Source organism: Amycolatopsis sp. NPDC003865 (assembly GCF_053605345.1).
This window is the reverse complement of record NZ_JBSGJA010000003.1, coordinates 109,065-164,809: the sequence shown is the minus strand read 5'-3', so window position 1 is coordinate 164,809 and position 55,745 is coordinate 109,065. Positions and strand designations below refer to the sequence as shown.

Annotated in this window: 53 protein-coding genes and 4 tRNA genes (1 of these 57 only partly in view); 21 read left to right on the top strand and 36 right to left on the bottom strand. The window is 70.7% G+C overall.

Annotated features, from left to right (window positions below; genetic code table 11):
• Window positions 1-15 precede the first annotated feature (15 nt).
• Window positions 16-2,328, top strand: coding sequence for a sensor domain-containing protein (locus ACWEVP_RS09325; protein ID WP_452062107.1), 2,313 nt, complete (start codon window positions 16-18; stop codon window positions 2,326-2,328).
• Here ACWEVP_RS09325 and ACWEVP_RS09320 read toward each other — a convergent pair.
• From ACWEVP_RS09320 to ACWEVP_RS09310, 3 genes are all read right to left on the bottom strand, one after another.
• Window positions 2,322-3,107, bottom strand: coding sequence for an arylamine N-acetyltransferase family protein (locus tag ACWEVP_RS09320; protein ID WP_452062106.1), 786 nt, complete (start codon window positions 3,105-3,107; stop codon window positions 2,322-2,324). The two genes, ACWEVP_RS09325 and ACWEVP_RS09320, sit on opposite strands and share 7 nt — an antisense overlap.
• A gap of 33 nt (window positions 3,108-3,140) precedes the next feature.
• Complete coding sequence (locus ACWEVP_RS09315) at window positions 3,141-3,491, bottom strand: YciI family protein (RefSeq protein WP_452062105.1); 351 nt, start codon at window positions 3,489-3,491, stop codon at window positions 3,141-3,143.
• Window positions 3,492-3,598: 107 nt separating this feature from the next.
• Window positions 3,599-4,171 carry a class I SAM-dependent methyltransferase gene (locus tag ACWEVP_RS09310; protein ID WP_452062104.1) on the bottom strand — a complete coding sequence of 191 codons (573 nt, stop codon included), beginning with the start codon at window positions 4,169-4,171 and terminating at the stop codon, window positions 3,599-3,601.
• 1 nt (window position 4,172) lies between these two features.
• Here ACWEVP_RS09310 and ACWEVP_RS09305 point away from each other — a divergent pair, with 1 nt between their 5' ends.
• The gene (locus ACWEVP_RS09305; protein ID WP_452062103.1) at window positions 4,173-4,457 is read left to right on the top strand and encodes a hypothetical protein; all 285 of its coding nucleotides are present in this window, start codon (window positions 4,173-4,175) and stop codon (window positions 4,455-4,457) included.
• Between the two features lie 39 nt (window positions 4,458-4,496).
• Here the strand turns inward: ACWEVP_RS09305 and ACWEVP_RS09300 are convergent.
• From ACWEVP_RS09300 to ACWEVP_RS09280, 5 genes are all read right to left on the bottom strand, one after another.
• Window positions 4,497-4,570: transfer RNA gene (locus ACWEVP_RS09300), tRNA-Phe, on the bottom strand.
• A 31-nt stretch (window positions 4,571-4,601) separates the two neighbouring features.
• Window positions 4,602-4,675: transfer RNA gene (locus tag ACWEVP_RS09295), tRNA-Asp, on the bottom strand.
• A 26-nt stretch (window positions 4,676-4,701) separates the two neighbouring features.
• A tRNA-Glu gene (locus ACWEVP_RS09290) sits at window positions 4,702-4,774 on the bottom strand.
• Window positions 4,775-4,873: 99 nt separating this feature from the next.
• The gene (locus ACWEVP_RS09285) at window positions 4,874-5,662 is read right to left on the bottom strand and encodes an SCO6745 family protein (RefSeq protein ID WP_452062102.1); all 789 of its coding nucleotides are present in this window, start codon (window positions 5,660-5,662) and stop codon (window positions 4,874-4,876) included.
• Between the two features lie 150 nt (window positions 5,663-5,812).
• The gene (locus ACWEVP_RS09280; RefSeq protein WP_364461157.1) at window positions 5,813-6,067 is read right to left on the bottom strand and encodes a hypothetical protein; all 255 of its coding nucleotides are present in this window, start codon (window positions 6,065-6,067) and stop codon (window positions 5,813-5,815) included.
• A gap of 898 nt (window positions 6,068-6,965) precedes the next feature.
• Between ACWEVP_RS09280 and ACWEVP_RS09275 the strand changes: the two genes are divergently transcribed.
• Complete coding sequence (locus ACWEVP_RS09275; RefSeq protein ID WP_452062101.1) at window positions 6,966-7,403, top strand: hypothetical protein; 438 nt, start codon at window positions 6,966-6,968, stop codon at window positions 7,401-7,403.
• 124 nt (window positions 7,404-7,527) lie between these two features.
• On the opposite strand, the gene ACWEVP_RS09270 is transcribed toward ACWEVP_RS09275, so the two are convergent.
• The gene (locus ACWEVP_RS09270) at window positions 7,528-7,731 is read right to left on the bottom strand and encodes a cold-shock protein (RefSeq protein ID WP_003097368.1); all 204 of its coding nucleotides are present in this window, start codon (window positions 7,729-7,731) and stop codon (window positions 7,528-7,530) included.
• A gap of 456 nt (window positions 7,732-8,187) precedes the next feature.
• Here ACWEVP_RS09270 and ACWEVP_RS09265 point away from each other — a divergent pair, with 456 nt between their 5' ends.
• The 4 genes from ACWEVP_RS09265 (at window position 8,188) to ACWEVP_RS09250 (ending at window position 10,893) form a co-directional block, all read left to right on the top strand.
• Window positions 8,188-9,399 (top strand): L,D-transpeptidase, encoded by a 1,212-nt coding sequence (locus ACWEVP_RS09265; protein ID WP_452062100.1) that lies wholly within the window; start codon window positions 8,188-8,190, stop codon window positions 9,397-9,399.
• Window positions 9,400-9,561: 162 nt separating this feature from the next.
• Window positions 9,562-9,858 (top strand): hypothetical protein, encoded by a 297-nt coding sequence (locus ACWEVP_RS09260; RefSeq protein WP_452062099.1) that lies wholly within the window; start codon window positions 9,562-9,564, stop codon window positions 9,856-9,858.
• Between the two features lie 4 nt (window positions 9,859-9,862).
• A complete protein-coding gene (locus tag ACWEVP_RS09255; RefSeq protein ID WP_086675925.1) occupies window positions 9,863-10,417 on the top strand; it encodes a SigE family RNA polymerase sigma factor in 555 nt (184 codons plus the stop codon).
• A 5-nt stretch (window positions 10,418-10,422) separates the two neighbouring features.
• Complete coding sequence (locus ACWEVP_RS09250; RefSeq protein WP_452062098.1) at window positions 10,423-10,893, top strand: hypothetical protein; 471 nt, start codon at window positions 10,423-10,425, stop codon at window positions 10,891-10,893.
• A 339-nt stretch (window positions 10,894-11,232) separates the two neighbouring features.
• Here the strand turns inward: ACWEVP_RS09250 and ACWEVP_RS09245 are convergent, their stop codons facing one another.
• Window positions 11,233-12,567: an MFS transporter gene (locus tag ACWEVP_RS09245; RefSeq protein ID WP_452062097.1), complete on the bottom strand. Its 1,335-nt coding sequence runs from the start codon at window positions 12,565-12,567 to the stop codon at window positions 11,233-11,235.
• 237 nt (window positions 12,568-12,804) lie between these two features.
• Between ACWEVP_RS09245 and ACWEVP_RS09240 the strand changes: the two genes are divergently transcribed.
• Entirely contained in the window at window positions 12,805-13,392 is a 588-nt protein-coding gene (locus ACWEVP_RS09240; protein ID WP_452062096.1) for a PaaI family thioesterase, read from the top strand.
• Here ACWEVP_RS09240 and ACWEVP_RS09235 read toward each other — a convergent pair.
• From ACWEVP_RS09235 to ACWEVP_RS09180, 12 genes are all read right to left on the bottom strand, one after another.
• Window positions 13,389-16,064, bottom strand: coding sequence for a tetratricopeptide repeat protein (locus ACWEVP_RS09235; protein WP_452062095.1), 2,676 nt, complete (start codon window positions 16,062-16,064; stop codon window positions 13,389-13,391). The genes ACWEVP_RS09240 and ACWEVP_RS09235 overlap by 4 nt on opposite strands.
• 53 nt (window positions 16,065-16,117) lie before the next feature.
• Window positions 16,118-17,086 (bottom strand): glutamate ABC transporter substrate-binding protein, encoded by a 969-nt coding sequence (locus ACWEVP_RS09230; RefSeq protein ID WP_452062094.1) that lies wholly within the window; start codon window positions 17,084-17,086, stop codon window positions 16,118-16,120.
• A complete protein-coding gene (locus ACWEVP_RS09225) occupies window positions 17,083-18,498 on the bottom strand; it encodes a hypothetical protein (protein ID WP_452062093.1) in 1,416 nt (471 codons plus the stop codon). Before ACWEVP_RS09225 ends, ACWEVP_RS09230 begins: the two co-directional genes overlap by 4 nt.
• A 97-nt stretch (window positions 18,499-18,595) precedes the next feature.
• Window positions 18,596-19,723 carry a sensor histidine kinase gene (locus ACWEVP_RS09220; RefSeq protein ID WP_452062092.1) on the bottom strand — a complete coding sequence of 376 codons (1,128 nt, stop codon included), beginning with the start codon at window positions 19,721-19,723 and terminating at the stop codon, window positions 18,596-18,598.
• A gap of 22 nt (window positions 19,724-19,745) precedes the next feature.
• Window positions 19,746-21,008 (bottom strand): GAF domain-containing protein, encoded by a 1,263-nt coding sequence (locus tag ACWEVP_RS09215; RefSeq protein WP_452062091.1) that lies wholly within the window; start codon window positions 21,006-21,008, stop codon window positions 19,746-19,748.
• Between the two features lie 78 nt (window positions 21,009-21,086).
• Window positions 21,087-22,091, bottom strand: coding sequence for an alpha-ketoacid dehydrogenase subunit beta (locus ACWEVP_RS09210; RefSeq protein ID WP_452062090.1), 1,005 nt, complete (start codon window positions 22,089-22,091; stop codon window positions 21,087-21,089).
• An 11-nt stretch (window positions 22,092-22,102) separates the two neighbouring features.
• Complete coding sequence (locus ACWEVP_RS09205) at window positions 22,103-23,014, bottom strand: thiamine pyrophosphate-dependent dehydrogenase E1 component subunit alpha (protein WP_452062089.1); 912 nt, start codon at window positions 23,012-23,014, stop codon at window positions 22,103-22,105.
• On the bottom strand, window positions 23,011-24,045 hold the full coding sequence (locus tag ACWEVP_RS09200) for an ATP-NAD kinase family protein (RefSeq protein WP_452062088.1): 1,035 nt from the start codon (window positions 24,043-24,045) through the stop codon (window positions 23,011-23,013). Before ACWEVP_RS09200 ends, ACWEVP_RS09205 begins: the two co-directional genes overlap by 4 nt.
• Window positions 24,046-24,646: 601 nt before the next feature.
• Window positions 24,647-24,871 (bottom strand): heavy-metal-associated domain-containing protein, encoded by a 225-nt coding sequence (locus tag ACWEVP_RS09195; RefSeq protein WP_452062087.1) that lies wholly within the window; start codon window positions 24,869-24,871, stop codon window positions 24,647-24,649.
• 64 nt (window positions 24,872-24,935) lie between these two features.
• Entirely contained in the window at window positions 24,936-25,139 is a 204-nt protein-coding gene (locus tag ACWEVP_RS09190) for a cold-shock protein (protein ID WP_004563013.1), read from the bottom strand.
• A 206-nt stretch (window positions 25,140-25,345) separates the two neighbouring features.
• Complete coding sequence (locus ACWEVP_RS09185; protein WP_452062086.1) at window positions 25,346-25,519, bottom strand: hypothetical protein; 174 nt, start codon at window positions 25,517-25,519, stop codon at window positions 25,346-25,348.
• 214 nt (window positions 25,520-25,733) lie between these two features.
• Window positions 25,734-27,392 carry a thiamine pyrophosphate-binding protein gene (locus ACWEVP_RS09180; protein ID WP_452062472.1) on the bottom strand — a complete coding sequence of 553 codons (1,659 nt, stop codon included), beginning with the start codon at window positions 27,390-27,392 and terminating at the stop codon, window positions 25,734-25,736.
• A 135-nt stretch (window positions 27,393-27,527) separates the two neighbouring features.
• Between ACWEVP_RS09180 and ACWEVP_RS09175 the strand changes: the two genes are divergently transcribed.
• Together ACWEVP_RS09175 and ACWEVP_RS09170 are read left to right on the top strand one after the other, a co-directional pair.
• A complete protein-coding gene (locus tag ACWEVP_RS09175) occupies window positions 27,528-28,808 on the top strand; it encodes a hydroxyacid-oxoacid transhydrogenase (RefSeq protein WP_452062085.1) in 1,281 nt (426 codons plus the stop codon).
• Window positions 28,802-29,215, top strand: coding sequence for an acyl-CoA thioesterase (locus ACWEVP_RS09170; protein WP_452062084.1), 414 nt, complete (start codon window positions 28,802-28,804; stop codon window positions 29,213-29,215). Before ACWEVP_RS09175 ends, ACWEVP_RS09170 begins: the two co-directional genes overlap by 7 nt.
• A gap of 221 nt (window positions 29,216-29,436) precedes the next feature.
• On the opposite strand, the gene ACWEVP_RS09165 is transcribed toward ACWEVP_RS09170, so the two are convergent.
• The 4 genes from ACWEVP_RS09165 to lanKC form a co-directional block, all read right to left on the bottom strand.
• The gene (locus tag ACWEVP_RS09165; RefSeq protein WP_452062083.1) at window positions 29,437-31,488 is read right to left on the bottom strand and encodes an ATP-binding cassette domain-containing protein; all 2,052 of its coding nucleotides are present in this window, start codon (window positions 31,486-31,488) and stop codon (window positions 29,437-29,439) included.
• A complete protein-coding gene (locus ACWEVP_RS09160) occupies window positions 31,485-33,152 on the bottom strand; it encodes an ABC transporter ATP-binding protein (protein ID WP_452062082.1) in 1,668 nt (555 codons plus the stop codon). Before ACWEVP_RS09160 ends, ACWEVP_RS09165 begins: the two co-directional genes overlap by 4 nt.
• Before the next feature lie 128 nt (window positions 33,153-33,280).
• Complete coding sequence (locus ACWEVP_RS09155; RefSeq protein ID WP_086673630.1) at window positions 33,281-33,424, bottom strand: SapB/AmfS family lanthipeptide; 144 nt, start codon at window positions 33,422-33,424, stop codon at window positions 33,281-33,283.
• 36 nt (window positions 33,425-33,460) lie between these two features.
• Window positions 33,461-36,022: a class III lanthionine synthetase LanKC gene (gene lanKC / locus ACWEVP_RS09150; protein ID WP_452062081.1), complete on the bottom strand. Its 2,562-nt coding sequence runs from the start codon at window positions 36,020-36,022 to the stop codon at window positions 33,461-33,463.
• A 451-nt stretch (window positions 36,023-36,473) separates the two neighbouring features.
• Here lanKC and ACWEVP_RS09145 point away from each other — a divergent pair, with 451 nt between their 5' ends.
• Window positions 36,474-36,839, top strand: coding sequence for a hypothetical protein (locus ACWEVP_RS09145; RefSeq protein ID WP_372671513.1), 366 nt, complete (start codon window positions 36,474-36,476; stop codon window positions 36,837-36,839).
• A 22-nt stretch (window positions 36,840-36,861) separates the two neighbouring features.
• Window positions 36,862-37,233, top strand: a complete 372-nt coding sequence (locus ACWEVP_RS09140) for a hypothetical protein (RefSeq protein ID WP_364463428.1) — start codon at window positions 36,862-36,864, stop codon at window positions 37,231-37,233.
• On the opposite strand, the gene ACWEVP_RS09135 is transcribed toward ACWEVP_RS09140, so the two are convergent.
• A complete protein-coding gene (locus ACWEVP_RS09135) occupies window positions 37,223-39,091 on the bottom strand; it encodes an ArnT family glycosyltransferase (RefSeq protein WP_452062080.1) in 1,869 nt (622 codons plus the stop codon). The two genes, ACWEVP_RS09140 and ACWEVP_RS09135, sit on opposite strands and share 11 nt — an antisense overlap.
• A 259-nt stretch (window positions 39,092-39,350) precedes the next feature.
• On the opposite strand from ACWEVP_RS09135, the gene ACWEVP_RS09130 reads away from it, so the two are divergent.
• Window positions 39,351-40,067, top strand: coding sequence for a trypsin-like serine protease (locus ACWEVP_RS09130; protein WP_436383500.1), 717 nt, complete (start codon window positions 39,351-39,353; stop codon window positions 40,065-40,067).
• 44 nt (window positions 40,068-40,111) lie between these two features.
• Here the strand turns inward: ACWEVP_RS09130 and ACWEVP_RS09125 are convergent, their stop codons facing one another.
• From ACWEVP_RS09125 to ACWEVP_RS09110, 4 genes are all read right to left on the bottom strand, one after another.
• Entirely contained in the window at window positions 40,112-41,407 is a 1,296-nt protein-coding gene (locus ACWEVP_RS09125; RefSeq protein WP_452062079.1) for an alginate lyase family protein, read from the bottom strand.
• An 86-nt stretch (window positions 41,408-41,493) separates the two neighbouring features.
• Window positions 41,494-41,994 (bottom strand): SixA phosphatase family protein, encoded by a 501-nt coding sequence (locus ACWEVP_RS09120; RefSeq protein ID WP_452062078.1) that lies wholly within the window; start codon window positions 41,992-41,994, stop codon window positions 41,494-41,496.
• Window positions 41,995-42,032: 38 nt separating this feature from the next.
• A tRNA-Lys gene (locus ACWEVP_RS09115) sits at window positions 42,033-42,108 on the bottom strand.
• A 349-nt stretch (window positions 42,109-42,457) separates the two neighbouring features.
• Window positions 42,458-43,300: a hypothetical protein gene (locus ACWEVP_RS09110; protein WP_452062077.1), complete on the bottom strand. Its 843-nt coding sequence runs from the start codon at window positions 43,298-43,300 to the stop codon at window positions 42,458-42,460.
• Between the two features lie 213 nt (window positions 43,301-43,513).
• Between ACWEVP_RS09110 and ACWEVP_RS09105 the strand changes: the two genes are divergently transcribed.
• Entirely contained in the window at window positions 43,514-44,056 is a 543-nt protein-coding gene (locus tag ACWEVP_RS09105) for a DinB family protein (protein WP_452062076.1), read from the top strand.
• A gap of 4 nt (window positions 44,057-44,060) precedes the next feature.
• On the opposite strand, the gene ACWEVP_RS09100 is transcribed toward ACWEVP_RS09105, so the two are convergent.
• Window positions 44,061-44,690, bottom strand: a complete 630-nt coding sequence (locus tag ACWEVP_RS09100; protein WP_452062075.1) for a TMEM175 family protein — start codon at window positions 44,688-44,690, stop codon at window positions 44,061-44,063.
• 68 nt (window positions 44,691-44,758) lie between these two features.
• Here ACWEVP_RS09100 and ACWEVP_RS09095 point away from each other — a divergent pair, with 68 nt between their 5' ends.
• Together ACWEVP_RS09095 and ACWEVP_RS09090 are read left to right on the top strand one after the other, a co-directional pair.
• Complete coding sequence (locus tag ACWEVP_RS09095) at window positions 44,759-46,444, top strand: lyase family protein (RefSeq protein WP_452062074.1); 1,686 nt, start codon at window positions 44,759-44,761, stop codon at window positions 46,442-46,444.
• 118 nt (window positions 46,445-46,562) lie between these two features.
• On the top strand, window positions 46,563-47,555 hold the full coding sequence (locus ACWEVP_RS09090) for an SCO0930 family lipoprotein (protein ID WP_452062073.1): 993 nt from the start codon (window positions 46,563-46,565) through the stop codon (window positions 47,553-47,555).
• Between the two features lie 10 nt (window positions 47,556-47,565).
• On the opposite strand, the gene ACWEVP_RS09085 is transcribed toward ACWEVP_RS09090, so the two are convergent.
• Entirely contained in the window at window positions 47,566-48,234 is a 669-nt protein-coding gene (locus ACWEVP_RS09085; RefSeq protein ID WP_452062072.1) for a DUF4383 domain-containing protein, read from the bottom strand.
• Between the two features lie 190 nt (window positions 48,235-48,424).
• Between ACWEVP_RS09085 and ACWEVP_RS09080 the strand changes: the two genes are divergently transcribed.
• Window positions 48,425-49,318 (top strand): hypothetical protein, encoded by an 894-nt coding sequence (locus tag ACWEVP_RS09080; RefSeq protein ID WP_452062071.1) that lies wholly within the window; start codon window positions 48,425-48,427, stop codon window positions 49,316-49,318.
• A 3-nt stretch (window positions 49,319-49,321) separates the two neighbouring features.
• Here ACWEVP_RS09080 and ACWEVP_RS09075 read toward each other — a convergent pair whose 3' ends face one another.
• Entirely contained in the window at window positions 49,322-50,530 is a 1,209-nt protein-coding gene (locus tag ACWEVP_RS09075) for an alpha/beta hydrolase (RefSeq protein WP_452062070.1), read from the bottom strand.
• 146 nt (window positions 50,531-50,676) lie between these two features.
• Window positions 50,677-51,639: an alpha/beta hydrolase gene (locus ACWEVP_RS09070; RefSeq protein WP_452062069.1), complete on the bottom strand. Its 963-nt coding sequence runs from the start codon at window positions 51,637-51,639 to the stop codon at window positions 50,677-50,679.
• 150 nt (window positions 51,640-51,789) lie between these two features.
• Between ACWEVP_RS09070 and ACWEVP_RS09065 the strand changes: the two genes are divergently transcribed.
• Window positions 51,790-52,239, top strand: a complete 450-nt coding sequence (locus tag ACWEVP_RS09065) for a MarR family winged helix-turn-helix transcriptional regulator (protein ID WP_452062068.1) — start codon at window positions 51,790-51,792, stop codon at window positions 52,237-52,239.
• A complete protein-coding gene (locus ACWEVP_RS09060; protein WP_452062067.1) occupies window positions 52,236-53,078 on the top strand; it encodes an SAM-dependent methyltransferase in 843 nt (280 codons plus the stop codon). The genes ACWEVP_RS09065 and ACWEVP_RS09060 overlap by 4 nt, the downstream gene beginning before the upstream one ends.
• Here the strand turns inward: ACWEVP_RS09060 and ACWEVP_RS09055 are convergent.
• On the bottom strand, window positions 53,075-54,013 hold the full coding sequence (locus ACWEVP_RS09055; RefSeq protein ID WP_452062066.1) for a patatin-like phospholipase family protein: 939 nt from the start codon (window positions 54,011-54,013) through the stop codon (window positions 53,075-53,077). The two genes, ACWEVP_RS09060 and ACWEVP_RS09055, sit on opposite strands and share 4 nt — an antisense overlap.
• Before the next feature lie 104 nt (window positions 54,014-54,117).
• Between ACWEVP_RS09055 and ACWEVP_RS09050 the strand changes: the two genes are divergently transcribed.
• Window positions 54,118-54,672, top strand: a complete 555-nt coding sequence (locus tag ACWEVP_RS09050; RefSeq protein ID WP_452062065.1) for a PadR family transcriptional regulator — start codon at window positions 54,118-54,120, stop codon at window positions 54,670-54,672.
• Window positions 54,672-55,745, top strand: partial view of an FAD-dependent oxidoreductase gene (locus ACWEVP_RS09045; protein ID WP_452062064.1) — the 5' portion only. The gene runs 930 nt beyond the window's last position; 1,074 of the gene's 2,004 nt are visible here — the first part of the coding sequence; the start codon lies at window positions 54,672-54,674; its stop codon lies off the right edge, out of view. The genes ACWEVP_RS09050 and ACWEVP_RS09045 overlap by 1 nt, the downstream gene beginning before the upstream one ends.

Genomic DNA, 55,745 nt, shown 5'->3' with positions numbered 1-55,745 from the left:
GGGGGACGGACGCTCATGCAGGCAGACTCCCTCGCCGAACTGGTCGAGCTGAGTCCGGACGCGATCTGCGTCCACGAGAACGGCGTCCTCACCTATGCCAACCGCGCCGCGCTCGAGACGTTCGCCGCGTGCTCGGCCGACGAGGTCGTCGGCCGCCGGTTCACCGACTTCGTCGCCGAGGAGTCGCGGGCGGCCGTGGTCGGGAAGCTGGCGAGGCTGACCGAACCGGGGCAGGCGAGCGAGCCGGTCGAAGCGCTGATGTCGCGGCTGGACGGGAGCAAGTTCGCCGTGGAGACGGTGTCGGTGCGCCTCGGCGGACCGGCCGCATACCAGGTCGTCATGCGGGACATCACGGCGAAGAAGGCGGCCGCGGACGCCCTGCGCTACCAGGCCGCGCTGGTGTCGCACGTCAGCGACGCGCTGATCGCGACCACCGGCGAAGGGGTCGTGACCAGCTGGAACCCGGCCGCGGAAGCGGTGTACGGCTGGACCGCGGCCGAAGCCGTCGGACGGCGGGCGAGTGAGCTGGTCGGCGCGCCGCTGGACCTGAGCGGCGGCGGGGTCACCGAGGCGGTGCACCGGCGACGGGACGGCGCGCCCCTGGCGGTCCGCGTTTCGGCAGCGGAGATGAACGACGGGTACGTGCTCGTGTGCGCGGATGAAACCGCGCGGCGGCGGGCCGAGCAGAACTACCGCACGGTCGTCGCGTCGCTCGACGAAGGCGTGCTGGTGATGGGGCCGGGCGGGCTCATCGAGGCCGCGAACCCGGCCGCGTGCCGGATCATCGGCGTCGCCGAAGCCGACCTGATCGGCGTGCCGTGCCACACGCTGGTGCTGTTCACCGAGGCCGGGCACTGGATCCCGCCGGACGAGACGCCGTCGGTGCGGACGCGGCGGACCGGCGTCACGCACAACGGCCTGGTGGTGCGGTTGCGCCGGCCCGACGGCCGCGACGTCTGGGTGTCACTGACCTCGCGGCTGCTCAACCCCGACGACCCGGCGGCGCTGGCGGTGGTGACGTCGTTCACCGACATCACCGAGACCCGCGCGATCAGCGCGCAGCTCGCGCACGACGCCACCCACGACCCGCTGACCCGGCTGGGCAACCGGACGCTGGTGCTCGACCGGCTCGCCGCCGACCGGCGCGGCGCGGTCACCGTGCTGTTCCTCGACCTGGACAAGTTCAAGGTCATCAACGACTCGCTGGGGCACTCGGTCGGCGACCAGGTGCTGCGGATCGTCGGCGAGCGCCTGCGCCGCTGCTCCGGCCGCGACGACCTGGTCGGGCGGCTCGGCGGCGACGAGTTCGTCGTCGTGACCGGCGAAGTCACCGAGCCCGGCGAGGTGCGGGCGCTGGCCGAGCACCTGCGTTCCGCGCTGGCCGAGCCGATCGGCGTGCTCGGCAGGCAGCTGCACCTCGACGCGAGCATCGGCGTCGTGCTCGTGCCGACCGCGGACCGCCGCAGCGCCGAGGACCTGCTGCGCGACGCGGACGTGGCGATGTACCAGGCCAAGACACTCGGCCGCGGCCGGCACCACTTCTTCGACGTCGGCCTGCGCGAGCGGATGCAGCGGCGGCTGCGGATGGAGCAGGACCTGCGCGACGCGGTGCACGACAGCCAGCTCTGGCCCGCCTACCAGCCCGTCGTCGACCTGCGGACCGGGGAGATGGTCGCGGTCGAGGCGCTGCTGCGCTGGACGCACCCCCGCCACGGCGCGATCTCGCCCGCGGAGTTCATCCCGCTGGCCGAGGAGAGCGACCTGATCAACGTGATCGGCAAGGAGATGCTGCGCGCGACGACGCGGGAGCTGGCCGCGCGGCGGGCCGGGCAGGGCTTGGACCTGACGTTGAAGGTCAACTTGTCGACGCGCCAGCTCGACGACCCGCACCTGGTGCCGGCGGTGCGGGACGCGCTGGCGCACACCGGGCTGCCGGCCGGCGCGCTGTGCCTGGAGGTCACCGAAAGCGCGTTGATGCGCGACCAGGAAGCGGCCGCGGAGGTGCTCGCGTCGTTGAGGTCGCTGGGCGTGCTGCTGGCGATCGACGACTTCGGCACCGGCTATTCGTCGCTCGCGCAGCTGCGACGGCTGACGCTGGACACGCTCAAGATCGACCGTTCGTTCATCACCGGGATCGCGGAGTCGCGGGACGCCGAAGCGATCGTCACGAGCATCATCGCCATGGCGCACGCGGTCGACCTGACGGTGATCGCCGAGGGTGTCGAATCCGCGGAGCAGGTGGATCTGCTGCGCGCGCTGGGGTGCGACCAAGCGCAGGGCTACCACCTCGGCCGTCCGGTGGCGGCGGCCGAGCTGTTCGGTCAGTAGACCTCCAGGAGGCGCTCCAGCTCGTCCGGCGTCAGTTCGATGCCGAAGTCCTTGAGGGTGGCGTCGAGCTCGTCGGGGCCGATCGTGGTGGTTTCCCTGGTGCCGCCGGGCTTTTCGACGGTGAGTTCGCGTCCGAGGAGCTTGCGGCTGACGCCGGGTTCGAGCGTCATGATCACCAGCCGGCCGGTGAACGGCGACTTCGGGTGCGTCGAGGTGTAGTGGTGGTAGACCTCGTAGTCGATGGGGTGCATGCCGTCGAGCCGGAAGTCCAGCAGGTCTTCGTCGCCCTTTTTGAGCGTCCACCAGCCGTTCTGTTCGGCGAGCCGGTGCGGCCAGCCGGCCTGGTCGGTTTCCTGGCCGTCGACGAGCGGCATCGGGGCCAGGATCCCGGCGCCGAAGCCGACATCGGCGTGAAAGCGTTTCCCGTCGGCCTCGGCCACGAGCGTCATGTGGGTGTAGGGCCCGGGCCGCCGCGGCTGGACGCGCGCGGCGAGCCGGTGGACGCGGTAGCCGAGCTGCTCGAGGACGGCGGCGAAGAGGCCACTCTGCTCGTAGCAGTAGCCGCCCCGCCGCCGTCCGACGAGTTTCGCGTGCACGACGTCGAGCGAAATCCCCTGGTGCTGCCCGAGAACGACGTCGACGTTCTCGAACGGGATGGTCCGGACGTGGGCGCGCATCAGGTCGGTGAGCGCTTCTTCGGACGGCGGCCGTCGTCGTTGCCCGACCCTGGTCAGGTAGGCGTCCAGGTCGACGGCATCGGTGCCCCACTCGGTGGTCATGCGTCCAGCGTGCACCCTCGACCTTGATCGAGGTCAACCCTCGTGGACGACCTTCCGCACTTCGACGGCGGTGTACTGGGCATCGGGGATGAGGGCGGCGAGTTCGACGGCGCGCGCCTCGGTCTCGACGTCGACGAGGTAGTAGCCGCAGAAGAAGGCTTCGGTCTCGATGAAGGCACCATCCCGGACGTCGGCGGCGCCGTCCTTGACGCGCACGGTCTTGGTCTCGGCCGGTTCGGCGAGTGCTTTGGTCCCGGCCATTTCGCCGGTGCCGGTGATGAGCTTGATGAAGTCGCCGTGTCCTTCGTAGACGCCGTTCTTCTGGTCGTCGGTGAGGGTGGCCCAGAGGGTGGGGTTCATGTGGAGGGCAAGGAGGTATCGCACGTCGGCTCCCCGGTGCAGGTGGCGGCCCGGGCCGGGCTGCCGTTCGCCGGGTGGTCGTCGCGGGTCTCCGGGACCGGACACGGCGGTTTCGGGTTCACTCGTTCGGCCTAGTACCGGCTGAGGAGGAGGTACCGCTGGTCGTCGATTTCCTTGCCCCAGAGGGCGGGGTCGTCGAGCACCCGGACGTCGGCCTCCTGCCGGTGGGCTCGGACGAGGGCTCGGCATTCGTCCGTGGTGAGCCCGGCACCGGTGAACCAGCGGCCTTCGACGAGGACGAGGCGGCCCCCGGGGTTGAGCAGCCGGACCCATTTCCCGACGGCGGCACCCGGGTCGGGCATGGCCCAGAGAACGTGCCGCGCGAGGACGACGTCGAAGGTTCCGGTGACGGGCGGGTCGGCGACGTCACCGAGGCGGAAGTGGACAGCGCCCTTGGCTTTTTTCCTTGCCACGTCGAGCATCCCGGCGGAGGAGTCGAGGCCGAGGACGGCGTGGCCGGCCTCGGCGAGGAGAACGGAGAGGCTCCCGGTGCCGCACCCGAGGTCGACGATCTCGGCGTTCCCCGCCGGCATCAGCGGGAGGAGGAGGTCGGCCCAGGCTTTCCGGACGACGGGGTCGCCGAGACCGTGGTCGGGTTGCTCGTCGAAGGAGGCGGCCTCGGCGTCCCAGGGGTTCGGCGTCACGGTGGAATACTCTCGCGGTGCGGAACAAGGCGGCCGCAGGACCGGCCCTCCGCGCGCCGACGACTACCTCGCGAACGCGTTCGTCCCACCCCGGACCGCCGGCTCCGGCCTCGCGTCCTTCGCGCTGCGTGGCACCACACCGGGAGCGCTCGTGTCACCGGCGGTGGGGTGCTGGCTGATCGTCGACGACGCCGGCCCGTACCGGATCGAGGAGGGGACGGTCGTCGTGGTCACCGAGGGCCCGCAGCCGGTCGGGGACTTCCACGTCGAGGAAGTCCGCCCATGAAAAAACCGCCCCGAGTCTTCGGGGCGGTTTTCGTTGCGGTGGCCAGGGCCGGGGTCGAACCGGCGACCTTCCGCTTTTCAGGCGGACGCTCGTACCAACTGAGCTACCTGGCCGGGAACGCCGGCGAGGAGCCGAACGATCTTGCGACCCTGACGGGACTCGAACCCGCGACCTTCGCCGTGACAGGGCGACGCGCTAACCAACTGCGCCACAGGGCCTTGCATCTATCCACTACAGTACTGCGTACTCCCAACGGGATTCGAACCCGCGTTGCCGCCTTGAAAGGGCGGAGTCCTAGGCCGCTGGACGATGGGAGCCCGGCCGGTTTCGGGTGACCGACCGACCGCGCTCTCAGGTCCCCCCGGGAGCGATTACAAGCATAGGGCACGCCGCCACCGCTTTGCAGCGGGGGTTACTTAAGTCCCGGGCGCCGCCACGACCTGCGCAAACAGCTCCGCCAGCCGGCGATCGAGCTCCGCGCGCTCCGGCTCGGTCAACGCCGACTCGATCAGCTCGCCGATCCGGTCGTCGGTGAGGGCCTCGGCGCGGTGCCAGCGGTCGCGCAGATCGGGCTTGCGCTCGGCCGCCGCGACGAGCTCGTCCGCGGCCTCCGCCGGCCACGCCGTGCGCAGCAGCCGCTCGCGACCGCCCTCCGGGTCCGCGATCACCGCTTCCGGCACGGTCAGCCCGACCGCCCGCAGCGCCGCGAAGTGCAGGCCGCCGCGCAGTTCGCGGAAGAGCATGAGCGCGAACCCGAGCCGCTCGACGTCGCCCGCCGGACGCTCCGCGTGCTGCCAGCCGGCGAACAGCGCCAGCCCGCTGGCGTCCGCGGTGTCGGCGACGCGGAACAGCAGCTCCGCCAGACGGCCGGGCTCCGATACGGCCGAAAGGTTGACGCGTGACCACCGAGCCGATGACTCGGCGTAGGCACGGACGGACGCAGGCGCGTCGAGGGCCGCCGCCGCGGGCGGCAGGACGAACTCGAACAGCCAGTGCGGGAAGATCCCGAACAGCTCCGCGGCGACCTTCGGCGGGACGTCCCCGAGCACGGCCGAGCGACCCCGGACGTAGAGCGAGCGCGCCGGCAACCCGGCCTCCGCCTCGACCGCCGCCAGCTCCGGCGACGTCATGAACTTGCCGCCCAGCACCTGGACGACCGGCCGGATCCGGTTGGCCAGCCCCGCCGCGCCTTCGATCGTCGTCATGTCCGTCCCCTTTCGACCCGGCAAACGTAACACTGTTACGAAACCCGCGTCAAGGAACGCCGACGACCTCGCGAATCACTCACCGGAAACGGCGACAACCAGCAGGAACATCACCGGACAGGCCCGGCGGAACACCGCCGGGCCCCGACCTCAACGCTGGACCGGCGCCTGCCCGTCCTCATCCAGATTCAACCCCAGCATCTCCAGCAACTGCGCACAGTCCTCGACCCCCAGCGCACCATTCGCCACCGCCAGCCGAGCCCGCCGGACCTGATCATCCGACACCCGCTGCGCATCCGCGGCACCACTCCGCTGAGCCGGCAACCCCCCGGCAAACGGAGCACTCCCCCCATCGGCACCTTCGTACCGAAGGAGGAACTGCCGCACTTCAACAGACCCGCTCATAGCCCCTCCACACGGCTCACAACAGCTTGGCCGCGAGGCTAACCAGCACCGGCCGCCACACACAGCCCCCCGGAGAGTGAACCTGAGGCCACGCTCCGCTCAACGCAGCGCAACCGGCACAACGGAAGAAGCCCACCACCCGAACGACGGTCACCTGGGCCGGAAGTGACACCCCACGCGGAAATTTCCCGCTCTCCACTCGCCCAGGCGCAGAACTCGTGCAACAATCGAAGTGCTGACACACCCCCGGTCAGCGCCTGTGGAGATCCCCTCCGACCCCCGCGTTCCTCCCCCTGGCGCGGGGGTCCTCCATTTCTCGGGCCTGCTCGGGCTTCGCCCTTCGCCTGCCCGATTCATTCCGGTGTGCCGACCCGGGGGGCCGAGCCCCCCGGACCCCCCACGGTGCGTCTCTCGCGGCTTTTCGGGGCGGCCGGGATCGCCTCGGGCGCTTCGCGCCCTGGCGACCTTTCCTGCGTCTCCCGGTTGCCTCGCCCTGGCGACCTTTCCTCCGTTTCCTGGTTGGCTCGCCCTGGTCGGCCGCCTCTCTCGTTGCGGCTCGCGTCTTCCGCCCTCGCTCTGGCGCCGCCTCGCTCGGCTTTGGTGCGTCGCTCGGCGCGCATCGGTGGCTCTCGGCCGTGCCGCTCGGCAGCCTCTATTTGCCGCTCGCCGCTCCGCCTTGGTGCCTTGCTTCCGTTGCTCGATTGAGCGTGCGCGGGCTTGCTACCTCGGTGAACCGCGCTTCTTTGCCTTGATCGACCCTTTGCGTTAGGGGGCTGTTGCGCTGCGTTTTCTTGCGCTAGTCCGTTCGGGGAGCCGCTGGGCTGATCGGGGCGACCGCTTGGCGTGTTGTGGCTCACAGTGGTTTGTGTGGTGAGACCTAACCGTTATCGTGGCTGGCGTGCCTCTTCCCTCCCTTGGCCGCTTGAGCAGCCGGACGAACCTCAAAGCCGCGTCCCCCGGACGCCATCGTGGTGCCGCGAAGCCTGCGGATGATGGCGTTGTCGAGGACAAGGAACTCACCTCCTACCTCGCCGCACTCGCGCCCGATGCCGACAACGAGAGCACTGGCTCCGGCAAGCGCTTCGGCGAGGCGCAGGTCATCCAGCTCCGGATGAGCCTCATCGCCAACCAGCAGCTGAAGGACATCGCCGCCGAGCGGGAGATCTCGCCCCAGGCGCTCGCCCAGGAATGGATCCTCGAGCGGCTCAACTGGGAAGGCCAGGCGACCTCGCTGCAGGACCAGCGGCAGCAGCACGCCGGCGACCTCAGCGACCTCACCGACGAGTTCCACTTCCCCGCCGACGCCTTCGACGCGCCGGCCCTCGGACGGCGCTGACGAGACGGCGCTGACGAGACGGCGCTGACTAGACGGCGCCGACCAGAACACGAGAAAGGGCCCCCGGCGATCGAATCGCCGGGGGCCCTTCGCTCAGGCCTTTGAAACGCAGAGGGCCTGGTTGTCAGATCGCGCGGACCTTCTGGGCCTGCGGACCCTTCTGACCCTGGCCGACCTCGAACTCCACCCGCTGGTTCTCCTCGAGGGTGCGGAAGCCGCGGCCCTCGATCTCCGAGTAGTGAACGAACACGTCGCCTTCGCCGCCGTCCTGCGCGATGAAGCCGAAGCCCTTCTCCGCGTTGAACCACTTCACAGTGCCTTGCGCCACCGCTGTACTCCTCGTTACACAGATCCGCTTCGAATGCCACCGAAGCGGCACCCCGACCGTCCCGGGCGGTTCCAACGAGTCGAGTCAAGAGCGGTTCGGCTCCATGGCTCGCGTCAGAAGTTCCGCGAGTGTGAAGCCACTAACACGCAAAACGACGGCCTGAGAGCAGACTACCGGGATCTGGCCAAAGTTGAACCCCGTGATCGAGGCGAAAACCGCCTGTCCGGGCCAAGGTCACCGGAACGTCGTAGGGCTCCCGGCACGTTCTGTCGGACCCACCGGATAGTCTTGCGCAGCACAGCGACACCGTGATCACCGGATACGGCTCGGAGTCGCCCGTGCCCCCTCAGTGAAAGGCCTCCCGGACCTTTGTGACCTTCGTCACGCGACTGTTGCTCAACGTCGCCGGTCCACGGGACGTCTCGATGAGGGGAAGCACCAAAGGGGCAAAGGGGAATGGGTGTGACGGTGAGGACTTCCACGCGGCGCCGGGGCGCGGCAGTGGCACTGGGCTTGGTCGCGGTACTCACGCTGGGGGCGTGCAGCAGCGAACCGACGGTGTCGGCGAGCGGGACGTCGGGCGGGGGCCCGACCCAGTCGCCCGCGCCCACCGCGCAGCCGGCGAAGCTGACGGTGACGCCGGCGGGCGGCGCCCAGGACGTGCCGCCCGGCGAGCCGGTCGAGGTCAAGGTCGACAGCGGCACGATCGTCTCGGTCACGCTGACCAACCCGGACGGCAAGCAGGTCCAGGGTCAGACGTCGGCGGACAAGAAGAGCTGGAACACCACCGAGCAGCTCGGCTACGGCAAGACCTACACGTGGTCCGGCCAGGTCAGCGGCTCCGACGGCAAGAACGTGCCGATCAGCGGCGCGTTCACCACGGTGAAGCCGAAGCGGCAGATGTCGGCCAGCCTGAACGTCGGCGACGGGCAGACGTACGGCATCGCGATGCCGATCGCGCTGAGCTTCCCGAGCCGCGTCACCGACAAGGCGTCGGTCGAGAAGGCGCTGTCGGTCGAGACCACGCCGAAGACCGAGGGCTCGTGGGGCTGGACCGACGGTGACACCTCGGTGCACTGGCGGCCGAAGGAGTACTACAAGCCGGGCACCACGGTGAAGGTCAACGCCAAGATCTACGGCGTCAAGGTCGGTGAGGGCACCTACGGCAAGCAGGACGTCTCGGCCAGCTTCACCATCGGCCGCTCGCAGATCGTCAAGGGCAACACCCAGCAGCACACCATGCAGGTGATCCGTGACGGCCAGCAGATCGCCGACTACCCGGTGAGCTACGGCCTCGACTCCGACCCGGGCCGGGTCACCCACAGCGGTGTGCACGTGGTGATGGGCAAGCAGGCGACGTACGCGATGAGCAACCCGAAGTACCACTACGAGAACGTCGTGGTGCCGTGGGCGGTCCGGATCTCCAACAACGGCGAGTTCATCCACGGCCTGGCGGCGTCGGTCTGGGCGCAGGGCAAGAAGAACGTCTCGCACGGCTGCCTGAACCTCTCGCCGGCGCGGGCGAAGGAGTACTACGACGGCGTGCTCACCGGCGACCCGGTGGAGATCACCGGCAGCACGCAGACGCTGAGCGCGAAGGACGGCGACTACAGCGACTGGACCTACGACTGGGCGAGCTGGCAGAAGCTGTCCGCGCTCGCGGGCTGACACCACCGAGGCAGCACCGGGCGGCCGGGAAGTCCATCGCGGGCTTCCCGGCCGTTCGCGTTCCACGGCCGGAAAATCCGATGCAACCCCGGTGATCACCCACCGCATGACTAGGGGCAGAGGCGCGGCGATCCCGGTCGCGCCGCGAGAAGAGGAGCTGTCTTGCGCATCCGCATCGCCCTGACCCTCGGCGCGCTCGTGCTCGCCGGTGGCGCCCTGACCGGTGGTATCGCCCTGGCCGACCAGGCCGCGCCGGCGCAGCCGTCCGCCACCACCGCGCCCCAGGCGCCGTCCGCGGTCCCGACCACCAGCCGGCGCCCCCTGCCGCCGACCGCCGCGCCCGCGCCGCGGGAGACGACCCGCGCCCCGCGTACGGGTCCGGCCCAGCGCGTTCCGCGTGCCGTGCCCGCCGGCCCGACCGGTGACCTGCACCTGCCGGCCATCGAGGTGGTCCGGTAGCCAGGTGATTTCTCGCTCCCGTCCGTCGACCGGGCCGGGCTCGCCGTGGGACGGCGAGTTCGCCCGGTACTTCGGCGAGCGCGCGCACAGCCTGCGGTCGACCGCCTTCCTGCTCTGCGGGGATTGGCACCAGGCGGAGGACCTCACGCAGGCCGCGCTGCTGAAGCTGTACCTCGCCTGGCCGAGGCTGTCGCGCCACGACGCCTTGGACGCCTACGCCCGCAAGGTCGTGCTGCGCACGTTCCTCGCCGAGCACCGGCGCAGCAGGTGGAAGCGGGAGCGGCTCACCGACACCCCGCCGGAGCTGCCGGCGGAACCGGCCGCCGGCGACCAGGACGAACTGGTCCGGCAGGCCCTGGCCGTACTGGCCCCCAAGCAGCGCGCCGTGCTGGTGCTGCGGTACTTCGAGGACCTGAGCGTCGAGGAGACGGCGAAGGCGCTCGGCTGCAGCACCGGCACGGTGAAGAGCCAGGCTTCCCGCGGCCTGGCGACGCTGCGCAACCGGCTCGGTCCGCACTACGGTGCGCTGACGTTCAGCGCGACCACGGAGGGGAGGTGACGAACATGGACCCCGAAGACGACGTCCGCGCGTTCCTGACCGGCGCGGCCGGTGGCGTGCGGCCGCCGATGCGCCTCGATGCCGCCGACGTGATCGAGCGCGGTGGCCGGGTCCGGCGACGACGCAAGCGCTTCGCCGTGGCGGGCACGTCGGCCGCCACGGCGGTCGTCCTGGCGGTGGCCGGTTTCCTGGCCGGTCACCGCGCCGGGCCGCCGGAACCGGTGGAGCCGGCCGGTCCCGGGCTGTCCACGATCGGCACCAGCGCCCCCTCGCTACCGCCGTCCCCGGAGGTCGCGCCGGCGACGTCGGTCCCGCCGGCGGCCGAGCCGAGCCGCGCGTCGTCGCGCTCGACGCGGGTTCCGCAGCCGCCGTCGGCGGCGGGCCGGACGACGCAGCGGGCTTCACCGCCCGCCACCAGCCGGCCTTCCTCGGGACCGACCGAGACGAACGCGCCGACGGCGAGCACGTCCCGCTGACGTTTTCGCAGCTCAGGGCCTGTGCCGCAGATCACCGCGGCGATGTGGGTTTCTGACGAAATACCCGCCCGGGTTGGGGCGATATGTCGTGTGGTGTTCCGATCGGACACCGCAGGAACTGCTCAGCCGGTCGCTTCGCGCCGGCCCGAGAACCCGAGGAGGAAGCACATGGTGCTCGCCGCACTGATCGTCGAAACCGGAATCGCTGTCGTGGCTGCGGGTGCGCTCGCCGCTTGGTCCCGCAAGCGCTTCACTCCTCGCAGCGAAGCGAACTGACCCACGGCGCACGTGTGCCCCGCCCGGTGATCCGGGCGGGGCACACGTCTGTCCGGCGGCCGTTCAGCGCTGAGCGGCCGCGGAGGCCAGCTTGCCGCCGCTGTCCTCGGTGTCGATCTGTTCCATCGGCACCTGCGACGTCTCCGGGATCTTGATGATCGGGATGATCGCGATCAGGGCCGCCGCCATCAGGTAGTACGCCGGCCAGTCCTCGTTGCCGGTGCTCTTGATCAGCGCCGTCACGATGACGCCGCACGTGCCGCCGAACAGCGACGTCGAGACGTTGTAGCCGATCGCGAAGGAGCCGTAGCGCACGCGCGTCGGGAACATCGCCGGGAACGTCGAGCCGATCACGGCCAGCATGAACACCAGCAGGATCGCCACGATCAGGAACCCGACGAACAGCCACAGGATGCTGCCGGACTGCATCAGCTTCAGGCACGGCCAGCTCAGCACGAGGAACCCGATGGCCGCGGTGAGCAGCAGCGGTTTCCGGCCGATCCTGTCCGACAGCGCGCCGAGCGGGATGATGATCGCCATCTGGATGACTTCGACCGCGATGATGATCAACGTCGAGGTGTTGTCGTTGATCTTCAACGTGTCGGTGAAGTACGTCGGCATCGTGGTCAGCAGCAGGTAGTCCGCGACGTTCAGCAGCAGCACGATGCCGATCAGGTTGAGGATCATCCGCCAGTTGCGGACGAAGATCTCCTTGAGCGGCGCCTTCTTCGGGGCCTCGCCAGCGGCTTCCATCCGGCGGAACTCGGGGGTGTCCTCGAGCTTGTTCCGCAGGTAGAGCCCGATCAGGCCGAGCGGCAGCGCGACGAAGAACGGGATCCGCCAGCCCCAGGCGTCGACCTGGTCGGCCGTCATGGACAGCGTCACCGACAGCACCACGAGGTTGCCGAGCACGTAGCCGCCCAGCGTGCCGAGCTCGAGGAAGCTGCCGAAGAAGCCACGGCGTTTCGTCGGGGAGTACTCGGCGATGAACGTCGCCGCTCCGCCGTACTCGCCACCGGTGGAGAAGCCCTGGATGATCCGCAGCAGCAGGATCGCGATCGGCGCCGCGATGCCCATGCTGTAGCCGCCGGCGTAGGTCGGCAGGACGCCGACGAGGAACGTGCAGCCGGACATCAGCAGGATCGTGATGGCGAGGACACGCTTGCGGCCGATCTTGTCGCCGAGCGGCCCGAAGAACGCCCCGCCGAACGGCCGCACGATGAACCCGACCGCGAGCAGCGCGAGCGACTTCAGGACGGCGTTGCCCTCGCCGGGGAAGAAGAGCGTCCCGATGCTGGTGGCGATCGCGCCCGAGGTGAAGACGCCGTAGTCGTACCACTCGGTGGCGTTGCCCATGGCGGACGCCCACACGGCTCGCTTGACGGTTCTCTCGTCCACTGACGGTTTGCCCGTCGTTGCTGCTGGTTCGCTCATGCCGGCGACGACCTCCTCCGTGCAGTGCCCATTGGGCCGTTCGAGCTCATCAGCCCAGTCTTAACCGGCTCTCCGGGCTCGGCAGCCTGAGCCGCGAATCTTCTACGGTGGGGAACTTTCCGGCTACTGAGAGGTATACGTTGCCTGATTACGCCGCGGGCCGCGCGCGGCGGGCCGCTACCGGCGAGTTAACGTCAGCGCATGAGTCGTGTTTCTCAACCCTGGCCGCCGGTGCCGGTGGAGCCGGCCGTGCCGCACCCGAAGGCGCCGGCACCGGGCACCGAGCTCGGCGTGCACTTCAGCGAGTGCTTCGGCTGCGGCGACGAGGCCGACGCGGGCCTGCACCTGCGGTCGGCGGTCGGCGAAGGCCAGGTGATCCACTCGCGGTTCACCGTGACCGCGGCGCACCAGGGCGCGCCCGGGCTGGCCCACGGCGGGTTGCTGGCCTGCGCGTTCGACGAGGCGCTCGGCTCGACGGTCGGCAACCTGATGCGCCGCCCGGCGGTGACGGGCAAGCTCGAGACGGACTTCCGGCGCCCGGTCCCGGTCGGCTCGACGTTGTTCATCGAGGCGCGGCTGGACGGCATCGCGGGCCGCAAGATCTACGTGAGCGCCGACGGCCACCTGGACGCCGAGGACGGCCCGATCGCGGTGAGCGCGCGGGCGCTGTTCATCGTGGTGGGGTTCGAGCACTTCAGCACGCACGGCGACCCGGAGGCGCTGGAGAAGCTGGCGGCGCAGCACGAGAAGAACCGGCAGCGGCAGCGCGACTGGGAGATCAACCCCTAGGTCAGGGTCCGCGGCCGGATGGCGTTGGCGCGGTCCACGAGCTTGACGCGCTCGTCGACCGTGCTCGCCAGCCGGGCCAGCGCGCGGTAGCAGCGTTCCAATCCGAACCGCAGCTCCCGTTCCTCCAGCCGGCAGCCCAGCACGCGCGCGCCCGGGGTCGGTTTGCCCTGCTTGAGCCAGTCGTGCGCGGCTTCGAGCACGCCGGCGGACAGCCGGGTCTGGCGCTCGAGGTCCAGCCGGAGCCGTTCGAGCCGGGATGACGCGTCGAGCAGGTCGTGCTCGGTCACCGGGGTCTCGCGGCCGTTGGCCTTGGTCGCCGTCGTCTTGATCTTGATGGCCGCGACCTGCGCGTCCACGTAGTGGGTCGAGGACGGCGGGACCGTCTCGAGCACCTCGACGGCGCTGTTGCGCGCGCCCTGCGCGAGGTACACGCGAGCCAGGCCGAACGCCGCGCTGACGTAGTTGCGGTCCGTGCGCCAGACGAGCTCGTAGAAGCGCGCCGCGGCGAAGTAGTCGCCGACGCCTTCGGCGCTGATGCCCAGCGCGAGCTTCGGGGCGATCTCGCCCGGCAGGTCGTCGTAGACGGATTCGAACGCGACCTGCGCGACCCGCGAGCGGCTGCCGGCCAGCTCGATCAGGCCGCGGTACCAGTCGATCCGCCAGTCGTGCGGGAAGCCGTTCTTGATCGCCAGGTACTGCGCCGCCTGCAGCTGCCGCTGCGCTTCGGACAGCTCGCCCAGCTCGATCCGGGCGCGCACGATCCGCAGCCGCACCTCGATCGACTCGCGCGGCGCGCCGGCCAGTGCCTCGATGGCGCCGCGCGGGTCGAGCGCGGTCGTCGTGGCGAGCACGCCCGCGGCCGGGTCGTCGGTGTCGACCTGCGGGATGGGCAGGCCGGCGACGACTTCGTCGGAGCCGGGCAGCGGCACGCTCTGGCCTTGTTCCGGCACCACGAGCTGCACGCCGAAGGTGCGGCTCTCGGGGCCGAACACCGTCGACGCGCCGGGCCGCGGCTTGCCGGTGCCGAGCGCCATGATTTCGCGCAGCACGCCGGTCAGCTGGTCGCCCATCTCCTCGGCGGAGAGGAACCGCCGGTCCGGGTCGGCGTGCGTCGCTCGGCGCAGGAACCGGTAGTAGGAGCCGAAGAGCGCGAACAGCGGGACCGCGTCCGGGCCGGGCAGGGTGGTCTTGAACTTGGTGGTGTAGCCGGTGAATTCGAAGCTGAGCACGGCGAGCGTGCGCCCGACGGTGAACAGGTCCGACGCCACCGAGGCGCCCTGCTTCGCCAGCTCCGGCGCGCTGTAGCCGGTGGTGAAGAACAGCGGGCTCTCGTAGTCGTCCATCCGCCGGACCGCGCCCAGGTCGATCAGCTTGAGCTGCTCGTTGGTCTGGATCACGTTGTCCGGCTTGAGGTCGCAGTAGAGCAGGTTCTGGCTGTGCAGGTAGCCGAGCGCGGGCAGGATCTCCAGCCCGTACGCGATGACCTGGCCGATCGGCAGCGGCTCCGGGCGGCGGCTTTCGCGGTGGTGGGCCAGCGCGAGCTGCCGCAGCGACTGACCGCCGACGTACTCCATGACGATGTAGCCGACCATCGTGCCGCTGTGCGCGTCCGGGTGCTGCACGAAGTTGTGGATCTTGACGATGTTGGGGTGCTCGACCTCGGCGAGGAACCGCTGTTCGTTGGCCGCGGCCGCCATCGCCGTCTGGTCACCGGTGTCGATCAGTCCTTTGAGGACGACCCAGCGGTCGGACACGTTGTGGTCCTGGGCCAGGTAGATCCAGCCGAGGCCGCCGTAGGCGAGCGCGCCGAGGACTTCGTACTGGCCGCCGACGAGCTCGTTCGGCTGCAGCTTCGGGACGAACGAGAACGGCGCGCCGCAGTTTTCGCACTTCCCTTCCGCGGCACCGGGTTTGCCGTCCTTGCCGCGGCCGACCTTCGCGCTGCAGTTGCCGCAGAACCGCTTTTCCTCCGACACCACGGGGTTCTTCAGCACCGCCGACGCCGGGTCGCGCGCGGGGACCGGCGGGACCTCGACCAGCCCGGCGCCGAGGCGGCCGCGGCGGGAGCGGGACGTCCGCGACGACGTCCGCCGCGAGGTGCCGGGGAACGAGCCGGAGCCCGAACCGCTGCCGGTGCCGGTGCCGGTGCCGGTCCCCGTTCCGGTGCCGGTGTGCCTGCCTTCGCTGCTGCGTTCGGGCAGCACGCTTTCGGTGCCCGGGTCGGGCAGCGGCGTGTCCGGACCGGTGTCCGGCCGCGGCGCCGGCGGCATGATGCTCTGGGTCTCCGGGGCGGGCGCGGCGAGCACGCTCGTCGGCTGCGGCGCGTTCGGGTCCGGGCGGACCGCCTGCGTCGGGGGCGCCACCGCCTGCGTGGCCTGGACCGGCGGCAGGACGGGGTTGATGCTGCCCGGGGGCCGGGTCGGGTCTTCGGCGCCCGGGATCGTCCCGCGGACGGCCGCGGGCTGGCCGCCCGGCGGGGTCGGCGGACGGCGGACGGGCGCGTGGATGACGGTCTCCTCGCCGCGAGAAGGCGCGCCGTCGTCGAGGCGGCCCGAGATCGACGGCTCGGGTGTCTCCCACCGCACCGGTGGCGGCGGCTGCCAGCTCGGCGTGGCCCGCTGCGGCTCCTCGTCCGGCGCGGCGTGCCGAGGACGGCGCGGCTCCTCCGACACTGCTTACCTCCCAGATCCCCGGCCTGCGGGGACCAATCCTAGTCGCGACGCGCTCACCGGTACTGCGGCGACGGCGGCGACGCCGACCCGAGCGACGGCTCGACCCACTTGCGGTAGCTGTCCTGCCAAACGCCGGTGCCGCGGATCTCGTCGAGGACCGCGTTGACGTAGCGGACCATGTCCTCGTTGTCCTTCGGGATGCCGATGCCGTAGTTCTCCTGCGTGAACTGCTCGCCGACGACCTTGAGCGTCGGGTCCTGCGCGGCCATCCCGGCGAGGATCGTGTCGTCGGTCGACACCGCGGCGACCTGGCCCTGCTGGAGCATCACCAGGCAGTCGGACCAGTTGTCCACCGAGACCGGCACCGGCTTGGCGGGGTCCGTCGCGATCTTCGCCAGCGACGTCGACTTCTTCGCCGCGCACACCCGCTTGCCGCTCAGGTCGGCCAGCTTCTCCACCTTCGACTCCTTCGCGACCAGGATCCGCTGCCCGGCCACGTAGTACACCGAAGAGAACTGCACCGACTCCCGGCGCTTGCAGGTGATGCTGTAGGTCCGGACGACGATGTCGACCTGGTGCTTCTGCAGGACGTCCTCGCGCTGCGACGACGGGATCGCACGGAACTGGACGTGGCCCTCGGAGGTGCCGAACAGCGCGCGGGCGACCGCGTTGACCATGTCGATGTCGAAGCCCTCGAGGTTGCCCGAGGTCGGGTTGCGGAACCCGAAGAGGTAGGTGGTCTGGTCGACGCCGGCGATCAGCTTGCCGCGTTCCTTGATCTTCGCCATGGTGGAGTCGCTGGCGATGGTGCCGTTCGCCGGCAGGCTGGCCAGCGGGTTGCAGCTGGTGTCGGTGGCGCCGCCCGCGGTCGAGTCGGGCCCGCCGACGTGCGCGGGCTGCGGCCAGCCCGCGTTGCTGACCGGGGCCGGGTCGACCGGTTTCCCGGGACTGCCGCACGACGCCGCGAGCAGCGCGACGACCGCCAGCACGCCCGCCCGGACCGTGTTCCCCCGCCTGCTCACCGGTACTCCCTCAGTCGCTCCCGGATTCCCATGGTGACACCCGCCGCGGCGACCACCGCGAGGACGGCGAGGCCGGGCGCCAGCAGCGTCAACGCGGCGTCGCCGTCGTGGGTGTCGTCGAGGAACTGCTGCCTGCCGACGTCGATCGCCGACTGGAGGCTGTCGTCGAGCCGCCGGAACGCCGGGGCCGAGCCGGTCTTGCGGTCCTCGAGCACGGCGGTGTCGACGGCTTCCTGGTACTGGCCGGAGTCGTCCTGGCTGCGGACCTGCTTGTGCGCGGCCAGCCAGTCCTGCGCGGCCTTGCTCGCGTCGGCGACCTTCTTGGCGCCTTCGCCGTCGGTGATCAGGCCGCGGGCTTCGCCCAGGAGGCCGCCTTGGCCGTCGGGGCCGACGAGCTGGGCGGCGTTGGCGCCGAAGTCCTTCTCGTAGGCCGCGCCGTCGCCGCGGGCGACCAGCGTCAGCGTCTCGTCGGCGCGGGCCTGCAGCGCGGCGATCCGCGCGCGGACGAGCACGTCGACGCGGTGCGAGCCGTCGTCCTGGCCGCTGCCGACGAGGCTGCCCTGCACGATCAGCGCGACCGAGCCCCACAGCAGCGACACGACGACGGCGGCCGTCGCGACGACCAGCCCGATGTTGAGCACCCGGTTGGTCCGCCGGGTCAGGTAGACCTGCGCGACGACGAGCGCGGCCAGCAGCGCGACCATCAGGATCGCGGCGAGCCACGGGAAGCCGGTGGAGGTGTCCTGTTCCTCGATCAGCCGCTCGGTGTCGACGCGGTAGAGGTCCTGGGCGCCGGGCAGGATCTTCGCGCGCATCAGCTCGGAGGCCTCGCGCAGGTAGGACGCGCCGACGGGGTAGCCGAGGCGGTTGTTCGCGCGGGCGGTCTCGACGAGCCCGGTGTAGACGGGCAGCGACTGGTTGAGGACGTCGACCGGGGAGGCCGCGGCGGCGACGTCGGAGGAGTCGGAGGCGGCCTTGGCGAGGGCGGCGCCGGCTTCGGCGATGTCGCGCTCGTAGCGGGAGCGCAGCTCGGGCGGCTCGGTGCCGATGGAGAGGAACGCGCTGGCCGCGGTCGCGTCGGCGTCCGAAAGCGATTTGTAGACCTGCTGCGCGGCGGCGGCCAGGGGTTCGCGGTGGTCGATGACGCCGCTGATCGTGTCGTCGCGGTCCTGCACCGACAGCGTCGCGACCGTGCCGGCGACCAGGGCGAGCAGCACCAGCGCGACGGCGATCACGGTGAGCCTGCCGGGGGTGGTCGCGGCGGACCGGACGATCGCGCGGACCGCCTGGCCGGGCAGGTCCAGCAGCCCGAGGAGGCCGCTGCGGCCCCCGCGATCACGGCCATCCGGCGGCGGCGGTGGGGGTCCCGGCGCGGGCGCCGTGGGACCCGGGGCCGTCGCAGTGCTGGTCATTCCCCGATTCCTCCCCGAAAGCCTTACCGCAAGAAGGTAGCCGAGTGGCCAGGCGCGCGGGCATGGGCACCACCCGCCGTCACCAGCACGTGATCTCTCAGCCCGTGATCTCCGCTACTACGCGCCAGTAACCGTCCTCGGCGCCCGATTCCAGCGTGCCACCGGCGAGGGCGAGCCGCTCGCGCATGCCGGCCAACCCGAAACCTTCACTCGTCCGAGTGAATTCGCTCAGCTCGTTGCGTACATCGAGCCGGACCTCTTCGGCGGCGTACTCCAGCCGCAGCTGGACCTCCTCGCCGGGCGCGTGCTTGCCCGCGTTCGTCAGCGCTTCCCGCGCCACGCCGACCAGCGCGACGACGGCGGCGGACGGCAGCGGCCTGGGTTCGCCCGCCGTCGTGAAACCGACCTCGACGCGGTGGTTGGCGGCGTGCTCGGCGGCCACCGCGGCGAGCGCCTCGGCCAGCGGCGGGACGTCCCGGCGCAATGCGGCGACGGCGTTGCGCGCTTCGGCGAGCCCGTCGGCGGCCAGGCGGCGCGAGCGCCGGACCGACCGCAGCGCACCGTCCACATCGGACCGTTCGGCGAGGAGGGCTTCGGCGAGTTCGAGCTGGACTCCCAGCGCTCCCAGTGAATGCGCGAGGACGTCGTGGATCTCGCGGGCGATGCGGGTGCGTTCGTCGAGCGCGGCGGCGCGCGCGTGTTCGGCCTGCGCGAGCCGGGTTTGTTCGAGCAGCGCCTCGGCCTGGCCGGCCTGGACTTCGTACTGGCGGCGGTTGAGGCCGACCAGGACGAGCAGCAGCATCACGGCGGCGTCGGCGAGCGCGGCGCCGAGGGAGTGCCCGGCGACGAGGTGCGCCGTCACCGCCAGCGCGACCTCCAGGAGGCCGGTCCCGACGATGGCGCCGACGCTGACCGTGGTGAGCGCCGCGAGCCGGCCGAGCGGGATGACGGCCATCAGGATCGCCGAGGAGTCCGCGGCCCGGCCGACAAGCGCCGCCGGCAGCGCGCCGGCCACGGCGAGCAGCACGGCCGCCGTCTTCGGCCGCCGGGACGCGAGCGCGACGAAGCCGAGCCAGCAGGCGCTCGAGACGCCGTACGCGGCCCAGATCCACGGGTTCGGCTCGCGCGCGGTGAGCAGGGTCCCCGCGACGAAGAGCGTGCCGAGGACCTGCACGACGAGCCAGCTCGGCGCGATGGTGTCCGGGAGCAGGGGGCGGTTCGGCACGGCCCCATCCTCCCGGGTGTGATCAGCCGCGGATGGCCGGGGCGAGCGAGTGCGGCAGCACGGCTTCGGGGCTCGGCGGCCGCCGGACCAGCACTTCGACGTCGTCGGCGAAGCGGTAGGGCTTCGCGCCGAGGATGCCGCCGAAGTGGCGGCGCAGCCGGGACATCTCGGCGCGGACGGTGACCGCGCGGCTGGCGTCGCCGAAGAGGTCCGAGGACAGCTCGGACGCCGAGCGGCCGTCGCGGTGGCTGGCCAGGACGTACAGCATTTCGGCGTGGCGGGGGCTGAGCCGGTGCGTCCAGGTGCCGGCCTCGCCGACGACGGTGAGTTCGGGGGCGCGCGGCGACCGGACGTCGAGGACGACCCGGGTCGGCGAGGCCGCGTCGGTCTCGGTGGGGCGGATCAGCCAGCCGCCGGGGACGGGCTCGACCGCGCAGTGGCCGTACGCCGGCAGCCACACCCCGCCGGGCGCGAGGTTGGCGGGCAGGGCGATCCGGTCGACCGGGGCGAGCCCGGCGGCCGCGGCGACCCAGCCGTGTTCGTCGGCGACGACGGCGCGGCCGCCGACCTTCGCGAGCACGGGGACGGCGAAGCCACGCAGGCGTTCCAGTTCGGTGAGGTGGGTGGTGCGCAGCTGGGACTCGGCGAGCCGCGTCACGGCGTCGACCAGCGCCAACGTCGTCGCGTGGACGGTCGAGGCGGGGCCGGAGAGGTCGACGACGCCGAGCAGCCGCCCGTCACGCGGGTCGTGCAGCGGCGCGGCGGCGCAGGTCCAGGAGTGGTGCGAGCGGACGTAGTGCTCGGCGGCGTACATCTGGACCGGGCGGCGCGCGACGAGGGTGGTGCCGATGGCGTTGGTGCCGACGGATTCTTCTTGCCAGTCGACGCCTTCGACGAAGCCGAGGCCGTCGGCGCGGCGGCGGATCGCGGCGCTGCCGTCGCGCCAGAGGACTTTGCCGCCCGCGTCGACGATCACCATGATGTGCGCGGCCTGCTCGGCGACGCTGGTCAGGCCGCCGCGCAGCGTCGGCAGCGCTTCGGCGAGCCCGCTGGCCCGACGGCTCGCTTCCAGCTGTTCGACGGTCAGGACGGGCGCGGCGGCGCGGCTGTCGGGGTCCATGCCGAGGCGGCGCATGCGCTGCCAGGAGGCGTCGACGACCGGCCGCGGCCTGCTGGGCAGTTCCTTGCCCGACAGAGCCGCTTCGTGCACCTGGGCGAGGACACGGGCGTGCCGCCGGGGGTCCGCCCCGGCCGGCAACGCTGCCTCGAGGTCTCGCTGACCCAAACCGTCGCTCCTTGCGCTCCGCCTCAGTCTGCCTTTTCGGTCCGCTGATCGGAAGGTGGCGACAATCTCGCCGGGGACTCAGCGCCGGTACTCCACGACCGCCTTCGCCGCGTTGACGACCTTCTGCGCGTCGGGGATGTAGAGGTCCTCGAGCGCGTCGGAGAACGGGACGGGCGTGTGCGGCGGCGTCACCATCTCGATCGGGGCCCGCAGCGAGCCGAACGCCTCCTTCGCGACGAGCGCGGAGACGTCCGTGGCGAGGTTGCAGCGCGGCGAGGCTTCGTCGACGACGACCAGGCGTCCGGTGTTCTCGACGCTGTCCAGGATCGTCTCGGTGTCGAGCGGGCTGGTGGTGCGGGGGTCGATGATCTCGGCTTCGATGCCGTTGCTCTGGAGCTCGTCGGCGGCCTCTTCGGCGATGGCGACCATGCGGCCGAACGCGACGATCGTGACGTCACCGCCGTCGCGGACGACGTTCGCCTCGCCGAACGGGATCGTGTAGCTGTCCTCGGGCACGTCGCCGCAGGTGTCGTAGAGGGCCTTGTGCTCGCAGAAGATCACCGGGTCGTCGTCGCGGATGGCCTGGATGAGCAGGCCTTTCGCCTCGTACGGGCTCGACGGCACGACGACCTTGAGGCCGGGGATGTGGGTGAAGATCGGGTACAGGCACTGGGAGTGCTGCGCGGCGGCGCGCAGGCCGGCGCCGTACATCGTGCGGATCACCACGGGGGTGCGCGCGTTGCCGCCGAACATGTACCGGAACTTGGCGGCGTGGTTGAAGATCTGGTCGAAGCAGACGCCCATGAAGTCGATGAACACGAGTTCGGCGACCGGCCGTAGCCCGCGCGTGGCGGCGCCGATCGCCGCGCCGACGAAGGCGGACTCGGAGCTGGGCGTGTCGAGGACGCGGCCGGGGAACTTGTGGAAGAGGCCCTTGGTGACGCCGGGGACGCCGCCCCAGGCGTCGTCTTCGCCGGGGCTGCCCGCGTTGTCCTCGCCCATGACGATGACCGACTCGTCGCGTGCCATCTCCTGGGCGAGCGCCTCGTTGACGGCCTCGCGGTAGCTGATCGTGCGTGCCATGGCCTGCTCTTTCAGTACGAGACGTAGACGTCGGTTTCGAGGTCGTCCTTCGTCGGTTTCGGTGCGGCTTTCGCGTCGGAGACGGCGTCTTCGATGAGCTTCGCGACCTCGGCGTCGATGTCGTCGAGGATGTTCGGGGCCAGCTCGCCGCTGTCGGTGACGCGGTCCCGGAACCGCTTGAGGCAGTCGAGGTCGCCTTCGAAGTGCCCGAAGTGGCGGGTGAACTTGACCTCGATGAGCGTCGGGCCTCCGCCGTCGCGGGCGCGTTCGATGGCTTCGCCGGCGGCTTCGTGGACGGCGAAGAAGTCGAATCCGTCGACGATCACGCCGGGCATCCCGATCCCGGCGGCGCGGTCGGCGATGTTGTCGGAGGCGACGGACCAGGTGCTGGCCGTGGCTTCGGCGTAGCCGTTGTTCTCGGCGATGAAGATCGCGGGCAGGTCCCAGACCGAGGCGAGGTTGAGGGCTTCCAGGGTCGTGCCCTGGTTGCCGGCGCCGTCGCCGAAGAAGGCGACGCCGACGCCGCCGGTGTGCTGTTGTTTGGCGGCGAGGGCGGTGCCGCAGATGAGGGGCGGGCCACCGCCGACGATGCCGTTCGCGCCGAGCATGCCCTTCGAGAGGTCGGCGATGTGCATCGAGCCGCCCTTGCCTTGACAGGATCCTGTCTTGCGGCCGTAGATTTCGGCCATCATGGCTTTGACGTCGACGCCCTTGGCGATGCAGTGGCCGTGGCCGCGGTGGGTGCCGGCGATGGCGTCGCGGTCGTCGAGGTGGGCGCAGACCCCCGCGGCCGAGGCCTCCTCACCGGCGTAGAGGTGCACGAACCCGGGGATTTCGCCGGTCGCGAACTCTTCGTGCACGCGTTCTTCGAAGGCCCGGATGGTGCGCATCACGCGGTACGCCTCCCGCAGGGTGTCCGTCATCTTCGGCGCTCCTTCCCCAGCTCGGTTTCCGTGCGCAACAGCCCTTTCCTGGCGGCCTCCGCCATCGCCGCCCGGACGTCCACGACCCACGGCCCGTCCGGTTTCAGCTCGACGAAGGCGCTCTCGCCGGTCTTGAGTTCGAGTTCGCGCTCGCCGTCGAGGGCGATGACACCTCCGGCCGCGGCGAGCTCGACGCGCACGCCGGGTTCGAGAACGCCCCACCCGCGGACGCCGACGGGCCGCACGAGCCCGGGCGCGATGGGGGCGTGCACGACGTAGGGCGTCTCCCCGACGGGCCCGAGCTGCAGCGCGACGCCGTCCGGGCTCGACCGCGGGCTCGGGCAGAGTTGCCCTGGAACGCTCGAGAGGCCGATGCCGTCGGGTTCGGCGAAGGTGCAGTAGAGCTCGGTGAGCGAGGAGGGATCCCACAGCGCCCGCGCCCCGATGTGCCGGCTGAGCGAGACGCAGACGTCGACGAGGGCGATCTCCCGCCGGGCTTTGGTGACGACTTCGAGCACGCTGACGCGGTGGGTGACGAGATCGGGATCGACCTGTCCGGAGGCGATGAGCCCGGCCGCCAACCCGGCGACGGTCGCCTCCCGCATCTGCGGGAACGCGTTGTTGGTCCCGGTGGAGAGGGCGAGGATCGGAACGTCCTCGCAGGCAGCGGCGGCAACACGGGCCGTGCCATCCCCACCGAGGACGACGATGACCCCGGCCCCGGCATCGACCATCCGCCGCACGGCGTTGGTCGTGTCGGCGGCGGTGCCGGTGAGGGGGTAGTCGTCGCAGAATTCGACGTCGGGCCAGGTCCCGCCGCGCCCGAGAGCTTTGAGAACGGCGGCGGAGACGCCCCCGAGATCGGTGGAGACGAGCACCCGGTCGAGCCGGGTGACGGCGAAGGCGGCCAGCAGCCGCTGGACCATGTTCGCCTTTTCCGCGGTGGGGAACACGGAAGCCTGCGCGACCAGCCGGCGGATGTCCCGCCCCGAAGCCGGATTCGCGACGATCCCCGCCACCGTTTCGCCCAACCTGACCTCCTGAGACCACACTGGAGGACAGGAGATACTGGGGGCAGGTGGTAGCGGAAGGGTTGCAGGGCGTTGCAGTGTGCAGGTTGAGGGCACTGCACCGACCGCGCGGCTTGGGTCATCGCCGCATCGATCTGCTGTTCGCCGCAGCTTCGGGTGCGGTCGTGCAACTCGCGGCCGCCGCAGCTCCGGGTCCGGTCGTGCAACTCGCGGCCGCCGCAGCTCCGGTGCCAGCCGCATTGCCTCTATGGCCGCCGCGTCATCTTCGCCGCGCCCACGCGTACCGCTGTCGCCGCAGCCAGCCGTTATGCCTTCCGCAACCAGCCGTTGTGCCCGCCAGTGCCAGCTGTTATGCCCGCCGCAGCCGGCCGCTCTGCCCGCCAGTGCCGGCCGCTGTGCCTGCTGCAGCAGCCCGCCCCTGCTCGCCGGAGCCACTTTTTCGGCGCCAGCCGCGCCACAACCCCGCGCGGACCTGGCCCACTAGCCGAAGCGGGGTCGCTGAGCGGAACGTCACACCGGCGTGTCGATCTCCAATGGACTGTCCAACCTGGAGAGCGGACCGCCGGAGAAGAACCAACTGATTCCGAGCCCCAACGGCGGGCTACGAGACGAGGCTCGCCGTGCCTTCGTAGGTGAAACCGGCCTCGTCGACCGCGCCACGCACGTCGTCCTCCGCCAGCGCCGTCTCGGCGCGGACGATCACCCGGCCGGTCGCGACGTCGACGTCCACTTCGGTCACTCCCGGCAGGCCGGTGAGTTCTTCGGTGACCGACTGGGCGCAGTGTCCGCAGCTCATCCCGGAGACGGTGTAACCGTGCTCGATCATGGTGCGCAGCATACGAAAAGGGCCGCCACCCCGAACGAGTGACGGCCCTTTCCCAAGATCAAAGTCAGATCACGGTGACCGACGTGGCCTGCGGGCCCTTCTGGCCCTGGCCGATCTCGAACTCGACGCGAGCGTTCTCCTCGAGGGTGCGGAAGCCGTTACCCTGGATCTCGCTGTAGTGAACGAAGACGTCGCCGCCACCGTTGTCGGGGGTGATGAAGCCGAACCCCTTCTCGGAGTTGAACCACTTCACAGTGCCCTGAGTCATCAAAAATCTCCAAATGCAACACCAAAACAGGAAGCCACTTCGGCGACCCGGGTCAACACCCGGACGGTTTGCTTCCTCGGCGAGGAGACACTACGCCCGCTGAGTTCTGCGAGCGTGACTCATCACGAACACAAAAATCGAGACCTTGAGCAGTAAAGCACACCTTGAGCAGGGCGGACAAGCTGTCTTCACCCGGGCGGGGTGAGCTATTCGCCACTCGCCGGACGCAGCCCTTCCGCGCCGAACGGCGACCGCCAGGCGGTGTCGTGCTCCGCCGCGACGACGGCGTCGTCGTGGGCCTCGGCACTGGCGCTGAACAGCACCGGCACGACGCCGGAGGACTTCCGCGCTGCTTCGGATGCGTGCTGGTGATCGGTCACGTCGAAACTCCCCTCGTTCCCTACCCGCTTCCCTGCGGGTGATGACCGCGATGGTGCCATGCGGCACCGACAGAAACCGGTTGTCTCCCGCCGGGACCCGGCCGGGAACGTTCAGCGGCGAACCACCACCGGAACACCGTCAGGTTACCCGAGCCATCGCTGTGCTACCACACAACTTTCCCGGCGTTTCCCGAAGCGAAACCGAGCAAAACCCTTACTGGGCGGGAGGTTGCGGACGGGCCTGCCCGAGCAGGGCCGAGAGCCGCACGTCCGGGGTCACGACGTCCGGGTCCGTGCGCACGTCGATGACGCACGGCCGCTGCCGCACCAGCGCGCTGGCGATGATCGGCTCGAGTTCTTCCCGGTCGTCCACCGTGTACCCGGCCGCGCCGAGTCCACGCGCCCACGACGCGAAGTCGGTCAGCGGGATGGACACCCCGGACAGCCGCCCGTGCATGCGGGCCTGGTGCATGGCGAGGGCGCCGTGCACGCCGTTCTGGAAGACGACGACCATCACCGGCGCCCGGTACCGGACGGCCGTTTCGATCTCCTGTCCCGTCATCAACGTACCGGCATCGCCGACCATGGCGACGACGGTCCGCCGCGGCTCGGCCAGCTTCGCCGCCACCGCGGCCGGCACGGCGTAGCCCATCGCGGCGTTGCTCGGCCCGAGCTGGCTGCGCGGCGCGGTGAAGCACCAGTACCGGTGCATGAACTGCGCGAAGTTGCCGGCGTCACTGGTGACGATGGTGTCCTCGGGCGCGAGCTTCCGCAGCGCGCGGACGACGTCGACGGGGTGCACCCGCGTGTTGCCGCTGGTGTCCGGAGGCGTCATGAAGGTGTGGACGGCGGCGTTGGCCGCCGACGCGCGTCGCGTCCGCGGCGACGCGACCTCCCGCAGCTCTCGCAGGAACGGTTCGACCTCGGAGTCAACCCGGAAGGTGAGGCCGCGCCGCTTCGGGCTGACATCGATGCCGGTGCCGACCATGACCAACGTCTGCTGCGGCGTCGGGTAGCGGTAAGCCTGGGTCGTGACCTCGTCGAGCTGCGTGCCGAGGGCGAGCACCAGGTCGGCGCGTTCCAAGGCGTCCAGCTGCCGCGCGGGGATGCCGAGCCCGAGGTGGCCGGCATATCGCGCGTGGTTCTCGGGGAAGGCGTCTTGCCGCCGGAAGGCGTTGTAGACGGGCAGCGCGAGCTCGTCGGCGACCGCGATCAGCTCGTCACGCGCGGACCGCGCCCGCCCGCCGACGATGACCACGGGGTACTTCGCCTCGTCCACCAGCTGCGCGACGGCGTCCGCCGAACGGCCCAGCGTGCCCGAAGCCGGCGGCCGGACCCGCGCCATCGGCTTCGCCGCGTCGTAGGGCATGCCCCAGACGTCGCAGGGCACGCCGAGCACGACCGGCCCCGGCCGCCCCTCCTGCGACGTCGTCAGCGCGTGCGCGAGCAGGCTCGGCAGGCTGTCCGGGTCGGTCACACGCAAAGTCGACTTGGCGATCGACTCGAACATGGCTGTTAAGTCCGAGGTAGGCAGCTCCCCCGACGACGACGGCACCGGCGCACTCGCCGGCGTCTCCAGCAGTACCACCATCGGCGTCTCGTCCTGGTACGCCGTTTGGACTCCGATCGCCAGGCTCGCCGCGCTCGGCCCCCGGCTGGCGAGCAGCACGGCAGGCCGTTCGGTGAGCTTGCCTTCGGCCTCGGCCATGAAGGCCGCGCCCGCGTCGTGGCGCGCCGAGACCACGGTGATCTCCCGCTCGCGCTGCAGGGCGTCGAGCAGCTCGAGGAAGGACTCACCGACCACCGCGTACACACGGCGGACACGCGCCTCGGTCAGGATCCGCACGGCCGTCTGGGCGACGGTCGCTCCCAGTTGGTATCTAATGAGGAGAGCTTAGGCGGGCACCGTTCAGTGCAGTCAAGTGATCTTCGCCGAAACCCGGTAAGGATGGACTGAATGTCCGCTTTGACCGACTGCTAGCCGATCAAGGGAGCGAGGACCGCAGTCTTGACCGCGACCGAACATGAAACCGTTTTTACTTATGGCGCACCGGCGTTGAAGTACGGAACCGGCGCCAGCGACGAGATCGGCTACGACCTGACCCAGTACGGCGCGCACCGCGTGCTCGTCGTGACGGATCCGCGGGTAGCCGCGACCGGCTGGCCGCGCCGCATCGCCGACGGAATCGCGGGCTACGGCATCGAGACCGAGATCTTCGACGGCGTACACGTCGAACCCACCGATGTCAGCATGCAGAAGGCGGTTGACTTCGCGCGCGGAACCGGCCCGTACGACGCCTTCGTGGCTGTCGGTGGCGGGTCGGCGATCGACACGGCGAAGGCCGCGAACCTGCTGACCAGCAACGACGGCGAGCTGATGGACTACGTCAACGCGCCGGTCGGCGGTGGCCGCGCGCCCGATCGCCCGCTGAAGCCGCTGGTCGCGGTCCCCACCACCACCGGCACCGGTTCGGAGAGCACGACGGTCTGCGTCCTGGACGTGCTTTCCCTGCGCGTCAAGAGCGGAATCAGCCATCTGCGGCTGCGCCCGGCTCTCGCCGTCGTCGACCCCCGGCTCACCGTCAGCCAGCCGGCTGGCGTGACCGCCGCCAGCGGCATGGACATCCTCTGCCACGCCGCGGAGAGCTACACAGCGAAGCCGTACACCGAGTTCGAGCGCAAGCGCCCGGAGCAGCGCGTGCCGTACTGCGGCTCGAACCCGCTGGCCGACATGTTCGCCGAGCAGTCGCTACGGCTGCTGTCGTGGGCCCTCCCCGCCGCCGTGCGTGACGGCGAAGACCTCAAGGCGCGCGAAGCCATGGCCTTGGCCGCGACGTTCGCCGGGCTCGGCTTCGGCAACGCCGGCGTGCACATCCCACACGCCAACGCCTACCCGATCGCCGGCCAAGTGCGCGATTTCCACCCGGACGGTTACCCGGGCGAAGAGCCCATGGTGCCGCACGGCATGGCCGTGTCGCTGACCGCGCCCGCCGCGTTCCGCTTCACCTTCGACGCGGCACCGGACCGCCACTTGCGCGTCGCCCGCCTGCTGGCGCCCGACTTCGAGTGGCCCGGCGACTTCGCCGACCACCTGCCCGCGGTGCTGATCGACCTGATGCGGCAGATCGGCATCCCGGACGGCATCGGCGCCGTCGGCTATTCGGAGTCCGATGTGGACTCGCTGGTCGAGGGAACGCTGAAGCAGCAGAGGTTGCTGGCAACCGCACCCCGCGAGGCGTCCGCGGACGACCTGTCCGGCATCCTGCGCGAGTCGGTGTCGCTGTGGTGAACGGGTACCCGCACTGGCAGACGGTGCCGTTGCGCTGGAAGGACAACGACGTCTACGGGCACGTCAACAACGTGGTGCACTACTCGCTGATGGACACCGTGATCAACACGTGGCTGATCGAGCAGGGCGGCCTCGACATCGAAGCCGGGGAGGTGATCGGGCTGTGCGTCGAGTCGCACTGCGGATATCACTCATCGGTTTCCTTTCCTGGAGCGTTGCGGGTGGGATTGCGCGTGGCGCACCTCGGGAAGTCGAGTGTGCGCTACGAGATCGGCATGTACGCCGCCGACGAGTCCCTGGTCGCGGAAGGGCACTTCGTGCACGTCTTCGTGGACCGAGAGTCCCGCCGGCCGACACCGCTCTCCGGCAAGCTGCGGGAGGCGCTGGAAGCACTGCAGTCCGGATGAAAACCACCGCCGGCATTCACCTCCTTATCGACGGTGCCGGTTTCTTCCCGCGCTTTCGATCATGCACGACGGCACCGACAGAACCGATCGATCATCGCGAGTTGTCCACAGGCACCCCGAAGATCGGCGAGTTGTCCACAGATTCGCGTCGAGGGCTTCCGTACCCCCTCGACGCCGATAAAGTGGAAAGCGCACAAGATCGGTCCATAGTGGACGGGCGGTCAGCTCACTCGAGCGGCTCGCGACACGGATGGCGACCTAGGCGTCGATCCGGTGGCACCGTTGTGAGAGGGCGGCCCGGGCGCAAGTTCGTCGCCGGCAGGCATGTCGGCCACGGACCCTGTGTCCACCCGCGGACCAACTGCAGCTGCAGCCCCGTCGCCGGAAGGCGCCCCGGCGGCGGTCGCAGCTGATGTGCCCAGTGACGGAGGCGCACTGGATACGGGTTCATTGCCGGTAGGCGCCCCGCCAACGAACCCAGCACTGCCTGCAGGCCGCCGGCCCCCGGTACCGGGGGCCGGTCGGTCGCCTGCCTTCCCCGCCGAACCGGCCCCGGTGGCTGGATCCCCAGTCACCGGGGCCGCCCAGGCCTGCATGAGCTCCGCGTACCGCGCCGACCTGCTCATCAGGTCGGCGTGGCGACCCAAAGCGGTCTCACGGCCGTCCATCACGAGCACCCGATCCGCACGCAGAGCCGACGAGAGCCGGTGTGCGATCACCACCAGAACGCCACCCCGCGCGGCGAAGGCCCGTTCCGCGCGGGCTTCCGACACCGGATCGAGATGGGAGGTGGCTTCATCGAGGATCACGAATTCCGCCGAACTGGCGTAGACCCTGGCCAGCGCGAGCAGCTGCGCTTCGCCTGCGGAGATTCCTTCGCCGCCGTGACCGATCTCGGCGTCGAGACCGCCCAGGCGCTGCAGCAACGCGCCCGCGCCCACCGCGTCCAAAGCTGACGACAGCGTGTCGTCCGAAGCGGACAAAGCAAAGAGGCCGACGTTGTCCCGCACGGTTCCCGCGAAGACATAAGCCTCCTGGGGGATCAGCGCCACGAGCTCGTGGCGGAGTGCCGGGGGCACGTCCCGGACCGGGACGCCGCCCAGCAGTACCCGGCCCTCCTGCGGCGTCAGCATCCCAGTGAGCAAACCGGCCAATGTCGACTTGCCGATGCCACTCGGCCCGACGACCGCGAGGTGCTCCCCCGGTCGCAGACTCAGGTCCAGCCCACGGACCACCGGCTCGGCCGTCGCACCCCAGCCGAACGTCAGGCCGTGAACCTGGACGTCGGTGCCGCGCGGGGTCGCCGTGCCGTCCGACACCTCAGGCAGCTCGGCCGTCTCCGCCAACCTGCGGAGGGCGACGAGCAACCGGAGGACGACGGTGCCGGCGGTGGCCGCAAGGCCGCGAAGGGCCGGCTGCATCGTCGTGGCCAGGTACACCAGTGCACCCAGCGCCGCGCCCGCGGTCAGTTCACCGCGAGCCACTAGGCCTGGCGCCAACGCGAGCGCGAGCAACAGGGGAACGAACCCGCCGAGCGAAATCACCAGCGCCCGGAGGGCGCTCGACCGCGCCACGCGGATCGCGGCGTCCGCCTGTTTGTCGACCGCGTCGTACATCGCCAGCGCGGCGATGGGCTCGGCGCCACAGGCCACGATGTCGCGCATCCCGGCCAGGGACGCACCAGCCGTCGCGGCAGTGTGCTCGTCGGCCAGTGCCAGCGCGCGCTGACGACGGGCAAGGGACGGAAGCAGGCAGACGAAAGCGATCAGCGAAGCGGCCACGGGCACCGCGACGGGGACGACAAGCGCGCCGGCGACCGTCACGAGCCCGGCTAGTGCGGAGGCCGTCGTCACCAGCATGCCCCGGGCCTGGACCAGCAGGCCGGCGGTCGCGTCGCGGACCACCTCGACGTGCTGGGTGATCCGGGCGACACCGCTGGAGTCCGGCTGGTTGCGTGGCGGACACTCGTCGTGCAGCACGCCGCGGACGACGGCGGTTACCAGGGCATCGCGCAGCGGCTCGACCACCTTGCCGAGCTGGTGCCACACCATCCGCGCGCCGAACGCACCGAGCACGGCAGCCAGGCCGAACAACGCCAGCCAGCCGAGGCCGACGGCCGGGTCACCGACCGAGAAACCACGGTCCACGGACAGCTCGACCAACCGTCCCGAGAAGAAGGCAGGCACGCCTTCGAGCAACGAACAGACGAGCAGCACGACACCGCCACGCCATTGCCCGGCGAGAGCGGACCAGTACAACCGGCGCAGGCTCACTCGTCGTCCTCCATGAAGACGCTCCGGTAGCCGGACTCTTGCCACAGCGCGGCGTGCGGAGCCACCGCGCGGATCCGGCCCTCCTCGAGCCAAACCACCAAATCGGCCCGGGCCGCCGTGCTAGCGCGGTGGGTCACGACGACGCGCGTACGGCCGGGCAATGCGCCGGCCACGGCGCGCTCGACCGCGGCCTCGGTGACCGTGTCGAGGCTGGCTGTGGCGTCGTCGAAGATCAGGACGCGCGGGCTGTGCACGATCGCGCGGGCCAGCCCGAGGCGCTGGGCTTCGCCGCCCGAGAGTGGTGTCTCGGTCAACGGCGTGCGGTAGCCGTCGGGCAGGCGGACGACGACCTCGTCGACCTGCGCTATTCGGCAGGCGTTGCGGATGGAGGACTCGCCGGCCCAGGAGCCGTAGCCGACCGCGTCGGCGACCGTGGCGCCGAGCAGCGCGGGCCGCTCGAAGGCGTAGCCGACGACCGCGCGCAGCTCCTCGCGACGAATGCGCTCGAGCGGCCGGCCGTCGAGGAGGACCTGGCCTTCGTCGGGTGTGATCAGGCCGCCGAGCACACCGGCCAGCGCGGACTTACCGGCGCCCGACCGGCCGACGACCGCGAGGAACGTTCCACCGTCGATGCGGAGGTCGACCTGCGTCAGCGCGCCCGCGACACCGACGTGGCGGAGGTCGACAGAACCGTCGCCAGGCAGAAGGGAAAGCTTGCCGGGTACGGGCTCAGGTTCGTCGAGGACCTCGACGAGCCGTTCGGCGCAGCCGCGCGCCCGGGACAGCATCGTGAGCAGTGGGATCTGGGTGACCAAGCCGAGGCCGAGGGCGACGTAGCCGAGCGTGGCCACGACGTCGCCGATGCTGAGCCGGCCCGCGAGGACGCCGAACCCGGCCGCGGCCAGCACGGACAGCTCCACTGCCGGCGTCAGCAGTCCGGCGCGCCAGACCATCCGGGCCTGGGTGCGCCAGAGGCCTTGGCCGGCGAGCGTCAGCTTCGGCAGGGGGCGCAGAACTCGCTCGGCTTCGCGGTCGGCGGTGCCGGACGCGGCGATCGTGCGCAGGCCGGCGACCGCGTCGACCATCCGGGCCGCGAGTTCGCCGGAAACCCGCTGGTAAGTGAGCACGTCGTCGGCCGTGCGGCGGAGATGGCTGCGGGCCAGCAGCAACGCGAACGGAATGCTGCCCAGGAAAACGAGCGCGAGCCGCCAATCGAGGAGCGCGAGCAGGACGACGGCGCCGGACGAAATGACCAGCATCGAGCCGCACTGGATGACGATCGTGACGATGCCGCCGGCTCCGACGCAGTCGCCGGTGAGGCGGCTGATCGCGTCGCCCTCGGCGAAGCGTGAACGGGTGCCGAGCGCGAAGAGTTTGTCGGACACCGTGCGGCGCAACCACGCGGACGCCGTCGCCGTGACGCGGGTGGTCAGGATGCCGCCCACGACGTCGGCCGCGATCTCCGCGCCGCCGACGATCAGCAGCCAGGAGACTTCGGGCCAGCTCCGGCGGCCCGCGACAACGCTGTCGACCGCTGCCGCGAGCGCGCCGGGAAGGAGCAGGCCGGCCGCGGTGGCGACCAGCGCGGTACCCACGACGGCGGCCAGCCGGGGGCGATCGAGTCCGGCCACCCTGGCCAGCAACCGATCGGCGGGGCCGCGCATCTCACTCCTTCGGACGAGGTACCGCCGAGGCGGTACCGGGGCCAGAATGAAGAGGCGGGAGCGGCGCACTTGGCCTGTGCCGCTCCCGCACCCTTCACCTCGGCACTACTTGCCGGCGATCCGCCAGGTCAGTGGCAGGTCAGCAGGCTGATGGTGCTGTCGGCGCAGGAGGCCAGCAGGCTGAGGTTCGACGTGCCGCCGCCACCGCCACCGTGGCCGCCGTCGAGCACCTCGGGGGTCTCCATGGCCTGCAGGTCCAGAACGAGTTCCATCGGTGTTCCTTCCTTCGTTTCTTCGGGGTCCGCCGGTCAGCGACCGGTGGTCTGGGGGGACGGCGTGCCGCCCAGGAAGGGAAGCACTTCCTTGCCGTCCAGGAGGGCGGCGAGCGCGAGGAGGATTCCCGCGCTGCCGGTCTTGACGTCCATCGACAGGCGCAGCAGCTGGTTGCCGGGGAAGGCGAGGCCGCCCTTGAACGGCACCGCGTACCAGGCGAGCCGCGCCAGGTGGAGGTCGATCGCCGCGCGGATCGGTGGGGATGGATCCGGGTCCATGCCCAGGGCGACCGCCAGCCCGCACCGGCCGAAGAGCAGGCCGGGATGGATGACGAACTCGCCGCGGCACGATTCGCGCAGGCCGGGGAGGCTCTCGCAGGCTTCGGCGTCCGGGCGGTGCCGGGCCAGCTGCTCGGCGACCAGCAGGATTCCGCTGCTGCCGATGCCGGCGTAGGGCAACGTGCGGGCCGCGCCGTCGCGGACTTGGAGTGAGCCGTCGTCGGACTCGACGCATTCTTCGAGGTCGCGGGTCAGCGCCTGGTCGGCGAAGGACAGCCATGCCGGCTCGCCTGTGCGCTCGAAGAGCCGGATGAACAGCAGCGCCGGCCCGGACCAGCCGGACAGCAGGCCGGCGCGGGCGAAATTGCCCGGTGGCGCCGCCGTCTCCAGGGCCTCGGCCAGCCGGACGGCCGTGGCCAGCGCCTGGCGGCCGAACTCGTTGTCCTGGCGGACCGTCGCGAAGTGCAGCATGGTCAGCCCGATGCCGGCGAGGCCGCCCTCCAGGGCGTGGTCGGTCGTCTGCTCGACGAGCCGTGCGGACGACGTCAGCAGCTTGGTCGCCTCCGCGTGGTGACCGAAGTTCTCCAGGACGTAGGCGATGCCGTAGCTGCCGTCGAAGAAGCCGGGCCGGGTCGGCGGGTCACGGCGGACCGAATCGATCAGCCAGCGCTCGTGCTCGGGGAACCGGCCGGCGCCGATGACGTCGAGGGCGTGCAGAACGCCCGCGGCGCCGACGCCGAAGCAGGCGCCGCCGACCCGGAACTGCTCGATGTCGCCGGGGAACAGCCGGTCCTGGCGCTCGGGTGTGGCGCTGGCCAGGATCGCTTCGGCGATCTGCTTGCGGACCAGGGGCCAGTCGGGTTTCTCCTGGTCGAGCTCGGTGTGGACCGGTGCCGGCTCCGCGGGAGCGTCACGCGGGGCCAGCACCGCGACTGCGGTGTCCGCGTAGCCCGCGGGCAGCGCGAACCGGCGTTCGACGAAGTCGGCGATGCCGCGAAGCTTGGACGGCGCGAGCTCCGTCAGCTGCGAGAGCGGCAGGAACAGCCACAGCCGCAACGCCGCGAGCGCGTGCTCGTCGATCTCGAAGCCGGTGCGGTCGGCCGGGGCGCGGAACCCCGGCGCGCCCAGTGCCGGGCGGTCGCCGGACTCGACGTCGAAGGCCATTTCGAAGTCGATGAGGGAGATGCGGCCGTCGTCGTCCTCGTCGATGAGGATGTTCAGCGGGTGCAGGTCGCCGAAGACGACGCCGTGGGCGTGGATCGCCTCGATCGTCCGCTCGACGCGGGCGATGACGTCCAGCGCGCGCCCGGCGTAGGCGGCGAGGTCGGCGTCCGTCGTGCCGCGCCTGGTCAGCGGGTAGTTGCGGGCCAGCCAGTTGCCCAGCGAGGTGCCCGGCATGTACTCCATGGCCAGGTAGTGGTGCTCCCAGACCGTGAAGTGCTCGAACACCCGGGGCACGCCGGGGACGTCGGCCAGCCGGTCGAGCACGTCGTGCTCGCGGCGCAGCCGTTCGACGGCGTCGATGCGCGCTTTGTCGAGGCCGGCGTACGGCCGGGCTTCCTTGAGGACGACCTCGTCGCCGCCCGCCTTGGGGTCGGCGAGGTAGACGCCGCCGCCGTTGGAGAAGTGCAGGGAGCGCGTCACCCGGTAGGGGAACTGGGCCGGGTCGCCGCCCTTGCGCGCGGCGACGCTGCTCTGCAGACAGGCGGGAATCTTCACCCAGTCGGGGACCGAGAACGTCGGTTCCCGCTTGTCGGGTACAAGCCTGCCGTCCGGCTTGCGGATCGCGAGGACGCGGTTGCCGTCGTGCTCCACCCACTGTTCGGCGAATCCGCCGTAACGGACGTAGAGCGGGCCGGCGCCGTATCTGAGGTCGCTCAGGATATAGGCTCCGTGCTCACCTTCGAGCCGGGCCGCCAGATCCTCCAGAACACGCTCCAGCTCGTCTTCGTCAGCCGGATAAATGGTGATCAGCTTGGCGCTGCCGTCACGGGGAGCGTATTTCGAATTCCGGGCGAGCAGGATCATCGGCGAGCGGAGGTGCTTGTAGGAGATCCGGTGCTCGAGGCAGTACTCGTGCACCTGCACGAGCACGCGCCGCGCGTTGTCCAGACCAGCGGAAACGTGGATTTTCCAGCCTTGACCGGGAAGCAGGCAGCCCTCGGGACGCAGTGCTCGCCAGACGCCGCGGTCGGCGGTGATCCAGCCGTCCGGCGCGGGCAGCGCTTGCGCGAAATCGTCGACCGGCGCACCGATTTCCTGTTGTTCGTCATAGAACAACGGGTCGGCGAAGCAATAAGCTTCGTAGCGCAGGTCCATCGGAAGATACCCCTTCGTGTGTTCTCCCGGGGCGTCGCGGCTCCGGGACGAGGAATATTCCCCCACGCCGGACGGCCTCGCGCCTATCCGCCAACCCGGGGGTTCAACTGGGCTATCCGAGGTAGGCAAAAAGGTCACTTACCTGCCGGTAGCCGAACCCAGCGTGATTCTTGACTGATCGCCAACCACTCTGTCGGGGTGTAACACGAAGCTTTTTACAACATTCCCCCAGGTCCACACAGAGATTACCCGGAATAGACCGCCGAATTGGCAGAATGCCATCAAGACCATCCGGTGATCAATTTTCCGGACGCCGCCACACCTCGTTGGCCGAGACTGTCCATTGTGGAGTGACGCAGGTGGCCCACGCCACGCCCCGGGCACCTCGGCAGACGGACCCACCGGCGCTACGGAGTAAGTTGGCGGCCGGCGGACCGGAAGGAGGAACCGGGTGATCTTCGGATTCGCCGTGACGGTCGCCGGGGCGGCGACGCTCGTCGCGCTCTGGAGCTTCGTCCAGTCGGCCCGCAACCGGCTGCCGGACAACCCGCTCCTGATCGGGGTCGCGGTCGTCGAGGCGCTGCTGGTCGTCCAGCTGGTGATCGGCATCGTGCTGCTCGCCGGCGGCGACCGGCCGGGCAGCCTGGCGACCTACCTGGCCTACCTGATCGGCTGCCTGGTCGTGCTGCCCGTCGGGGCCGCCTGGGCACTGGCCGAGCGGAGCCGGTCGAGCACCGTCGTGCTCGGCATCGCCTGCCTGGCCATCCCGGTGATGGTGCTGCGACTGAACGAGGTGTGGAGTGGAGCAACAGCGTAGGACGGCCTCCGGCCCCGGACGGGTGCTCGTCGCCGTGTACGCGATCTTCGCGCTGGCGGCGACGTCGCGGGCCGGCGTCCAGATCGGCACCAAGTTCCACGAGGCGCCGCTGGCCTACCTGCTCTCGGCGTTCGCCGCGGTCGTCTACATCGTCGCGACGATCGCGCTGGCCAAGCGCGGCGACGCCTGGTGGCGCGTCGCGCTGGCCGCCTGCTCGATCGAGCTGCTCGGCGTGCTGACCATCGGCACGCTCAGCCTGGTCGACGCGGCCGCGTTCCGGCACCCGACCGTCTGGTCCGTCTACGGCGAGGGCTACCTGTTCATCCCGCTGGTGCTGCCGGTCGTCGGCCTGTACTGGCTGCGCCGGACCGCCCCGGCCAAGGTCACGGCCTGATCCCGCAGTCGAACAGCACCCCGGCTCCGGCGGCGTCCGGGCCGATCCGCGCCGGCGGCACCGGACGGCAGTGCTTCGCCTCCCACCCGATCCGCCCGGTGAGCTCGCCGGCGTCGGTCGCGGCGGCCACCGCCGTCCGCTGCTTGGCGGCGCCGCGGCCGATGTCGACGAAGACCTGCGGCAGCAGCACGTACCGCAGCCGCCCGGCCGCCACCCACCGCGGCAGGTCGGTCGCCGACGGCGCCGGGTCGAAGCCGAGATAACCACCGAGGGGCGCCACCCGGGCGTCGGTGTTCAGCAGGAACGGGTCCGCGCCGTACGTGCCGCCCTCGACCGCCAGCGTGATCTCCGTGGACGACGTCTGCGCGTACGCGAGCACTTCCCGCTGCCCCGCGCTGAGCTGGTACGCGCTGTCGATGAACCGGACGTACCCGGCTTCCGCGCCCTGGCCGGTGTTGATGCCGACGACCGTGCGCACCGCGGAAGTCGCCGGTGGCCCGGCCCCCGGATCGGCGGTCTCCAGCACGCTGACCGGCCGCACCGCGGTGTCGACGACGAAGGCGGCCGGACCTGCGACGACGGCCACCAACCCGACCACCGCCGTCACGCTCGGAGCCCGCAGAAGCGCCGTGACGACGGCAAGCAGCGCCAGCGCGAGAACGGTGTACCGCAGCCACGGCAGCCACTCGGGCGTCCGGTCGAGGAGGACGAACGCGAGCACCGCCGTCCCCGCGGCGGCGGCCGGCAGGAGCGATCGAGGAGCCCAGCGGTACGCCGTCACCAGCCCGGACGCCGCCAGCGCCGCGATGGCCGGAGCGAGCTCGGCGGTGTAGTACGCGTGGAAAATGCCGCCGGTGAACGAGAAGACCAGGGCGCCGACGACCAGCCAGCCACCCCACAACGCCCAGCCGGCCTTCACCTGCGGCGCGGCACCCCGGGCGCGGCACGCGGCGACGACCAGCGACACGACGGCGAGCGGGAGCAGCCACGCGATCTGCCCGCCGACCTCGGCGTCGAAGAGCCGCAGTGGACCCGGGCCGCCGCCGAGCGCCGCGCCGACCGTGGCGCCGTAGCCGCCGCCGATCCCGCTCGATCCGCCGACCAGCCGCGTCACGCCGTTGTAGCCGAATGCCAGCTGCCACACCGAGCCGTCCGTGGTGCTTCCGACGAACGGTTTCGCGCCCGGCCACAGCGTGACGACGACCGGCCAGGCCAGCGACACGACGAGCGTCACCGCGCCGGCCAGGCCGATCCACGCCAGATGCCGGCCACGCGAGCCGGGCGCCGCGACGAAGTACGCCAAGGCCAGGCCCGGCAGCACGATCCACGCGGCGAGCATCTTCGTCATGAAGCCCAGCCCGACGAATACTCCCGCCCACAGCAGCCACCGCGGGTTCTCGAGCGCGCGGGTCACGCAGTAGGCCGCTAGGAGCAGCAGGAGCACCAGGAGGGTGTCCGGCAGGTTGTCGCGGTTGATCGCCGCGGTGATCGGCGTCAGCGCGAACAGCGCCGCGGCGAGCAGCGCGGTCCCGGCGCCGGCCCAGCGGCGCACCACCCGGTTCAGCACGAACACGGCGGCAACGCCCTCGATGACCTGCACCAATGCGATCGCCCACGGGTGGAAGCCGAACACGGTCACGCCGAGTGTCTGGGTCCAGAACGCGAGCGGTGGCTTGTCTACCGTGACGACGCCGGCCGGGTCGAAGCCCGCGAAGAAGAACGCCGAGACGTCGTGGGACATCGAGTGCACCGCGGCGGCGTAGTACGGCTGGAGCGGCCTGCTCAGCGCCCAGCCCCACAGCGCCGCCGCGACCCCCAGCACCATCCCCAGCGCGACCCGCTCGGCCTTCACGCCCATGTCTCCCCCTCCGGTTTCCCCTTCGGAAACGCTAGGGCCGCGCGGCGCCAGAGTCCTCAAGCTCCGGATTGAAGTGGGCGTCCACCCGTGGGTTGAGCGCGGAACAGTACGGGAACAGCACGTAGCCCATTCCGCGAAATAAATACGGGGGGCACCGGACTTTCGTCGGTTCCGGACATTCCCCGAAAACTCGGACACTCTTCTCGTTCGGTCCCCACCGGCTTTCCCGTGCGGGTTCTCCGCACGAAAAGGAGTGAGCGTGAAATTCGGCAAGTTCGTGCTGCTGGCCGCGAGTACCGCGCTGGCCGTCGTCGGCCTCGGCGGCCCCGCGGCGGCCCAGACCACCCCGCAGGCCCAGCCGTCGATCATCGGTGGCAGCACCGCCACGAGCGGTCCCTGGGCGGCCCGGCTGTTCGTCAACGGCCAGCAGAACTGCACCGCGACGATCATCGCGCCGCAGTACATCCTGACCGCGAAGCACTGCGTCAGCAGCTCCGGGACCTACACGTTCCGGATCGGCAGCCTCGACCAGTCCAGCGGCGGGACGATGGCCACCGGCTCCACCATCACGCGCTACCCGGGCAGCGCCGACCTGGCGATCGTCCGACTCACGACCTCGGTGAACGCCACCTATTCGCCGCTCGGCAGCGTCGGTGACGTCTCGGTCGGCCAGAACGTCTCAGTCTACGGCTGGGGCGCGACCAGCCAGTGCGGCTCCGAGATCAACTGCCAGTCGCGGTACCTGAAGGTCGCGACGGTGCGCGTGAATTCGATCGGCTGCAGCGACTACACCGGCGGCGTCGCGGTGTGCGCGAACCGCGTCAACGGCATCACCGCCGGCGGCGACTCGGGCGGCCCGATGTTCGCTTCCGGCCGTCAGGTCGGCGTCGCGTCGACCAGCGACCGGTCGAACAACACGGCGTACACGAACATCACGCGTTATCGCAGCTGGATTTCGCAGGTCGCGGGCGTCTGATTCCACCGGAAAGGGCCCGGCCACCCCGGCCGGGCCCTTTCTCGTCAGGACGTCGAAATGTCGTCGAGCTGTTCCGCGGCGGGCCGGACCGGGTAGAGATCGCCACCGGGTTCGACGGGCACGCGCGGCAGCGCTGTCCGCGCCGCTTTGTCGCCGGCGTCGGCTGCCGCGTGGAGGACGTCGAGCGCGGCGTACTGCCGGAAGTCCAGCTCGGGGTACGGCCACTGTCCGGTCGTCGCGGCCGGGATCAGGAAGTCGACCGCCTTGAAGAGCGACGCGCCACTGGGTGCGGTGTAGTGCCAGAGGTCGACGCCGACGTGCTTGCCGATCTGCGCGAGCCGGGTCAGCGCGACGAGGTTGAAGTTGGAGTAGTGCCAGCTGCGCGTCCGGCTCGCTTCGGCCGGCTGGTAGCCGTCGGCGTTGACCTGCGCCGCGATCCGGGACGGCCCGGCGGCTTCGGTGATCGTCTTCGCCAGGTCCCGCTGTCCGGTGCCGAGCGCGAGCGCGGCGGCCAGCATGTCGTAGAAGCTGCCGTGGTTGTTCTGGGCTTTGGCTTCGTCGGTGCCGTTCTTGCTGGTGCGCAGCCAGGTCAGGAACTGCGTGTACCAGCCGGTCATGCCGGCCTGGTCGGTCGGCGTCCAGCCCGGGGCGCCGGTGGCGAGGATCGCGGTGGCGTCGACGACCTGGGTGAGCGTGTAGGAGAACTCGATGATGCCGATGCCGCGGCCGTCGACCTTGCACGGGATGCCCTGGGCGTAGTTCAGGTTCGGGTTCATCTTCGTGGCCGCGTCGAGGAACCACGTACGCAGGTCGAGGGCCGCGCGCTGGGCGTAGCGCGCGTCGCCGGTGTAGTACCAGGCGAGGGCGAGCCGGTAGATCGCGGCGAAGGCGTCGCCGCGGTAGGCGTGGTCGGTGATCTCGTCGACGATCGGGTTGCGCTGGCCGTCCTTCTGCACGAACGGGCAGCCCCAAGGGTTTTCGGCGGTCGGCTCGGTGGTGGGCCACCAGTAGGGCGCGAGGCTGAGGTAGTCGTGCTTGTCGCCGCTGGGCGGGACCTGCTTCTTGGCGGTGACGCTCCAGGGCCCCGTGGTGAGGTCGGTCTTGGCCTGCGCGAGCAGGTTGCCGAGGGCGGTCTTGGCGGTCCTCTCCCCGACGAGGGCGGCGAACTTCGTGCGCAGCAGCTGATCGCCGTCGAGAACGGCGGTTCGCGGCGCGCAGATCGCCCCGATGACCGGGACGGTGCAGCCATGCGTCGCGGGCGCGGCCTCGGCGGGCGTCGTTGTCGAGGTGACGATGCCCGCCACGACGAGCGCGGCCACGACGGTGTGGCGGAAAACCATGTCCGCTCCATTCACAAATATGAACATCAAACCTGTGAGTGAATGGAGGGTACGCATGTGAACTCAGCTTCGGCAATGCCTCCGGCTCAGTCGCGGGGACGGAAGAAGGCTGCGAGCTTCGCGGCGCCGAGGTTCGCCCAGGTGCCGGCGGTCTCGAGCACGGCCGCGGCGCAGGTGGGGAACTTGGTTTGGACCAAGCGGGTGTCCTCGCCGTAGCCGGCGAGGCCCAGGGTCAGCTCGCTGACGCCGGGTTCGTGCCCGACGAGGGCGAGGGTCGTGACGTTCCCGGGAATCCGGCCGGCGGCGGCGAGGAACTCCTCGGGACCGGCGCCGTAGAGATCTCCGTCGTACTCGACCGGCGGCTGCCGCGGGAGCACCTCGCTGACGCGCTCCCAGGTCTCCCTCGTCCGGCGGGCGGTCGAGCAAAGGACGTGTTCGGGGACGAAGCCGTTTTCGACGAGCCAACGGCCGAGCTTGGGCGCGTCACGGACACCGCGCGGAGCGAGGGGGCGTTCGTGGTCGGGAAGGTCTTCCGACCAGTCCGATTTGGCGTGCCGGAGGACGATCAGCCGCCTGGTCGCGTCCATGTTCACCGCCTGTCGCCCCGGCCGGGCACGCCGGGGAATGGTGGGCCGCCTGGGGCTCGAACCCAGAACCTACGGATTAAAAGTCCGCAGCTCTACCAATTGAGCTAACGGCCCGCGCCCCAAGTCTAGCCAGGGCCCCGGCACCCACCTGCACGCCGGGTCCGGCTGACGTCGTCTACAAGGCCAAGACTGGTTCTCCGCGTGCCGCCCCGAGGCCGCGCGGCAGAACGACGTCGTCCTCGATGGGGTCGTCGGGCCCTGGGCGCTGGAACCTTTCCGCGGTGCCGCGAAGCGGCACGGTCTGGACCTCTTCTACGTCGTGCTGCGGCCGAGTCTCGAAGTCACCCTCGCGACTCCACGGAGCTCACCGACGTCGAGCCGCTCACCGGGAAGGACCGCGCCTTCGCCGACCTGCGAGTACGGCGCCGAGCGAGCTCGGCGCCGTACTCACTCTGATGTGGACTCAGCAGGTCACGTACAGCCCCGTGTAGGCCGTGCACTTCTTCGACGCCGTGTCGTTGGCCGCCACCGGGTCGGCCGGGGTGCCGGCCGCGCGCTGGGCCGTCGCCGTGAACGCGCCCCACGCGAAGATGCCGCCTTCCGACGTGAACTTCGCCGTGGCCGACGCTCCCGGCGCCAGCGTGCCGATCGCGCAGCTCAGGCTCGCGCCCGAGCGGGTGCAGCCGGTCACCGACGTGACCGTGCGGCCCGATCCTGCGTTGGCCGTCACGCGGACGCCGGTCGCGGTCGCCGGGCCGCTGTTCGACACCGTGATCACGTAGTCGACGCGCGCCACCAGGCCGATGCGCGGGGTAGCAGCCAGCGCGACCTTGACGTCGGCCTTCGCCGGTGGCGCGATCGTGACGGCCGGGCCGTCCTCGACGCCGAACGCGTAGTTGTCGCCCGCGAACTGGTGCTGCAGCGTGAACTGGCCGGCGGCGTCCTCCTTCACGCGGAAGGTGAACGTCACGGTGCGGCTCTCGCCCGCGCCCAGGTCGCCGACGCCGCCGCGGAAGCTGCTGAGGTACTGGTCGCAGCCGATCGTGCCGGCGCAGGAGACCAGGTCCACCAGGTCGACGATCGGCTTTTCCTTGGTGTAGACCGCCGCCTTCGCGCCGGTGACGGTGAAGTCCGTCGGGTTGTACAGCTGCTCGGTGACCGTGAACGTGTCGCCGGGGTGCAGCGCGGTGTCGCTGACCTCGATCGTGCTGGGGGCCGGTGCCGCGGACGCGACGGCGGGGGCCGCGAAGAGCGCCGCTGCGGTCAACGCGGCCAGCACGGCGGTTCTTCGGCCGGTTCGCTCCATGGTCGTGATCTCCTGATTCCGGGCGAGGGGGTGCCGCTCCGACCGCGGTGGGGACGGGTGATCGCAGCAGCTGACGAAGATCAGATCGCCGCACCCCGGCTTTCGTTACCAGGTTCTTGAAACCGTGTCTGAACTGGGGTTTCGCCCCGTTGCCGGGTCACCGGGCACGACGACGGCCCGAAAATTGTCGGACCCCCGTGACACGCTCCGCACATGACCGAACACACGACACCAGTCGCCACCCCGGCCCGCCTGACCGCCGATCGGGCCGACCCGACGCCGGTCGCGGACGAGCGCCAGGCCCTGACCGAAAGCCTCGACTACTACCGGCGCACCTTCGAGATGAAGTGCGAAGGTCTGGACCCGCCCCGGCTGTCCGAGCGTTCGGTACCACCGTCGACGTTGACGCTGCACGGCCTGCTGCGGCACCTCACCGGCGTCGAACGCTGGTGGTTCCGGATCCAGTTCGCGGGTGAGGACGTCCCGAACCTCTACTACTCCGACGACGACCCGGAACAGGACTTCACGTCGCTCGACGGCGATGTCGGCGAGGCGTTTTCCTTGTGGCACGCCGAATGCGCCCGCGCACGGGAGATCGTCGCGGCCGCCTCGATGGACCAGACGGGCACGCGGATCAGCACAGGCGAGCCGTTCACGTTGCGGTGGCTGATGCTGCGCATGATCGGCGAGTACGCGCGCCACGTCGGCCAAGCCGACCTGGTTCGCGAACGGATCGACGGCGCCACCGGCGAATGACGGCTCAGGCTCGGCGGAGCCGGATGAGGAGGGTGCCCACGAGCGGGATGACGATCCAGCACGCGTAGGCCCAGTGCGTGAAGAAGGCCACCGGGATCGAGGCGGCGAAGGCGGCGATCATCGTGCCGAGCCCGCGGTAGAACTCGCCGAAGAGCTCCGGCGGGGTGTCCGCACGGTAGAGGCGGTGACGCTGGATTTGCCGGGTCATCACGACGAACAACGTGAGCGCGACGACCTGCACGAGCGCGTACAGGACGAAGCGGAACTCGAACCCGCCGTCTTCGGCGAGCACCTTCGTGGCGAAGGGCATCAGCACCATCGTCAGCGACCACCCGAAGGTGAGTCGCAGGAGCCCGGCGCGCACGGTGGCGACGTGGTGGAACAGGCGGTGGTGGGCGCGCCAGTGGCCGCCGATCACGGCGAAGCTGATGAGGAAGGAGATGTATTCGGAACGATGATGCCCGAGTGACCGCAGCAGCTCGGCGCTGGTAGCGCCCTCCGGCAGGGGCAGCTCGAGCGCGAGCAGGGCGATCGCGACGGCGACGACGGCGTCGGAGAAGAAGGTGAGGCGCTCGGCGGCGAACCCGCGGGTCTCGCCCGCGGCAGTGTCCGCGTCGGGCGTGGCGCTACTCATGGCGGGTGAGCTTGCCAGAGGCGGCTGTGGGAAGGCAGCCGATTCTGGGTGCGTGCGATGCTGACGCCATGACCGTCGACCCCGATTCCGGACTCCTGTCCCCGGTGCGGGCCGGTACGCCGGCCGAAGCGTCGACCGGTGACGAGGCCTGGTTGCGCGCCATGCTCGACACCGAGGCGGCGCTCGCCCGGGCGCAGGCTCGGCTCGGGACGGTGCCGTCCGAGGCCGCGGACGCGATCACGGAGGCCGCGGGCAGCGCGCGCGTCGACGTCGTCGAGCTGGCGCGGGAGTCGCGGGCGACCGCGAACCCGGTGGTCGGGCTGGTCAAGGCGCTGACGTCGGCCGTCGGCGCGATCGCGCCCGAGGCCGCGGAGTACGTGCACCGCGGCTCGACCAGCCAGGACGTCTTCGACACGGCGATGATGCTGGTCGCCGACCGGACGCTGCGGCCGCTGGTCGCCGACCTCGACGCGACGGCCGAGGCGCTGGCCGCGCTGGCGCGCGAGCACCGGGACACGACGATGGCCGGCCGGACGCTGACGGCGCACGCGGTGCCCACGACGTTCGGGCTCAAGGCCGCGGGCTGGCGGCAGCTGGTGCTGGACGCGGCCGTCCGGGTCCGGCGCGTGCTGGAGGGCGGGCTGCCGGTGTCACTGGGCGGCGCGGGGGGGACGCTGGCGGCGTACGTGGAGTACGCGCGGCTGGCCGACGCCGAGCGGGCTGGGCACGCGACGGGGGCCGCGGGCAGTGGGCAAGGCGAGGTGGCAGGGGAAGCGGGGCAATCCGGCCCGGCCGGCGCGGCCAGCGCCGGCGAGCCGGAGGGCGGGGGCGGGGGCGGGGGCCAGGATCTTCCCGAGGCGCCCGTCGATGCCGGCGGCAACGGCGTCCGAGCCGCCGACGCTGGCGGCACCAGCGGCCGGGCCGCCGACGCTGACGGCACCAGCGGCCGTCTCGCCGACGGCGGCGGCAACAGCGAGCGGGCCGCCGACGCCGGCAGCACCAGCACCCAGGCCGTCGACGACGGCTATGCCGAACGACTCGTCGCCGCGTTCGCCGAGGAGACCGGGCTGGCCGCGCCCGTGTTGCCGTGGCACTCGCTGCGCACGCCGGTCGCCGATCTCGCCGGGGCGCTCGCGTTCGCCGCCGGGGCGCTGGGGAAGGTGGCCGTCGACGTCGCCACTCTCAGCCGGACCGAGCTCGGTGAGGTCGTCGAGCCCGCCGCCGAGGGGCGGGGTGGCTCGTCGGCGATGCCGCACAAGCGCAACCCCGTGCTCGCGACGCTGATCCGGTCGGCCGCGCTGCAGGTGCCCGTGCTGGCCGCGGGCGTCACGCAGTCGATGCTGACCGAGGACGAACGCTCGGCCGGGGTCTGGCACGCCGAGTGGCAGCTGGTGCGCGAATGCCTCCGGCTGACCGGCGGCGCCGCGCACACCGCCGTCGAACTGGCGCGCGGGCTCACCGCTCAGCCCGGACGGATGCGGGCGAACGTGGCGTCGACGCACGGGCTGATCGTTTCCGAACGGCTCTCGGCCGTCCTCGCGCCGCTGCTCGGCAAGGCGAAGGCCAAGGAGCTGCTCGGCGAGGCGTCTCGGCGCGCGGTCCGTGAGGACCGGCCGCTGCGGGACGTGCTGGACGAGGTGCCCGCCGTCACCGGCGTCCTCACCCCGGCGGCGCTGGACGCCCTGCTGGACCCGGCCGCCTACACCGGGGCCGCGGGGACGCTCGTCGACCGTGCGCTGGGCGGCACCTTCTGACCTGGGGCGGAACCGCGGCGAAAATTCTTTGAACCGCCTCCGGCGGGGGTCCGTGTAGTGGGTATCAGGCAGCCGCACCGAGCGGCGGGAAACCCCAACGGACACAAGGAGAACTTCCATGCTTCGCACGCGCATCGCCGTCTCCGTCGCCGCGGCGGCAGCCGGGCTGGCAGTGCTCACCGCTTGCTCGGGTGCCGAAACTGCTCAGCCGGTCATCGCCCCCGCAGCGGCGGGCGGCACCGGTGGCGGCCAGATCGCCAACGGGCAGGTCGGGAACGCCGCCCCGGCGTCGAACGAGTCGAAACTCGTCGTCGCGGACGTCGCGAGCGTCGGGCAGGTGCTCACCGACCAGAACGGCATGACCCTCTACCGCTTCGACAAGGACACGGCCAAGCCGCCGAAGTCCAATTGCGACGGTGACTGCGCCAAGGCCTGGCCGCCGATGCTGGCCACCGGGGACGTTCAGGTGCAGGGGGTCGACAAGAGCCTCGTCGGGAAGGTCACGCGCTCCGACGGCACCGAGCAGATCACCGTCGGTGGGTGGGCGCTCTACCGCTACGCCAAGGACACCAAGGCCGGCGAGGCGACCGGCCAGGGCGTCGGCGGCGCCTGGTACGCGGCCAACGCCAAGGGCGGCAAGGCCGGGCAGGCCGCGAGCGAAGCCGGCACCGTCAAGCTGAGCGCCAGCAACATCGACGGCCTCGGCGAGGCGATCGTCGACCAGAACGGCATGACGCTCTACCTGTTCCAGAAGGACACCAAGAAGGCCAAGACGTCCGCCTGCAACGGTGACTGCGCCAAGACGTGGCCGCCGGTTCTCTCCAACGGCAAGGTCGAGCTGCAGGGTATCGACTCGAAGCTCCTGGGCAGCATCAAGCGTTCCGACGGCACCGAGCAGGTCACCATCGGCGGCTGGCCGGTCTACACCTTCTCGAAGGACCTGAAGCCGGGCGACGCGAACGGCATGGGCGTCAACGGCACCTGGTTCGTCATCGAGCCCAACGGCTGCAAGGTCGGTACCACCCCCAGCTCCACCGCCAACCAGGCTCCGGCGGCTGACAGTGGAGCCGGGAGCAGCAACAACTCCGGCTCGGGCGGCACGACCTACTGAGCTACCACGACTAGTGGGCGAGGCCCGGCGGACGCTCTTCGCGAGCGACCTCCGGGCCTCGCTCGTTGTGGTCACGACGCAGGAACGACCGGCGGCGCGGACGCTCGTCGGAAGTGACGACGCGGTCGGTCGCGGCGGTGCGGTCCGTGGCGGCCACGCGGTCGGTGTCGGCGACGCGGTCGGTGCGCTGCTCGACGACCGTCGGCTCGTCGACGGTCTCGTCCTCGGGGACGAGGATCGTGCGGCGGGCCGGCAGGACGGCGATCAGCAGGCCGAGCGCGGCGACGCCGAGGTGCAGCCAGGTGTCGGCCGGGCCGAGGTCCATCGGGTTGCCGACGTTCGCGAACGGGTTGGTCGAGATGAGGCCGTCGATCATCAGGCCCCACACGAACAGGGCGCCGTAGAAGAGGAACATCAGCCAGCCGAACGTGCGGGCGCGGCCCGAACCGAACGCCAGCAGCAGGCCGACGACGCCGGTCACGACGCGGACCAGGCTCATGAGCGGGTTGCCGGAGAACCGCCAGAACCCGGCGTCGTGGTGGCCGGCGAAGTTCCCTACCCCGGTCCTGCTGAACCCGATGATGCCGACGACGAGGAACGCGATCCCGGCCAACCCGGCCAGCACCTGCGCCGGCTGCAGGCCGCGAACCCGGATGCGTGCGCCTTTCGCGTGAGTCATGACTCCAGTCCTTCCCAGAGTGTGGTGACGATCGTCACCGCACACAGGTACCCAGCGCACACAGTCAGCGAAACGACGGTGCTTGCCCGCAGGCCCCGGGAGCGTTCCCGGATCCGGGCCGGTTCGAGACCTATCCCACAAACTCACCCGATCCGGGGAACGCCGGAGCGCGCTGCCGGCAATCCGGAGCATGCGCAAGCTGAGCGGCATCTTCCTGGTGGGACTGTGTGTGGGGGCGATCGGCGCGGTGGCGGTCACGATCAGTCACGGCGGAGCCCGGCCGCCCAAAGCGATCGCCGTCACAGAAGTGCTGACAACGATGTCGGATTCGGCGAGCGCGAGCCCCGAACCGAGATCGACACCGACACCGACGCCGAGTCCGTCGACGCCCAAGCCGACGGCCAAGGAGGAGCCGCCGTCCAAGGTGGACGCCGACGACCTCGACCGGCTGGTGGCCGGGGGCGAGGTCAGCGCCGTCGTGTTCGACCGGCAGCGCGGGGCGGCGACGGTCTCGGTGCACGCGGACCGCGCGTACACCTCGGCGTCGCTCGTGAAGCTGCTGATCGCGCTGGCGGTGCTGGACCGGGGCGGTCCGGTGGCGGACGTGCAGCGGATGTTGTCCCGCAGCGACGACGACCTCGCGAGCCGGTTCTGGTCGGCTTACGGCGGGCCGTCGATCGTGACGGGCTGGGCCAAGAAGATCGGCCTCACCGGCACTCGCGCGCCCGAGGACCCGGGGCGGTGGGGTGACACGCGGATCACGGCGAAGGACGTGGTGAAGATCTACCAGTACGTGCTGGCGCACGCGCCCGGCTCGATCATGGCCGCGCTGCGCGCCGCGACCGAGCGGGGTTCGGACGGCTTCCGGCAGTACTTCGGCATCCCGGACGCCGCCGACGGCAGGCCGTGGGCGGTGAAGCAGGGCTGGTCGTGCTGCGCTCCGACGCGGATGCTGCACACGTCGGGCCTGGTCGGCGAGGACGACCGGTACATCGTCGTGGTGCTGACCGAGCACCCGGCCTCGGTGAGCTATGCGACGGCTTCGAAGCGCGTGACGGCGGTGGTCTCGGCCCTGCTGGGCTGAGCGCTACTGGTCGGTGTCCGCCAGCGCTCCGTGCGCGCCCGATCGGGGCAGCGGCCACGGCAGCACCCCGCCGGTCGTCTCGGCCTGCCGTCCCGCCGGGGCCGGGGCCGAGGTGTGCGCGCCGATCCAGGCGAGTACGTCGGGGATCTGCGACTTGAAGGTGTTCATGTTGTGGCCCGCGTCCGGAACCCGCCAGGACGAAAACTGCAGCGGGGGCTTGGCCGCCGCGCGGATCTGGTCGATCGCGAAGCTCTCGTAGCTTTCCTTCTCCCCCGAAATCGCCAGGATCTCCACCGGCGACGGGTGCAGGCGGACGTTCACCCGGACGTTGTTGGCGTCGTTGATGTCCTGGCGGCCGTGGAACAGGTCCTCGGTCTCCGCGTCGACCTGGGCCTTGTCGTAGCCGCTCACGCTGACCGCCTGGCCGTACCACTGCGGGTGGCGCGTCACCAGGTTCATCGCGCAGTAGCCGCCCGAGGACCAGCCCGCGATCGTCCACGCGCGGCGGTTCGCCGACACGCCCAGCTTCTGCAGGGCCCAGTCGCGCAGGTCCGCCGTCAGGTAGGTGTCGTTGGCCGTTCCGTTGACCTCGTCGACGCATTCGGTGTCGTGGCCGACCTTCGGGACGCCGGTCGGGTCCGGGACGATCACCACCGTCGGCGGCAGGACGTGCTTGGCGATCGCCGCGTCGAGCTGCTCCGGCATGTGGTAGCCGCTCGTGAAGACCTCGGGGCCGGACGGGTAGTTCGGGATCCACTCGATCGCCGGGAACCTCAGTTCCTTGAACGCCGCGTCGAAGTACTGCGGGGGCAGGTAGACCGTGACGTCGCGGGTCAGCTTGGTGCGCCGGCCGGTCACCTTCATGTGGACGACCGTGCCCTTGCCCTCTTTCGCGTGCGCCACCCCTGTGTCGCGCAGCTTTTCGAGGTCTTCGCCGTTCTGCGACGCCTCGGCGTCGGTGCCCTGCCCGGCGTACGCGCCGGTGCCGAAGAGCGAGCCGACGGTCGGGAAGAACCCGCCGATCAGGTTGCCCGCCATGCCGGTCGTGAGGACCAGGAGCACGACCGCGAGCAGGATCGTGGCGCTGCGCCACAACCGCTTGCGCTTCCAGCGGTCCCAGAACCACGGGACGGCGATGATCGCGAGCAGCGTCAGCACGACCACCACGATCATGTTGACCGGCGAATCCAGCCGGATGCTGCTCAGGTTCATGGGTCGGTCCTTCCGGGCGGGCAGTGAATGCGCACCCGGAACCCCCCGGACTCGCGTATATATCACGTTTGAGCCCACGGACAAGTTGCGGCCCTGTGACTTCTGTCATAGGGCCGCAACGCACGCCGAACTCAGCGTTTTCTCAGTTATTTCCCCAAAGCGCGGGTCAGCACGGTGATCGCCTGGGTGATCGCGGCCTCGGCGGCCTGGGTCTCGCGGAGCGCGTTGACCATCACGAAGTCGTGGATGATCCCCTGGTACCGCACGGCCGTGACGGGCACGCCGGCCTGACGCAGCTTCGCCGCGTACGCCTCACCTTCGTCGCGGAGCACGTCCGCCTCGCCGGTGATCACCAGCGCCGGCGGCAGGCCGGCCAGCTCGTCGAGCGACGCGCGCAGCGGCGACGCCGTGATCTCCGCGCGCTGGGCGGGATCCGTCGTGTACTGGTCCCAGAACCACTTCATGCCTTCGCGGCCGAGGAAGTAGCCCTCGGCGAACCGCGTGTACGACTCGGTGTCGAAGTTCGCGTCGGTCACCGGGTAGAAGAGCACCTGCTGCTTGAAGGTGACGTCGCCGCGCTGCTTGGCCAGGATGGTCAGCGCCGCGGTCATGTTCCCGCCGACGGAGTCGCCCGCGATCGCGATGCGCGAAGTGTCCAGCCCCTGCGAAGCGCCGTCCGAGGCGATCCACTTCGCGACGGCGTAGCTCTGCTCGATGGCGACCGGGTAACGCGCCTCCGGGGAGCGGTCGTACTCGGGGAAGACGACGGCCGCGCCGACGCCGGCCGCGAGTTCGCGCACGAGCCGCTCGTGGGTGTGGAAGTCGCCGAACACCCAGCCGGCGCCGTGGATGTAGAGGATCACCGGAAGCGGGCCCTCGACGCCGGCCGGCTTGACGATCCGGGTCTCTACCTCGCCGGTCGGGCCGCCCGGCACCCGCAGCACCTCGATCGACGCGTCGGCCATGGCGACGTCGCCGTCCTGGACGCCGTCGACGGCCTTGCGCCCCTCGGCCGGGGGCAGCTGGAACAGGTACGGCGGGGTGTCGGTGGCCTCGGCGAACGCCTGCGCGGCCGGTTCGAGGGCCAGGTTGTGCGGGTTGGCGGTCATGTCGTCCTCCTCGGTTCGAACTGGTGCCATCAAAGTAGCTCGCAACTTAGTTGTGCACAACTGAATGACACGCAATGAGATGCAGGGCACTTAAGTTGCCGCGCAGCACGATGTCGGGGAGCATGGAGAGTTACGAGAGAGGAGGACGCCATGGCATCGCTGCGACTGGACGACCAGCTCTGCTTCGGGCTGTACTCGGCGTCGCGCGCGGTGACAGCGCTGTACCGGGTCGTCCTGGAAGACCTCGACCTGACCTACCCCCAGTACCTGGTGATGCTGGCCCTCTGGGAGCGGGACCACCGGCTGGTGAAGGAACTCGGCGCCGAGCTGAACCTCGACTCGGGCACGCTTTCGCCGCTGCTCAAGCGGCTCCAGACCGCCGGGCTGGTGGTGCGCAACCGGCAGGCCGACGACGAACGCTCGGTCCGCGTAAGCCTGAGCGACACCGGGAAAGCGTTGCGCGAGAAGGCCGAAGGCATCCCCGACGTGATCGGCACGGCGATGAGCCTCGACGACGCCGGCGTGGCCCGGCTGCGCGCCGAGCTGGACCGCCTGACAGAGTCGGTGAACGCCTATCGGGAGGCAACGGCACCGGCATGATCAACCACGACGACGCGCTGAAGGCCGTCGAAAGCAGCCTCGACCGGCCGTCCGCGGCGCGGATCTACGACTACTTCATCGGCGGGAACACCCACTACGCGATCGACCGCGAGTTCGCCGAGAAGGTCCGCGACCGGCTGCCGCTGATGGGCGAGTACTGCAAGACGAGCCGGCAGTTCCTCGGCCGCGCGGTGCGGCAGTGCGTCCGGGAAGGCATCCGGCAGTTCGTGGACATCGGCTCCGGCCTGCCCACCGCGGGCAACGTGCATGAGGTCGCCGACGAAGAGCGCGACGAACTCGACACGCGCGTGCTCTACATCGACAACGAGCCCATCGCGCTCGCGCACTCGACGCTGCTGCTCGCCGACACCGCCGATCCCGAGCGCCACCACGCCATCGCCGCGGACTTCCTCCAGCCGGAAGACCTTTGGGACCGCGTCACCGCCTCCGACGTCATCGACGTGCGCGAGCCGGTCGCGCTGGTGATCAACGCGGTCATGCACTTCATCAAGGACGAGCAGGAGCCGGACGAGCTGCTGGCGTTCTACCGCGACCGGCTGCCGCCGGGCTCGCTGCTGGTGCTGTCGCAGATGACGAACGAGAACCCGGTCAACGAGGACGAGCGGCAGGCGCTGATCGACCTGCTCGAGTACTACGAGACGACGACGAACCCCGGTTTCCTGCGGCCGATGGCCGAGTTCGAACGCTTCTTCGGCGGCTGGCCGCTGCTCGAACCCGGGCTCGTCTACGCGCCGGCGTGGCACCCGGACGAGCAGACCGTGTTCGCCGGATCGCCGTCGGAGTCGCGGGTGATCGGCGGCGTCGCGCGCAAGCCCTAAGAGGCTTCGCGCAGGCTTTCCAGCACGTCGAGGACCGCGCTCTTGCCCAGTTCGACGGCCTTGCGCAGCACCTCGGGATCGCGCTCCAGCACGGCCACGTCCGGGGACCCGGCCGGCGGGCGGATGCTCAGGATCCGCGGGTCCGATGCCAGGGTCTCCTCGTCCTCGACGTCGCGGCGGTAGGTGTCGCGCCACGCGGGGATGGCGCCCGGGGCCTGGCGGCGCAGGAACCGCGGCACGACGACGTCGTAGGCGCGCGGGGGCGGCAGCGGCAGCTCGTCGGCGCGGCGGGTGCGCAGCACCAGGACGTCGGTCGCGTCCTGGGCCAGCGCCGTCCGGTACGGGATCGGCTCGGCGACGCCCGCGTCGACGAACCGGCGGCCGGCCATCGGGATCGGCGGACCGGCCAGCACCGGCATGCACGACGACGCCGCGAGCGCGACCTTGATCGCGTCGACGTCGTCGAGAAAGGGGTGCAGGTCGGTCGACTCCCCCGTGTCCGCGTCGGTGGCGAGCGGGTGGAACGTGACCGGGTTGGCCAGGATGGCCGGGAAGTCCATCGGTTCCAGCACCGAATACACCTGGTGGACGAGGTACTCGAGGTCGATCACCGCGCGGCCGCGCAGGGTGTGCAGCGGGTTGATGATCCGGCGCATGACGACCGGGTTCCACCACGTCCGGACGCCGGTCGAGGAACAGCCGCTGAGCAGCCACGCGCCGTTGAGCGCGCCGGCCGATGAGCCGTAGACGGCGTCGAACACCGGGACGGCGCCGAGCTCGTCCAGCGCGAGGGCCATGCCGCTGGAGTACGTGCCGCGGCTGCTGCCGCCTTCGATGGCGAGCGCGAGACGTCGGCCGTCCGTGCGTTCTCCCGGGACACTGCCCGCCGCCATCCGTTCGGAGATCAGTTCGAGTACCGGGTGCACCCCTCCCATCCTGGTCGTTTCCGGCCCGGAGTCGACCCGATTTATCCCACCCGGCAGGGTGAAGTGATGCGCGCCTCGTTGCACTGCAACTCGTTGCATAGCACCCTCGGACCATGGCACTGGAGCACGCGATCCTCGTCTCGCTGTCCGAGCGCGCCGGCTCGGGCTACGAGCTGACGCGCCGGTTCGAGAAGTCGATCGGGCTCTTCTGGAGCGCCACCCACCAGCAGATCTACCGCGTGCTGAAGCGGATGGAAGAGGCCGGCTGGGTCGCCGTCGACGTCGTCGCGCAGTCGGGGCGGCCGGACAAGAAGGTCTACACGGTCAGCGAGAGCGGCCGCGCCGAACTCGTCCGCTGGCTGGCCGAGCCGGACCCGTCCGCCGGGCCGGTGGAACTCGCCGTGAAGATCCGCGGCGCCACCTTCGGCGACCCGGCCAAGGTGGCCGAAGAGATCGTCCGGCACCGGGCGGCGCACGCCGAACGCCTCGACGTCTACCGCCAGATCGAGAAGCGCGACTTCCCCGCGCCCGCGGGCCTGCACGGCCGGCACCTGCACCAGTACCTGGTCCTACGCGGCGGCATCCGCGTCGAGGAGGGCCAGGTCGAGTGGTTCGACGAAGTCCTCCGAGCCATGGATGCCGCCCTCCACCACCCCAAGGACGCCTGATGACCCCGTACCCGAACTTGCTGTCGCCGCTCGACCTCGGCTTCACGACGCTGCGCAACCGCGTCCTGATGGGCTCGATGCACACCGGCCTCGAGGACAAGGCCGCGCACTTCCCCGAGCTGGCCGAGTACTACGCCGAACGCGCCCGCGGCGGCGTCGGCCTGATCGTCACCGGCGGGTTCGCGCCGAACAGGACCGGCTGGCTGCTGCCGCTCGCCTCGAAGCTGACGACGTCCGCCGAAGCGAAGCAGCACCGGCAGCTCACCCAGCCGGTGCACGACGCCGGCGGCAAGATCGCGCTGCAGGTCCTGCACGCGGGCCGGTACGCCTACCACCCGCTGAGCGTGTCCGCGTCGAGCATCAAGGCACCGATCAACCCGTTCCGCCCGCGTGGCCTCACCAACCACGGGGTCAAGCAGCAGATCAACGCCTTCGCGAACTGCGCCGCTCTCGCGCGCGAAGCGGGCTACGACGGCGTAGAGATCATGGGCTCCGAGGGCTACCTGATCAACCAGTTCCTCGCCGAGCGCACCAACAGGCGCACCGACGCCTGGGGCGGCTCGCCCGAGAAGCGGCGGCGGTTCGCCGTCGAGATCGTCAAGCGCACCAGGGAAAAGGTCGGCGACGACTTCATCATCGTCTACCGGCTCTCCATGCTCGACCTCGTCGAAGGCGGCCAGCGCTGGGAAGACGTCGTCGCGCTCGCCCAAGAAGTCGAGGCCGCCGGCGCGACCATCATCAACACCGGCATCGGCTGGCACGAGGCCCGGGTGCCGACGATCGTGACGTCGGTGCCGCGCGCCGCGTTCACCTGGGTCACCGGGAAACTCAAGCCGCACGTCGGGATCCCGGTCGTCACGTCGAACCGGATCAACATGCCGCAGGTCGCCGAGGAAGCCTTGAGCAGCGGCGACGCCGACCTCGTGTCGATGGCGCGCCCGTTCCTCGCCGACCCCGAGTGGATCCGCAAGGCCGAGACCGGCCGCGAAGACGAGATCAACACCTGCATCGCCTGCAACCAGGCCTGCCTCGACCACGCGTTCAAGCGCAAGCTCGTGTCCTGCATGGTGAAC

Coding starts and splice junctions, on each gene's coding strand:
- ACWEVP_RS09225 (WP_452062093.1), bottom strand. CDS start 18,498: ATGACCAGCACTGCGACGGCCCCGGGTCCCACGGCGCCCGCGCCGGGA.
- ACWEVP_RS09205 (WP_452062089.1), bottom strand. CDS start 23,014: ATGACGGACACCCTGCGGGAGGCGTACCGCGTGATGCGCACCATCCGG.
- ACWEVP_RS09190 (WP_004563013.1), bottom strand. CDS start 25,139: ATGACTCAGGGCACTGTGAAGTGGTTCAACTCCGAGAAGGGGTTCGGC.
- lanKC (WP_452062081.1), bottom strand. CDS start 36,022: ATGGACCTGCGCTACGAAGCTTATTGCTTCGCCGACCCGTTGTTCTAT.
- ACWEVP_RS09155 (WP_086673630.1), bottom strand. CDS start 33,424: ATGGAACTCGTTCTGGACCTGCAGGCCATGGAGACCCCCGAGGTGCTC.
- ACWEVP_RS09210 (WP_452062090.1), bottom strand. CDS start 22,091: ATGGCACGCACGATCAGCTACCGCGAGGCCGTCAACGAGGCGCTCGCC.
- ACWEVP_RS09110 (WP_452062077.1), bottom strand. CDS start 43,300: ATGGAGCGAACCGGCCGAAGAACCGCCGTGCTGGCCGCGTTGACCGCA.
- ACWEVP_RS09085 (WP_452062072.1), bottom strand. CDS start 48,234: ATGACTCACGCGAAAGGCGCACGCATCCGGGTTCGCGGCCTGCAGCCG.
- ACWEVP_RS09240 (WP_452062096.1), top strand. CDS start 12,805: ATGAGTCGTGTTTCTCAACCCTGGCCGCCGGTGCCGGTGGAGCCGGCC.
- ACWEVP_RS09060 (WP_452062067.1), top strand. CDS start 52,236: ATGATCAACCACGACGACGCGCTGAAGGCCGTCGAAAGCAGCCTCGAC.
- ACWEVP_RS09160 (WP_452062082.1), bottom strand. CDS start 33,152: ATGCGCGGCCCCGCCGATCGGTTGCTGGCCAGGGTGGCCGGACTCGAT.
- ACWEVP_RS09070 (WP_452062069.1), bottom strand. CDS start 51,639: ATGACCGCCAACCCGCACAACCTGGCCCTCGAACCGGCCGCGCAGGCG.
- ACWEVP_RS09095 (WP_452062074.1), top strand. CDS start 44,759: ATGACCGTCGACCCCGATTCCGGACTCCTGTCCCCGGTGCGGGCCGGT.
- ACWEVP_RS09250 (WP_452062098.1), top strand. CDS start 10,423: ATGGACCCCGAAGACGACGTCCGCGCGTTCCTGACCGGCGCGGCCGGT.
- ACWEVP_RS09090 (WP_452062073.1), top strand. CDS start 46,563: ATGCTTCGCACGCGCATCGCCGTCTCCGTCGCCGCGGCGGCAGCCGGG.
- ACWEVP_RS09280 (WP_364461157.1), bottom strand. CDS start 6,067: ATGAGCGGGTCTGTTGAAGTGCGGCAGTTCCTCCTTCGGTACGAAGGT.
- ACWEVP_RS09125 (WP_452062079.1), bottom strand. CDS start 41,407: ATGGTTTTCCGCCACACCGTCGTGGCCGCGCTCGTCGTGGCGGGCATC.
- ACWEVP_RS09195 (WP_452062087.1), bottom strand. CDS start 24,871: ATGATCGAGCACGGTTACACCGTCTCCGGGATGAGCTGCGGACACTGC.
- ACWEVP_RS09050 (WP_452062065.1), top strand. CDS start 54,118: ATGGCACTGGAGCACGCGATCCTCGTCTCGCTGTCCGAGCGCGCCGGC.
- ACWEVP_RS09105 (WP_452062076.1), top strand. CDS start 43,514: ATGACCGAACACACGACACCAGTCGCCACCCCGGCCCGCCTGACCGCC.
- ACWEVP_RS09080 (WP_452062071.1), top strand. CDS start 48,425: ATGCGCAAGCTGAGCGGCATCTTCCTGGTGGGACTGTGTGTGGGGGCG.
- ACWEVP_RS09065 (WP_452062068.1), top strand. CDS start 51,790: ATGGCATCGCTGCGACTGGACGACCAGCTCTGCTTCGGGCTGTACTCG.
- ACWEVP_RS09135 (WP_452062080.1), bottom strand. CDS start 39,091: ATGGGCGTGAAGGCCGAGCGGGTCGCGCTGGGGATGGTGCTGGGGGTC.
- ACWEVP_RS09120 (WP_452062078.1), bottom strand. CDS start 41,994: ATGGACGCGACCAGGCGGCTGATCGTCCTCCGGCACGCCAAATCGGAC.
- ACWEVP_RS09055 (WP_452062066.1), bottom strand. CDS start 54,013: ATGGGAGGGGTGCACCCGGTACTCGAACTGATCTCCGAACGGATGGCG.
- ACWEVP_RS09265 (WP_452062100.1), top strand. CDS start 8,188: ATGGGTGTGACGGTGAGGACTTCCACGCGGCGCCGGGGCGCGGCAGTG.
- ACWEVP_RS09075 (WP_452062070.1), bottom strand. CDS start 50,530: ATGAACCTGAGCAGCATCCGGCTGGATTCGCCGGTCAACATGATCGTG.
- ACWEVP_RS09100 (WP_452062075.1), bottom strand. CDS start 44,690: ATGAGTAGCGCCACGCCCGACGCGGACACTGCCGCGGGCGAGACCCGC.
- ACWEVP_RS09325 (WP_452062107.1), top strand. CDS start 16: ATGCAGGCAGACTCCCTCGCCGAACTGGTCGAGCTGAGTCCGGACGCG.
- ACWEVP_RS09285 (WP_452062102.1), bottom strand. CDS start 5,662: ATGACGACGATCGAAGGCGCGGCGGGGCTGGCCAACCGGATCCGGCCG.
- ACWEVP_RS09320 (WP_452062106.1), bottom strand. CDS start 3,107: ATGACCACCGAGTGGGGCACCGATGCCGTCGACCTGGACGCCTACCTG.